Origin of the sequence: Shouchella xiaoxiensis (genome assembly GCF_016907895.1) — a bacterium.
GTDB lineage: Bacteria > Bacillota > Bacilli > Bacillales > Bacillaceae_D > Shouchella > Shouchella xiaoxiensis.
This window is the reverse complement of the sequence record NZ_JAFBCV010000003.1, coordinates 286,312-342,574: the sequence shown is the minus strand read 5'-3', so window position 1 is coordinate 342,574 and position 56,263 is coordinate 286,312. Positions and strand designations below refer to the sequence as shown.

General features: G+C 39.4%; 65 protein-coding genes, 1 riboswitch and 1 other annotated feature (2 of these 67 running past the window's edge). Of the genes, 17 read left to right on the top strand and 48 right to left on the bottom strand.

The window, feature by feature from the left end:
- Positions 1–74, top strand: partial view of a cardiolipin synthase gene (gene cls, locus JOC54_RS07265; protein WP_081765605.1) — the 3' end only. It extends 1,387 nt beyond the left edge of the window; only the last 74 of its 1,461 coding nucleotides appear in the window; its start codon lies beyond the left edge, outside the window; its stop codon occupies positions 72–74.
- Between the two features lie 30 nt (positions 75–104).
- Here the strand turns inward: cls and JOC54_RS07260 are convergent, their stop codons facing one another.
- From JOC54_RS07260 to JOC54_RS07245, 4 genes are all read right to left on the bottom strand, one after another.
- On the bottom strand, positions 105–968 hold the full coding sequence (locus JOC54_RS07260; RefSeq protein WP_204465368.1) for a superoxide dismutase: 864 nt from the start codon (positions 966–968) through the stop codon (positions 105–107).
- Between the two features lie 99 nt (positions 969–1,067).
- Positions 1,068–1,547: a GNAT family N-acetyltransferase gene (locus tag JOC54_RS07255; RefSeq protein ID WP_051991076.1), complete on the bottom strand. Its 480-nt coding sequence runs from the start codon at positions 1,545–1,547 to the stop codon at positions 1,068–1,070.
- A 3-nt stretch (positions 1,548–1,550) separates the two neighbouring features.
- Positions 1,551–2,138, bottom strand: a complete 588-nt coding sequence (scpB, locus tag JOC54_RS07250; RefSeq protein WP_035418414.1) for an SMC-Scp complex subunit ScpB — start codon at positions 2,136–2,138, stop codon at positions 1,551–1,553.
- The gene (locus JOC54_RS07245; RefSeq protein WP_204465449.1) at positions 2,125–2,892 is read right to left on the bottom strand and encodes a segregation/condensation protein A; all 768 of its coding nucleotides are present in this window, start codon (positions 2,890–2,892) and stop codon (positions 2,125–2,127) included. Before JOC54_RS07245 ends, scpB begins: the two co-directional genes overlap by 14 nt.
- 84 nt (positions 2,893–2,976) lie before the next feature.
- Here JOC54_RS07245 and JOC54_RS07240 point away from each other — a divergent pair, with 84 nt between their 5' ends.
- A complete protein-coding gene (locus JOC54_RS07240; RefSeq protein WP_204465367.1) occupies positions 2,977–3,453 on the top strand; it encodes a DUF309 domain-containing protein in 477 nt (158 codons plus the stop codon).
- A 24-nt stretch (positions 3,454–3,477) separates the two neighbouring features.
- Here the strand turns inward: JOC54_RS07240 and JOC54_RS07235 are convergent, their stop codons facing one another.
- The 4 genes from JOC54_RS07235 to ribE form a co-directional block, all read right to left on the bottom strand.
- Positions 3,478–4,251, bottom strand: a complete 774-nt coding sequence (locus tag JOC54_RS07235; protein ID WP_275582690.1) for a formate/nitrite transporter family protein — start codon at positions 4,249–4,251, stop codon at positions 3,478–3,480.
- 167 nt (positions 4,252–4,418) lie between these two features.
- Positions 4,419–4,889 carry a 6,7-dimethyl-8-ribityllumazine synthase gene (gene ribH / locus JOC54_RS07230; RefSeq protein WP_035418410.1) on the bottom strand — a complete coding sequence of 157 codons (471 nt, stop codon included), beginning with the start codon at positions 4,887–4,889 and terminating at the stop codon, positions 4,419–4,421.
- 13 nt (positions 4,890–4,902) lie between these two features.
- Positions 4,903–6,096 (bottom strand): bifunctional 3,4-dihydroxy-2-butanone-4-phosphate synthase/GTP cyclohydrolase II, encoded by a 1,194-nt coding sequence (locus tag JOC54_RS07225; protein WP_035418409.1) that lies wholly within the window; start codon positions 6,094–6,096, stop codon positions 4,903–4,905.
- Positions 6,097–6,107: 11 nt separating this feature from the next.
- On the bottom strand, positions 6,108–6,758 hold the full coding sequence (gene ribE, locus JOC54_RS07220; protein ID WP_035418406.1) for a riboflavin synthase: 651 nt from the start codon (positions 6,756–6,758) through the stop codon (positions 6,108–6,110).
- 133 nt (positions 6,759–6,891) lie between these two features.
- Positions 6,892–7,033, bottom strand: a riboswitch (FMN riboswitch).
- Positions 7,034–7,548: 515 nt separating this feature from the next.
- On the opposite strand from ribE, the gene JOC54_RS07215 reads away from it, so the two are divergent.
- Positions 7,549–8,598 (top strand): enoyl-CoA hydratase/isomerase family protein, encoded by a 1,050-nt coding sequence (locus tag JOC54_RS07215; protein WP_035418405.1) that lies wholly within the window; start codon positions 7,549–7,551, stop codon positions 8,596–8,598.
- A 230-nt stretch (positions 8,599–8,828) separates the two neighbouring features.
- Here the strand turns inward: JOC54_RS07215 and JOC54_RS07210 are convergent, their stop codons facing one another.
- From JOC54_RS07210 to JOC54_RS07185, 6 genes are all read right to left on the bottom strand, one after another.
- Positions 8,829–10,286: a CoA-acylating methylmalonate-semialdehyde dehydrogenase gene (locus JOC54_RS07210; protein ID WP_204465366.1), complete on the bottom strand. Its 1,458-nt coding sequence runs from the start codon at positions 10,284–10,286 to the stop codon at positions 8,829–8,831.
- The gene (locus tag JOC54_RS07205; protein WP_035418403.1) at positions 10,283–11,188 is read right to left on the bottom strand and encodes an NAD(P)-dependent oxidoreductase; all 906 of its coding nucleotides are present in this window, start codon (positions 11,186–11,188) and stop codon (positions 10,283–10,285) included. The genes JOC54_RS07210 and JOC54_RS07205 overlap by 4 nt, the downstream gene beginning before the upstream one ends.
- A gap of 59 nt (positions 11,189–11,247) precedes the next feature.
- A complete protein-coding gene (gene prpB / locus JOC54_RS07200) occupies positions 11,248–12,156 on the bottom strand; it encodes a methylisocitrate lyase (RefSeq protein ID WP_204465364.1) in 909 nt (302 codons plus the stop codon).
- A gap of 17 nt (positions 12,157–12,173) precedes the next feature.
- On the bottom strand, positions 12,174–13,607 hold the full coding sequence (locus JOC54_RS07195) for a bifunctional 2-methylcitrate dehydratase/aconitate hydratase (protein WP_204465362.1): 1,434 nt from the start codon (positions 13,605–13,607) through the stop codon (positions 12,174–12,176).
- A gap of 21 nt (positions 13,608–13,628) precedes the next feature.
- Positions 13,629–14,747, bottom strand: a complete 1,119-nt coding sequence (gene mmgD / locus JOC54_RS07190; protein ID WP_204465361.1) for a citrate synthase — start codon at positions 14,745–14,747, stop codon at positions 13,629–13,631.
- A gap of 186 nt (positions 14,748–14,933) precedes the next feature.
- Entirely contained in the window at positions 14,934–15,299 is a 366-nt protein-coding gene (locus JOC54_RS07185; RefSeq protein WP_204465360.1) for a hypothetical protein, read from the bottom strand.
- A 115-nt stretch (positions 15,300–15,414) separates the two neighbouring features.
- Here JOC54_RS07185 and JOC54_RS07180 point away from each other — a divergent pair, with 115 nt between their 5' ends.
- A complete protein-coding gene (locus JOC54_RS07180; RefSeq protein ID WP_204465359.1) occupies positions 15,415–16,266 on the top strand; it encodes a LysR family transcriptional regulator in 852 nt (283 codons plus the stop codon).
- 56 nt (positions 16,267–16,322) lie between these two features.
- Here JOC54_RS07180 and JOC54_RS07175 read toward each other — a convergent pair whose 3' ends face one another.
- From JOC54_RS07175 to JOC54_RS07100, 16 genes are all read right to left on the bottom strand, one after another.
- Entirely contained in the window at positions 16,323–16,757 is a 435-nt protein-coding gene (locus tag JOC54_RS07175; protein WP_035418397.1) for a peptidylprolyl isomerase, read from the bottom strand.
- 65 nt (positions 16,758–16,822) lie between these two features.
- Positions 16,823–18,154, bottom strand: coding sequence for a diaminopimelate decarboxylase (lysA, locus tag JOC54_RS07170; protein ID WP_204465358.1), 1,332 nt, complete (start codon positions 18,152–18,154; stop codon positions 16,823–16,825).
- A 110-nt stretch (positions 18,155–18,264) separates the two neighbouring features.
- Positions 18,265–19,725 (bottom strand): spore germination protein, encoded by a 1,461-nt coding sequence (locus tag JOC54_RS07165; RefSeq protein ID WP_204465445.1) that lies wholly within the window; start codon positions 19,723–19,725, stop codon positions 18,265–18,267.
- On the bottom strand, positions 19,715–20,299 hold the full coding sequence (gene spoVAEA, locus JOC54_RS07160) for a stage V sporulation protein SpoVABEA (protein WP_204465356.1): 585 nt from the start codon (positions 20,297–20,299) through the stop codon (positions 19,715–19,717). Before spoVAEA ends, JOC54_RS07165 begins: the two co-directional genes overlap by 11 nt.
- Positions 20,300–20,653, bottom strand: coding sequence for a stage V sporulation protein AE (gene spoVAE / locus JOC54_RS07155; RefSeq protein ID WP_035418393.1), 354 nt, complete (start codon positions 20,651–20,653; stop codon positions 20,300–20,302).
- A complete protein-coding gene (gene spoVAD, locus JOC54_RS07150; RefSeq protein WP_204465354.1) occupies positions 20,653–21,660 on the bottom strand; it encodes a stage V sporulation protein AD in 1,008 nt (335 codons plus the stop codon). Before spoVAD ends, spoVAE begins: the two co-directional genes overlap by 1 nt.
- 15 nt (positions 21,661–21,675) lie before the next feature.
- Entirely contained in the window at positions 21,676–22,134 is a 459-nt protein-coding gene (gene spoVAC / locus JOC54_RS07145; protein WP_204465353.1) for a stage V sporulation protein AC, read from the bottom strand.
- A gap of 114 nt (positions 22,135–22,248) precedes the next feature.
- Complete coding sequence (gene sigF / locus JOC54_RS07140; RefSeq protein ID WP_204465352.1) at positions 22,249–23,010, bottom strand: RNA polymerase sporulation sigma factor SigF; 762 nt, start codon at positions 23,008–23,010, stop codon at positions 22,249–22,251.
- Between the two features lie 12 nt (positions 23,011–23,022).
- Complete coding sequence (gene spoIIAB / locus JOC54_RS07135; RefSeq protein WP_035418392.1) at positions 23,023–23,463, bottom strand: anti-sigma F factor; 441 nt, start codon at positions 23,461–23,463, stop codon at positions 23,023–23,025.
- A 3-nt stretch (positions 23,464–23,466) separates the two neighbouring features.
- Positions 23,467–23,811 (bottom strand): anti-sigma F factor antagonist, encoded by a 345-nt coding sequence (spoIIAA, locus tag JOC54_RS07130; RefSeq protein ID WP_035418390.1) that lies wholly within the window; start codon positions 23,809–23,811, stop codon positions 23,467–23,469.
- A gap of 108 nt (positions 23,812–23,919) precedes the next feature.
- Positions 23,920–25,086 carry a D-alanyl-D-alanine carboxypeptidase family protein gene (locus JOC54_RS07125; RefSeq protein ID WP_204465351.1) on the bottom strand — a complete coding sequence of 389 codons (1,167 nt, stop codon included), beginning with the start codon at positions 25,084–25,086 and terminating at the stop codon, positions 23,920–23,922.
- A 104-nt stretch (positions 25,087–25,190) separates the two neighbouring features.
- Positions 25,191–25,967: a polysaccharide deacetylase family protein gene (locus JOC54_RS07120; RefSeq protein WP_204465350.1), complete on the bottom strand. Its 777-nt coding sequence runs from the start codon at positions 25,965–25,967 to the stop codon at positions 25,191–25,193.
- 91 nt (positions 25,968–26,058) lie between these two features.
- The gene (locus JOC54_RS07115) at positions 26,059–26,256 is read right to left on the bottom strand and encodes a DUF2188 domain-containing protein (protein WP_054793989.1); all 198 of its coding nucleotides are present in this window, start codon (positions 26,254–26,256) and stop codon (positions 26,059–26,061) included.
- Positions 26,257–26,325: 69 nt separating this feature from the next.
- A complete protein-coding gene (locus JOC54_RS07110; RefSeq protein WP_204465349.1) occupies positions 26,326–27,714 on the bottom strand; it encodes an MDR family MFS transporter in 1,389 nt (462 codons plus the stop codon).
- 133 nt (positions 27,715–27,847) lie between these two features.
- Complete coding sequence (locus tag JOC54_RS07105) at positions 27,848–28,639, bottom strand: VLRF1 family aeRF1-type release factor (RefSeq protein WP_204465347.1); 792 nt, start codon at positions 28,637–28,639, stop codon at positions 27,848–27,850.
- 16 nt (positions 28,640–28,655) lie between these two features.
- Positions 28,656–29,069 (bottom strand): organic hydroperoxide resistance protein, encoded by a 414-nt coding sequence (locus JOC54_RS07100; protein WP_035418383.1) that lies wholly within the window; start codon positions 29,067–29,069, stop codon positions 28,656–28,658.
- A 141-nt stretch (positions 29,070–29,210) separates the two neighbouring features.
- On the opposite strand from JOC54_RS07100, the gene JOC54_RS07095 reads away from it, so the two are divergent.
- On the top strand, positions 29,211–29,633 hold the full coding sequence (locus JOC54_RS07095) for a pyridoxamine 5'-phosphate oxidase family protein (RefSeq protein ID WP_204465345.1): 423 nt from the start codon (positions 29,211–29,213) through the stop codon (positions 29,631–29,633).
- 59 nt (positions 29,634–29,692) lie between these two features.
- Here the strand turns inward: JOC54_RS07095 and JOC54_RS07090 are convergent, their stop codons facing one another.
- The 7 genes from JOC54_RS07090 to JOC54_RS07060 all read right to left on the bottom strand — a co-directional run bounded on the left by JOC54_RS07090 (position 29,693) and on the right by JOC54_RS07060 (position 35,337).
- Positions 29,693–31,000 (bottom strand): pyrimidine-nucleoside phosphorylase, encoded by a 1,308-nt coding sequence (locus tag JOC54_RS07090; protein ID WP_204465343.1) that lies wholly within the window; start codon positions 30,998–31,000, stop codon positions 29,693–29,695.
- A 36-nt stretch (positions 31,001–31,036) separates the two neighbouring features.
- Positions 31,037–32,221, bottom strand: coding sequence for a phosphopentomutase (gene deoB, locus JOC54_RS07085; protein WP_035418379.1), 1,185 nt, complete (start codon positions 32,219–32,221; stop codon positions 31,037–31,039).
- Between the two features lie 41 nt (positions 32,222–32,262).
- The gene (gene xerD / locus JOC54_RS07080; protein WP_035418378.1) at positions 32,263–33,156 is read right to left on the bottom strand and encodes a site-specific tyrosine recombinase XerD; all 894 of its coding nucleotides are present in this window, start codon (positions 33,154–33,156) and stop codon (positions 32,263–32,265) included.
- Between the two features lie 21 nt (positions 33,157–33,177).
- A complete protein-coding gene (locus JOC54_RS07075) occupies positions 33,178–33,396 on the bottom strand; it encodes a YqzK family protein (protein ID WP_054793985.1) in 219 nt (72 codons plus the stop codon).
- Positions 33,397–33,484: 88 nt separating this feature from the next.
- Positions 33,485–33,973 carry a ferric iron uptake transcriptional regulator gene (gene fur / locus JOC54_RS07070; RefSeq protein WP_035418376.1) on the bottom strand — a complete coding sequence of 163 codons (489 nt, stop codon included), beginning with the start codon at positions 33,971–33,973 and terminating at the stop codon, positions 33,485–33,487.
- A gap of 121 nt (positions 33,974–34,094) precedes the next feature.
- Positions 34,095–34,736: a stage II sporulation protein M gene (spoIIM, locus tag JOC54_RS07065; protein WP_204465340.1), complete on the bottom strand. Its 642-nt coding sequence runs from the start codon at positions 34,734–34,736 to the stop codon at positions 34,095–34,097.
- Positions 34,737–34,800: 64 nt separating this feature from the next.
- Complete coding sequence (locus JOC54_RS07060) at positions 34,801–35,337, bottom strand: NUDIX domain-containing protein (RefSeq protein ID WP_204465338.1); 537 nt, start codon at positions 35,335–35,337, stop codon at positions 34,801–34,803.
- A gap of 75 nt (positions 35,338–35,412) precedes the next feature.
- Here JOC54_RS07060 and JOC54_RS07055 point away from each other — a divergent pair, with 75 nt between their 5' ends.
- Positions 35,413–35,577, top strand: a complete 165-nt coding sequence (locus tag JOC54_RS07055; RefSeq protein ID WP_204465336.1) for a hypothetical protein — start codon at positions 35,413–35,415, stop codon at positions 35,575–35,577.
- Between the two features lie 6 nt (positions 35,578–35,583).
- Here JOC54_RS07055 and JOC54_RS07050 read toward each other — a convergent pair whose 3' ends face one another.
- The gene (locus JOC54_RS07050) at positions 35,584–36,105 is read right to left on the bottom strand and encodes a TlpA disulfide reductase family protein (RefSeq protein WP_204465334.1); all 522 of its coding nucleotides are present in this window, start codon (positions 36,103–36,105) and stop codon (positions 35,584–35,586) included.
- A gap of 77 nt (positions 36,106–36,182) precedes the next feature.
- On the opposite strand from JOC54_RS07050, the gene uppP reads away from it, so the two are divergent.
- On the top strand, positions 36,183–37,016 hold the full coding sequence (gene uppP, locus JOC54_RS07045; RefSeq protein ID WP_204465332.1) for an undecaprenyl-diphosphatase UppP: 834 nt from the start codon (positions 36,183–36,185) through the stop codon (positions 37,014–37,016).
- Positions 37,017–37,049: 33 nt separating this feature from the next.
- Here uppP and JOC54_RS07040 read toward each other — a convergent pair whose 3' ends face one another.
- From JOC54_RS07040 to JOC54_RS07030, 3 genes are all read right to left on the bottom strand, one after another.
- Positions 37,050–38,171 (bottom strand): 2,3-diketo-5-methylthiopentyl-1-phosphate enolase, encoded by a 1,122-nt coding sequence (locus JOC54_RS07040; RefSeq protein ID WP_204465331.1) that lies wholly within the window; start codon positions 38,169–38,171, stop codon positions 37,050–37,052.
- Positions 38,172–38,248: 77 nt separating this feature from the next.
- Positions 38,249–38,818: a DUF2179 domain-containing protein gene (locus JOC54_RS07035; protein WP_035418371.1), complete on the bottom strand. Its 570-nt coding sequence runs from the start codon at positions 38,816–38,818 to the stop codon at positions 38,249–38,251.
- A gap of 162 nt (positions 38,819–38,980) precedes the next feature.
- Positions 38,981–39,478: a PTS sugar transporter subunit IIA gene (locus JOC54_RS07030; protein WP_204465330.1), complete on the bottom strand. Its 498-nt coding sequence runs from the start codon at positions 39,476–39,478 to the stop codon at positions 38,981–38,983.
- 246 nt (positions 39,479–39,724) lie between these two features.
- Here JOC54_RS07030 and JOC54_RS07025 point away from each other — a divergent pair, with 246 nt between their 5' ends.
- Genes JOC54_RS07025 through JOC54_RS07010 form a run of 4 tightly spaced genes read left to right on the top strand, consistent with a single transcriptional unit; the run spans position 39,725 to position 43,792 of the window.
- Positions 39,725–40,492: a carotenoid biosynthesis protein gene (locus tag JOC54_RS07025; protein WP_204465329.1), complete on the top strand. Its 768-nt coding sequence runs from the start codon at positions 39,725–39,727 to the stop codon at positions 40,490–40,492.
- A 2-nt stretch (positions 40,493–40,494) separates the two neighbouring features.
- Positions 40,495–41,229, top strand: coding sequence for a lysophospholipid acyltransferase family protein (locus tag JOC54_RS07020; RefSeq protein WP_204465328.1), 735 nt, complete (start codon positions 40,495–40,497; stop codon positions 41,227–41,229).
- On the top strand, positions 41,226–42,326 hold the full coding sequence (locus JOC54_RS07015) for a glycosyltransferase family 2 protein (protein WP_204465327.1): 1,101 nt from the start codon (positions 41,226–41,228) through the stop codon (positions 42,324–42,326). Before JOC54_RS07020 ends, JOC54_RS07015 begins: the two co-directional genes overlap by 4 nt.
- Entirely contained in the window at positions 42,323–43,792 is a 1,470-nt protein-coding gene (locus JOC54_RS07010; protein WP_204465326.1) for a phytoene desaturase family protein, read from the top strand. Before JOC54_RS07015 ends, JOC54_RS07010 begins: the two co-directional genes overlap by 4 nt.
- A 24-nt stretch (positions 43,793–43,816) precedes the next feature.
- Here the strand turns inward: JOC54_RS07010 and JOC54_RS07005 are convergent, their stop codons facing one another.
- The 4 genes from JOC54_RS07005 to JOC54_RS06990 form a co-directional block, all read right to left on the bottom strand.
- Positions 43,817–44,662: a phytoene/squalene synthase family protein gene (locus JOC54_RS07005; protein WP_204465325.1), complete on the bottom strand. Its 846-nt coding sequence runs from the start codon at positions 44,660–44,662 to the stop codon at positions 43,817–43,819.
- A gap of 3 nt (positions 44,663–44,665) precedes the next feature.
- Positions 44,666–46,129 (bottom strand): phytoene desaturase family protein, encoded by a 1,464-nt coding sequence (locus JOC54_RS07000; RefSeq protein WP_204465323.1) that lies wholly within the window; start codon positions 46,127–46,129, stop codon positions 44,666–44,668.
- Positions 46,126–47,619, bottom strand: coding sequence for a phytoene desaturase family protein (locus JOC54_RS06995; protein WP_204465321.1), 1,494 nt, complete (start codon positions 47,617–47,619; stop codon positions 46,126–46,128). Before JOC54_RS06995 ends, JOC54_RS07000 begins: the two co-directional genes overlap by 4 nt.
- Positions 47,620–47,682: 63 nt before the next feature.
- Positions 47,683–47,988, bottom strand: a complete 306-nt coding sequence (locus JOC54_RS06990; RefSeq protein WP_204465319.1) for an MGMT family protein — start codon at positions 47,986–47,988, stop codon at positions 47,683–47,685.
- A gap of 65 nt (positions 47,989–48,053) precedes the next feature.
- Between JOC54_RS06990 and JOC54_RS06985 the strand changes: the two genes are divergently transcribed.
- A complete protein-coding gene (locus JOC54_RS06985; protein WP_204465318.1) occupies positions 48,054–48,680 on the top strand; it encodes a TVP38/TMEM64 family protein in 627 nt (208 codons plus the stop codon).
- 49 nt (positions 48,681–48,729) lie between these two features.
- Here the strand turns inward: JOC54_RS06985 and asnB are convergent, their stop codons facing one another.
- Positions 48,730–50,580, bottom strand: coding sequence for an asparagine synthase (glutamine-hydrolyzing) (asnB, locus tag JOC54_RS06980; RefSeq protein ID WP_204465444.1), 1,851 nt, complete (start codon positions 50,578–50,580; stop codon positions 48,730–48,732).
- A gap of 169 nt (positions 50,581–50,749) precedes the next feature.
- Between asnB and JOC54_RS06975 the strand changes: the two genes are divergently transcribed.
- Positions 50,750–50,986, top strand: coding sequence for a hypothetical protein (locus tag JOC54_RS06975; protein WP_035418362.1), 237 nt, complete (start codon positions 50,750–50,752; stop codon positions 50,984–50,986).
- A gap of 33 nt (positions 50,987–51,019) precedes the next feature.
- Here JOC54_RS06975 and JOC54_RS06970 read toward each other — a convergent pair whose 3' ends face one another.
- Positions 51,020–51,772: an SDR family NAD(P)-dependent oxidoreductase gene (locus tag JOC54_RS06970; protein WP_035418360.1), complete on the bottom strand. Its 753-nt coding sequence runs from the start codon at positions 51,770–51,772 to the stop codon at positions 51,020–51,022.
- Between the two features lie 106 nt (positions 51,773–51,878).
- Positions 51,879–52,088 (top strand) — a binding site (T-box leader).
- Positions 52,089–52,132: 44 nt separating this feature from the next.
- Between JOC54_RS06970 and proB the strand changes: the two genes are divergently transcribed.
- The 4 genes from proB to JOC54_RS06950 all read left to right on the top strand — a co-directional run bounded on the left by proB (position 52,133) and on the right by JOC54_RS06950 (position 56,189).
- Complete coding sequence (gene proB, locus JOC54_RS06965; RefSeq protein ID WP_204465317.1) at positions 52,133–53,215, top strand: glutamate 5-kinase; 1,083 nt, start codon at positions 52,133–52,135, stop codon at positions 53,213–53,215.
- Between the two features lie 12 nt (positions 53,216–53,227).
- Entirely contained in the window at positions 53,228–54,472 is a 1,245-nt protein-coding gene (locus tag JOC54_RS06960) for a glutamate-5-semialdehyde dehydrogenase (RefSeq protein WP_035418357.1), read from the top strand.
- Between the two features lie 18 nt (positions 54,473–54,490).
- Entirely contained in the window at positions 54,491–55,324 is an 834-nt protein-coding gene (gene proC / locus JOC54_RS06955; protein ID WP_204465316.1) for a pyrroline-5-carboxylate reductase, read from the top strand.
- 67 nt (positions 55,325–55,391) lie between these two features.
- Positions 55,392–56,189 carry an ion transporter gene (locus tag JOC54_RS06950; protein WP_035418354.1) on the top strand — a complete coding sequence of 266 codons (798 nt, stop codon included), beginning with the start codon at positions 55,392–55,394 and terminating at the stop codon, positions 56,187–56,189.
- Between the two features lie 35 nt (positions 56,190–56,224).
- Here the strand turns inward: JOC54_RS06950 and JOC54_RS06945 are convergent, their stop codons facing one another.
- A protein-coding gene (locus JOC54_RS06945) for an aspartate kinase (protein WP_204465315.1) crosses the window boundary here: on the bottom strand, positions 56,225–56,263 show its final stretch. 1,326 nt of this gene lie beyond the right edge of the window; 39 of the gene's 1,365 nt are visible here — the last part of the coding sequence; its start codon lies beyond the right edge, outside the window — the gene reads right to left on this strand; it ends in the stop codon at positions 56,225–56,227.

Sequence of the window (56,263 nt, the reverse complement as noted above, 5' to 3'; positions counted from 1 at the left end):
AATTATATGAAAATAGGAGTAAACGTATACGATTCAAAGAGTCCATTTCGCGACTGCTCTCACCTATTCTTTAAGTATTAAAAAAACGCGCCTAGCGCGTTTTTTTAATACTTTTCCCATTTTAGCTTCATGGCGTCATTAAACCGTTTCTCTACCTGAGCCCAATTAACGACATTCCACCAAGCTTGAATGTAGTTCTTCCTTTCATTTTGATGCTTTAGATAATAGGCATGTTCCCAGACGTCAATTGCAACTAATGGAATTTGATCTTGCTGAGAAAGGTTTTGATGTTTTTCCGCTTGTAAGATTTCTAATTTATGTGCTCTTGGTGCCCATACAAGCAATGCCCAGCCTCCGCCTTCAACCTGCTCTGCCGCTTTAGAGAAATGCTCTTTCATTTGCTCGAATGAGCCAAAATCAAGCACTAGCTGCTGCAATAAGCTTCCTTTCGGTCTTCCTCCGCCATTTGGCGTCATTGTGAACCAAAACAACGTGTGCAAATAGTGACCAGCCCCATGAAAAGACGCTTCTCGTTCCCAATGTTTTAGAAGCTCATAGGCCTTTGTATTACGCGCTTTCTCCATTTCTTTTTCCGCTTTATTTAATCCTTCCACATAACTTAAATGGTGTTTATCGTGATGAATACGCATAGTCTTCTCATCAATATAAGGCTCCAACGCATCATAAGCATAAGGGAGCTCTGGTAATTGATGCAATCCAGCTGTTGATCGTAACTTACGGTGCTCTCGTTCGTTAGCTAAATCAACCCATGAGTTGTACGCATTTGATGCATGCAGATCTACGTCATCTTGATTTCGAATTAACGCTTCATTAAGACGTTCCAATGATTGGCGGAACCCCCTTGTCTGTTCCTCACCAACCGCCATTACAACTTCTTTTTGCTGTTCTTTCCATAAACGTTCTAATTCCGTTTTCCACTCTTGCACTGCTTCCTGATGGGTTCTCATTTATCCAGCCCCTTTTATACTGCATTCAGTTCAGCTATATGCACACTTGCTTGGGCACGTGTCTATAAACAACTCCTTATAAACAAAAAAACCTGCTTATTAGCAGGTTTCCATAATGATAAAGGTTGTATCTTTTGTTGAAAATTGAATCTGTTCTTCAAACTTAAATTGTTTATAAAGAGTGATTGCTCTTTTATTCCAGTTGGCAACAGTCAGCCTTAATTCAGCAACTTCTTCTTGCTCCCTTACCTTGGCTAGAATAAATGAAACGAATGGATAACCTTGGTGCTGACCTGTTCGATTTGGCTTCATTCCTAGGCCAACGTCGACCATTTTCTTGTGATAATGTCCTGAAGCTCTGCCGCTCGGAACCTGCGCAGCCAAACCAGTACAATAAAAACCAATCAATTCATCTTGTAAATAAATTGCGTGATAAGAACCGTCTAATAACTCTTCAAGCGTTTCTTTACTACAATCTAGCGAATACATCTGATAAGGAGGAGCATATACCCATTTACAAATACAAGCTGCTGCTTCCTGAGTCATCGGTGTACATCTGTATAACGCCTTGTCAGTCATTTCTTATAAATCTCCTTCAGATTCTGTGCTTAACTTCTCAAAAAATAGGTCCGTTTCTTCATCCGTATCTTGCGAAAGATCTAGTTCTGCTAGTTTAGGCAATTCATCAAGGTTTTCCAACCCGAAGTGATCGAGGAAGTAAGACGTAGTTCCATATAAAATAGCCCGACCACTTCCAGAGACGCGCCCACATTCTTCAATTAATAATTTTGCAACAAGAGATTGAAGCGCCTTTTCCGCTTTTACACCTCGTACTTCTTCAATTTCAACTCGTGTAATCGGTTGTTTATAAGCGACAATCGCTAAAGTTTCCAGCGCAGCCCTTGATAGTCCCCCGTGAATAGGAGATGAAGCGAGCTCCTTATACATATCAGCATGCACTTCTTTTGTTGTCAATCGAAATCGATTAGCGAGCCTCGTTAGTTGAATGCCACGATCTTCAGCAAGCATACGCTCTTTCAACTCATTCAGTATTTCAATAACTTCTGATTCCTCTACTTCAATTAAAGCCGCGATCTCAGCTGGTGAGATTCCTTCATCACCAGAAATAAAAAGCAAGCCCTCTGCTTTTGCTAGCTTACTTTGGTCCATGCCTATCCCCGTCCCATATAAAAATCTCAATGTCTTCAAAACTTGTTTCTTGTACACAGTGAATGGCCCGCGTTTTTATTAGCTCAAGCACAGCTAAAAACGTCACAATCATTTGTGAACGATTACCTCCTATTATCAACTTTTCAAAGCTTGACCGGCCCGCTGTCTGTTCAAGTTGATCAAGCAATTCATTCATTCGGACTTCAACCGATTGTTCATCTGTTTGAATCGTTTTCATCTTCGGTGCATTCCAAGCATTCCGCTGCATCATCTTCTGAAAAGCACCTAACATATCTAATAAACTGACGTTCTTCACTTGTAGCTTACGTTCTTCTTCATCCGTTAAGAACCCATCTAAATCATCAGGTGGACGTGTATGAAGTAAGCTTCTAGACGCTTCTTTTTCTTTTAGATGAATGGCAGCTTCTTTAAATGCTTTGTATTCAATTAATTGTTCCACTAGTTCATCACGCGGGTCCTCTTCAAGCCAATCTTCTTCCTGCTCAAATAATTCATCTGGCTTTGGTAATAGCATTTGACTTTTTATTTGTAGCAATGTCGCGGCCATCACTAAGTACTCGCTTGCTACATCTAATTCAAATTCCTGCATCGCATGAATATATTGTAAATATTGATCTGTTATAATGGCAACAGGAATATCATAAATGTCAACTTCCGCCTGAGAGATTAAGTGAAGCAGCAAATCCAGCGGCCCTTCAAATGAATCTGTTCTTACATTATATGTATGTGTCATTATTTCACCATCATTTCTTGTACCGATTATACCATAAACCATTACGACGAAGCTGTCTTCAGCAAATACGAAGGAGACGATTTTATGTACGCTCAAGCCTACTTAGATTACTTATACTTTTTCCACGCAGAACGAGATTATTTTGAATGTCACGAGGTCTTAGAAACAGAATGGAAAAAGAGAGCGGCAGACCATCGTCATTCTTATTGGGTCACGCTCATTCAACTCGCAGTCGCTCTCTATCACGAGAGGCGTGGAAACAAAAAAGGTGCACATATTCTGCTCAATCGTCTTTTAAAGAGAATTCCGCTAGAACACGTTCAACTTGAACATCTAGGAATAAATACTTCAAAGCTATTAATTGATCTTCACATTCGCTTAAAGAATTTGGATGAGCCTTTTAGCGATTATGATCTGCCATTGACCGATTCGCACTTAATTAAACTATGCCAAGTAAGAGCAGGAGATAGGTGGAAATCACAAAGTCCTCTAAAAAACCCTAACATCATTCACAAGCACATTCTTAGACATCAAAAACCTAAAATTGAAGAGGAAGAATGATTTCTCACTCTTCCTCTTCTGCTATTAATCATTTGTTAGTGAATCAAGTTCACTTTTCTTTGAAATATAATAATAGGCCATTCCGACAAATACACTTCCACCAATAATATTACCTACCGTCACAGGAATCATATTAGCAAAATAGCCTGCCATCGAAATCGTTTCAATTCCTGGATTGTGCAAGAGTGCTAAATGAAACAATCCCATGTTAGCAACACTATGTTCATAACCAGATGCAAAGAAAGCAAAAATAATGATAAAAACAACAAACAATTTTGCCATCTCATTTTTTAAGCGCATTGGTGTCCAAATCGCTAAACAAACAAGCCAGTTACAAAAAATACCTTTGAAAAATAGTTCCATTGCCCCGCCGGTCATTTTCTCTTCAGCCATATAAAATAAATAATGATTTTCAGTGATCCCATTAAAAATACCTGCTAAATAAATAAGAATGGCAATAAACAAAGCACCTAAGAGGTTGCCTCCGTATGTCCAGCTCCAGTTCACTAACGTATCTTTTATCGTTGTCTTTTTATTTAAAGTAGAAATGGTATAATACAATACACTTCCTGTAAATAAATCAGAACCCGCATATATAACAAGTAGCAAAGCAACTCCAAAAGCTAAACCCATAACTAATGGTGTTAGCGCAGGAAAGCTTTGAACAATTGGATCTCCAATAATATAAACAAGTACAACGGCGATGCCAACGTAGGCACCTGCAAGCATTGCTGAAAATAAAAACGCTGATTTACTTGCACCTAACAATTTCTTTTTCTTTAAAGCTAGGTCACTCAGCGCATTTAACGTATCTCTATAGATAACTCTCCCCTACTTTCTCTCTATGATGACCATTCTTTATTGTAGCTTAAAGTTATCGATAAACAATCCTATCATGTGACAATTTTCGTAAACCAGATATTACATAAAAAAATTCTCTCGCTACGGCGAGAGAATTCAATCCATTACTTTGTGAATGCTTGATTTAATCGACTCATTTCAATTGCTGCAGTTGCTGCTTCCCACCCTTTATTTCCTGCTTTTGTTCCAGCACGCTCTATCGCTTGTTCAATGGAATCAGTCGTTAAGACACCAAATATAACAGGAATATCTTGATTTAAACTGATTGAAGAAACGCCTTTGGCTACTTCACTGCATACATAATCAAAATGAGGTGTAGATCCACGAATAACCGTTCCTAGCGTAATGACCGCATCGTATTTATTTGATTGTGCCATCTTCTTAGCTGCAAATGGGATTTCAAAAGCTCCCGGAACCCAAGCCACATCCACATCGCTTTCTTCCATCCCATGTCGATGAAGGGCATCTTTTGCACCCTCTAATAATTTGCTCGTAATAAAATCATTAAATCTACCAACTACAATCCCTACTTTTAACCCTGTTGCAACTAAATGGCCTTCGTATGTGTGTCCCATTCTTTTTATCCCCCTATAAATTAAGCATATGACCTAATTTTTCTTTTTTTGTATGCAAATAGTTTGTATTCTCGTCCAAAGCTTCAAGCTGTAGTGGAACGCGCTCGACGATGGATAATCCATATCCTTCAAGCCCAGCTATCTTCCTTGGATTATTCGTCATCAGCTTCATCTCTTTAACCCCTAGATCTCGTAAAATCTGAGCGCCAATTCCGTAATCTCTTAGATCTGCTGGAAATCCAAGCTTCTCATTTGCCTCTACTGTGTCAAAACCTTCTTCTTGCAGTTTGTATGCTTTTAACTTGTTAATTAACCCGATTCCTCGGCCCTCTTGTTTCATATAAAGCAACATTCCACGACCAGCTTCTTCAATTTGTCTTAAAGCCGCATGAAGTTGAGGACCACAATCACAGCGCTTTGACCCAAAAACATCCCCCGTTAAACATTCAGAATGAACTCGAACAAGTACCGGTTCATCAGTTGTGAGATCTCCTTTTATTAACGCAACGCTTTCTTTATCATCAAGTGAATTCGTGTAACCGATTGCTTTAAACTCACCATATTTAGTTGGCATATGAATATCTGTTTCACGAGTAATAAAGCTTTCTGTTTTACGACGGTATGCAATTAAATCTTTTATGGTGACCATCGGCAAGCTATGTTGATCTGCTATTTGACGAAGTTCGGGAACGCGCGCCATTGAGCCATCTTCATTCATTACTTCACATATAACGCCAGCTGGTTTTGCCCCAGCAAGCATCGCAAAATCAACAGCCGCCTCTGTGTGTCCAGTTCGCTTTAATACGCCCCCGCGTTTAGCAACAAGCGGAAAAATGTGACCTGGGCGTTTAAAGTCAGCTGCTGAAACAGAATCATCAACCAACGCTCTAACCGTTAGCGCTCGCTCATGTGCCGAAATACCCGTTGTCGTTGACAGATGATCAACACTAACCGTAAAAGCTGTTCCATGTGAATCTGTGTTTTGACTAACCATCTGATTTAGCTTGAGCTCTTCAGCCCTCTCCTCCGTCACCGGGGCACAGATTAATCCTCTGGCATGAGTTGCCATGAAATTAATTGTTTGCGCTGTGGTGAACTCTGCTAAAGCGAGGAAATCACCTTCATTTTCTCTATCTTCATCATCACAGACGATGATCGTCCCACCCGTCTTTAGGACTTCAATTGCTTCTTCAATTGAATCAAACATCGCCATCACTCCTAATAAAATCCATTTTCTTGTAATAACTGCGTTAAGCTCGTAGAAGACTTTGCCTCTTGTTGTTGAGGCTGCAGCATTTTCTCTACGTATTTGCCAATCATGTCGCACTCTATATTTACTTGATCTCCACTAACTTTTGAGCCCATAACAGTCTCCTGAAGCGTATGTGGGATAAGTGAAATCGTAAAAGTGTCATCTGAAACGGAAAATACCGTCAAACTAATACCGTCTATTGCAACAGACCCTTTTTGCACAATAAAGCGTAAGATATCCTTCGTTGCTTCAATATCAAAATAAACCGCGTTCTCCCTTTTTTCACGTCTTCGAATGGTGCCAACCCCATCAATATGACCAGAAACGATATGACCTCCAAATCTTGAATGGGCTGCCATTGCTCGTTCTAAATTTACCTCTGAACCACGCTTTAAATCTTTTAAAGTGGTTGCTTCGAAGGTCTCTGGCATCACGTCAACTTCGAAATCGGTTCTTGAAAATGACGTGACGGTTAAACATACCCCATTAACAGAAAGACTGTCCCCATTTGCTACATCTGTTAAAACGTGTGAAGCATTTACTTTAAGCGTAAGAGACTGCCCGTTTTGTTTAATAACAGCCAATGTTCCTTTTTCCTCTACAATTCCTGTAAACATATCTTCACTCTCCACGAAGGAACACAAAAAACCTGAAGTCAATTAAGGCTTCAGGGTAGACTAAATAAACGTCGTATTTCCACGTTTTTTCGCAACACAAATAATTAAAACTGTAATCGTTTTAAAAATGTGTTCACAACTTCTCCCATCCAGACTTTAACTGTCGGCTCTGGATTTACACCAGATCCACCGCAACAAAGGTTGCGGGTCACGGACTAAAAAGGTTTCCCTTTATCACCGCCGGTCGGGAATTACACCCGGCCCCGAAGTTTTTTGTATTCAGTTAATTGTATTGATTATGTATAGCCTATCATTGAGATTGTGAGATTGCAAGTAATTAACTTTAGCTACAGTTCAATTGTCTTAATCGTTTTAACCAATTAAAAAACCTTCCTAATTGAATTAGAAAGGTGGTTTCTCTTATAAGATTCTTCTTGTTCCGTTAGAAGAGAGATGCGAAAGCAAACTCTATGGAATTTCTTGTTTACAAGACAACGAAAGCCCTACCTCTCATTCGTCCTTACGGCTCCGAAGCCGTGCCAGTGTGAATTGCATCGACAAAAAGTCTTCTTCCTGCTTAACGTTTAGGGACGTTTTATTGTAAGTGAGGATCGTTCTGTGGTTAAAGGAAATAATTCCTTGAGGCAGAAAAAAGAAGTCTACTTTCGATTAAGAATTCATTATATCGAAAACCATTCCTTATTTCAAGTAGAAACATTTTGCATTTTCGTAGGAAATACGTCAAAATAAAAAAGAAAGCGATTACTAGTATGCTGATGAGGTGAATCGAATGACAGAAAATCTTCAGTTCGAAACAAATGATCAAGGTGTAGGAATTATAACTCTAGCAAGAGAAAAAGCACTTAATTCACTATCTTATGACATGGTCACTCACATGCTTCAATTATTAAAGAAATGGAAAAATGAGGATGCTATTCAAGTTATTCTGCTCGAAGGTGCAGGAGAACGAGCTTTTTGTGCGGGTGGAGATATAAAATCACTCTATCAAACACGAGAACGTGAAAATGGCTTTCAAGAAGCGAAACAATTTTTCAACATAGAGTATGAATTAGATTTATTAATTGCTACATATCCAAAACCTATCCTCGTTTTAATGGACGGCATTGTCATGGGCGGTGGTGTTGGCTTGTCTTATGGTGCAAGTCATCGAGTTGTTACTGAGAAAACGAAGTGGGCCATGCCTGAAATGAATATAGGCTTCTTTCCTGATGTAGGTGCCTGTTATTTTCTTAGCCAAACACCAGGATATACTGGGAGATATGCAGCCTTAACGGCAACAACTTTAACTGGTGCAGATGCTATTTTTATGGGATGCGCCGACTATTTTATTCCCAGTGAATCATTTTCTACTTTAAGAGATCAGTTTTTAAGCCATAATTGGCTAGCAGACAATGAAAACCGTAATCAGTCTGTTCATTTGTTTTTACAAGCCTTTATTCAAGAACCACCTGCTAGTGAACTCGCTGCTCTTCAACAAAAAATTGATCATCACTTCTCTAATAAGACAATTGATTTGATAATTGCTTCACTTGAAGCAGAAAAAGACGAGTTTGCAAGAGATACAGCGCAATTGCTCCGGAAGAAATCACCTTTGTCATTAAAAGTAACGTTGGCTCATTTAAAACAGTCACAGTCCTCAACACTTGAAGAAACCTATGAGACAGATAAAATCCTTGCAATGCACTTTCTCCAGTGTGAAGATTTTTACGAAGGGGTTCGTTCGGTGCTAATTGATAAAACACGTGAACCTGCCTATCAATACAAATCAATTGAAGACGTACCCGATGATTTGGCACTTTCATTCTTTCGTGAACTATAATCATGAAAGAAGGCTATCCCACAAGGTAGTTATGATGGGACAGCCTTCTTTGCGATTGACCAATCAAGTAAAGCGTTGTTTAATACATCAAATAGAGGATTAACTTTTTAGTGCCAACCATGTTAGCAATCGTGTCTTTTTGTTTTAAGCACGCGTCAATTAAAAATGCGAAAGGATGATTGATCATCCTTTCGCATTTTTTCATTCGGTGCTTTGTGTGACAGCTGCTTTTAGTTAAACCAGCGTTCCGTTACGACTTTTTTACGTGTGTAAAACTGAATCCCATCTTTTCCATTTGTCCCTAAATCACCAAAGAACGACGCTTTATTTCCCGCGAATGAGAAGAAAGCCATTGGTGCGGGGACATTGACGTTTACACCTATCATTCCCGCATCGATTGAATTTCTAAAGTATTGCGCAGCTTTGCCACTAGATGTATAGATTACAGCTCCATTAGCAAAACGTGAAGAGTTCGTTAAAGCGATCCCTTCGTCCAAGTCTTTAATACGCACCACACTAAGTACTGGTGCAAAGAGTTCTTCTTGCCAAATAGTCATTTCAGGTGTTACTTGATCAAACAAGGTTGCACCTAAATAGTAGCCGTCTTCAGTTACGTCTGGATTTCTACCATCAATAAGCAGTTCGGCTCCCTGCTCGACCCCAGCTTCAATGTATTTAACGACGCGATCCTTATGCGATTGTCGGATAAGGGGTCCGACGAAGTGATCATCGTTTATTCCGTTTCCAACAGTTAACTTACGTGTTTCATTTGTTAATACTTCTAAAAATTCGTCCGCACAGGATTCTTCAACAGCTACAACTGAACAAGCCATGCAGCGCTCTCCACTTGATGCAAAGGCAGCACCAATTACACCTTGAACGGTTTTTTCCATTTCACAATCCGCAAGGACAACAGCATGATTCTTTGCACCTGCTAGCGCTTGAACACGTTTGCCATGAGCTGTGCCTGTTTGATAAACATGGCGTGCAACCGGCTCTGAGCCAACAAAGGAAATTGCCTGAACATCCGGATGTTCAAGTAAACCATTAACGACATCCTTACCACCATTTACTAAGTTAAGCACTCCATCTGGCAAACCAGTGTCATGCATTAACTCAACTAAGCGCTCAGCAAGCAGAGGCGTACGTTCTGATGTTTTTAACACAAACGTATTACCGGCAGCAATTGCCAGTGGGAACATCCAGAGTGGGACCATCATCGGGAAATTAAATGGCGTAATACCAGCAACTACTCCTAGTGGATAGCGCCATATTGAGCCATCAATTCCGCCAGCAATATTCGGGAGAGCATCTCCCATCATCATTGATGGTGTTGAGGTCGCAAGCTCCACACATTCGATTCCACGCTGTACTTCTCCGCGCGCGTCTTTAATCGTCTTGCCATTTTCCTGCGTTAATAGCTGAGCGAGCTCCTCACGATGGGTTTTTAATTTCTCTAAGTACGAAAACATATAGCGGCTTCGCTCGGGAACCGGTACTGTTTTCCACGATTCATACGCTCGTTTCGCCGCAATAACAGCAGTATTTACATCCTCTTTCGTTGATAATGGTACCAATGCAATCGTTTCTCCTGTTGCTGGGTTTGGTACTGTTTCGGTTTCACTAGCTGACGAATCAATCCATGCACCGTTGATCCAGTTTTTCACTACTTTTGTTGTTGTTGTCATTTATCGTACGTCCCTTCTGGTTTAAACGTAATGGTTTGTTCTCCAATTCGTTTAACTAATACAGACATATCTTTATCACCTAGCCCTGCACGTTCAGCGTCTGCGTACAAATCGACAAGAGCTTGACTAATTGGCAGCTGAATCCCATGCCCTTCAGCGAGCTCCATTGCAAATCTCAAATCTTTATTAAGTAATTTCAAAGAAAAGCCTGGTTCATAATCATTTTTTGCCATAAACGATTTGTAATTTCGCTCATAAATTCGACTCTGTCCATAGCTGACGTTTAATACATTATAGAGAAAATCGAGGTTGAGACCACTCTTCTCCGCTAATGTAAGCGCTTCAGCGACTCCTGCTGTATAAAAGCCAATTAATAAGTTATTAATAAGCTTAGCATTTGTGCCACTATCATATTGTTCACTAATGTGAAAAATGTTGCTGCCCATAATTGCTAGATGAGGTTGAACGAGTTCCAAGATTTCTTTAGGTCCTCCAACCATGAACGTTAATGTTCGATTCTCGGCTCCAACAACACCGCCACTTACCGGAGCAGCAAGAAAAGAAATGTCTTTTTTATCCGCTTCTGCGCCAATTCGATTTTCAAGATCCGGAGCAACAGTACTCGTATCAACTAAAATTACGTCTTGTGGCACTTTTGCAAGAAGTCCATTTTCACCAAGGTAGACCTGCTCACAAGCTTCAGATGAAGGTAGGCTCGTTAAAATGAGTTCTGCAGCTAAGATGACTTCATCTATTGTGTCAGCCCGCTTACCACCAGCTTCAACAATGACATCGGTTGATGATCTCTGAATATCAAACCCAGTTAACTCGTAGCCTGACTTAATTAAGTTTAATGCCATCGGCTTACCCATATTCCCAAGTCCAATAAAACCAATCTTCATACGCTACCTCCTTTTGTTGAAGATCCTGCGCAGGATATGCGCAGGATCGTTGAATAGATCTACTGATTTTTTGTTAGTACTGTTTTTGCAACAGATTGATCAAGCGCTTCAAATTCATCATAAGAGATTGTTTGATAGAGCTCGCTTCTTTTTTGCATCTGCTCCAAACTTCCTTTTTGTGTCCCGTTTTCTAAAATATCTTGGAACACGCGTTCATAAGCTTTGGCTGCTACTCGAAGAGAGGTAACAGGATAAATGACCATGTCATAGCCCATTTGTTCGAATTCAGAAGCATGGTAATAAGGTGTTTTTCCAAACTCCGTCATATTGGCGAGAAGTGGCACATCAACCGCATCGGAGAACGCCTTAAATTCTTCTTCACCCTGCAAAGCTTCTGGAAAAATGGCATCGGCTCCTGCTTCTACATACGCATTTGCTCTTGCAATTGCCTCATTTAATCCTTCAACGCCTCGTGCATCTGTTCGAGCTACGACAATTAGTGAAGGTGCAGCTTTTTTTAAAGCCGTAATTTTTTGGACCATTTCATCCGTTGAAACCAGTTTTTTCCCATTTAAATGTCCACATTTCTTCGGTAAATCTTGATCTTCAATCTGTACAGCCGCCACTCTTGCCTCAACCATTTCAACAGCAGTACGTGCTACATTCATCACGCCGCCAAAACCAGTATCAATGTCGACAAGCAAAGGCAGATTGGTCGCGCGGATAATTTCCCGCGCTCTCCCAGCCACTTCAAGTGAATTTACAATACCTAGATCAGGAAGACCGAGGCTTGCTGTAAACGCTGCTCCAGATAAATAAAGACTCTTAAAACCCGATTGCTTGGCAACTAGTCCAGCCATTGCATCATGTGCACCTGGAATTTGCAAAATGCCTTTTTCAAGCATCATTGCTTGAAATGATTGCGCCAATTCTTCTTGTGACAATGCTTCATTTACAATCCATGGCATATGGTTTCCCTCCTTTTTTAAAGCGAGAACAAGTCAGTAAACGCTGGAACGCTTAGCTGTTCAAGCTTCTTATAATCAGATGTTGTATCTAAAATCGCCTTCTCTTGTTTTGCTGCGTAATGGATTGCAATATTGGCGGCGAATTTCTCTTGAATCGCAGGGACTGCTTCTTCTCGACGGAAACGATGACCAAGCGGATACTCAACTTCTACTTTGTCTGTTGAGGAGCCGTCTTTGAAGAAAATTTGAACCGCATTGGCGATTGAGCGCTTGTTCGGATCAAGATAATCTTTTGTATACTGCTCATTTTCGCTAACAACCATTGCATCTCGCAGTCGATCAACTCGAGGATCATTAGCCATTTCATCTTCATAATCATCAGCTACAATATCGCCTTTTAAAAGACCTATAGCAGTGATGTACTGTAAGCAGTGATCTCGATCTGCTGGATTGTAAAGAGGTCCTTTTTTATCAATAATGCGAATGGCTGACTCATGCGTTGTTAGTTCAATGCGATCAATCTCATCAAGACGATCAATGATTGATTCATGCAATGTTACAGCACACTCAGCTGCCGTTTGTGCATGGAATTCTGCAGGATAAGAAACTTTAAAAAGAATGTTTTCCATGACGTAGGCATCAAGTTCACGCGCAAGCGTCACTTCTTTTTTATTAAATAACACATCTTGAAAGCCCCAACCTGGTGCTGTCATCGCTGTTTTGTAGCCCATTTCACCTTTTAGTGCTGTCATGGCTAAAAATACTGCTCTACTTGTCGCATCACCAGCAGCCCATGATTTTCTTGACCCTGTGTTCGGTGCATGACGATAAGTGCGCAATGCCGAATTGTCTATCCAGGCATGAGATACGGCATTAATAATTTCGTCACGAGTGCCACCAAGCATACCTGCTACTACTGCGGTTGAAGCAACTTTTACAAGGAGCACATGGTCTAAACCAACTCGGTTGAAGCTATTGTCTAAAGCCAACACACCTTGAATTTCATGCGCTTTAACCATTGCCGTTAATACATCTTTAATGGTTAAAGGAGCTTTTCCTTCTGAGATGTTTTTGCGGCTTAAGTAATCAGCCGTTGCTAAAATACCACCTAAGTTGTCTGATGGATGACCCCATTCAGCTGCTAACCACGTATCGTTGTAATCCAACCACCGAATCATTGTTCCAATATTAAATGCCCCACGGACAGGATCAAGCACATAGGATGTACCTGGAACTTTGCTACCATTTGGAACAACTGTACCTGGCACAACTGGTCCGAGCATTTTTGTACATTCCGGGTAGCGTAATGCTAATATTCCACAGCCAAGTGTATCAATTAAGACATGCGCAGCCGTTGTCATCGCTTCTTCACTGGTAATTTCTTTTTCCAGAACATAATCGGCAATTTCTTCTAGTAATTGATCCGTTTGTCTTGTATCCGTTTTCAACATTTCAATTCCTCCATCAACTCGTTATGATTTTTGTGTATGTCTAGGACCTGTATATCTCACACGAGGTCTAAATAATTTATTGTTTTCATGCTGTTCAATTACATGGGCGCTTAATCCAACTGTTCTTGAAGAAAAGAAGATCGGTGTGTATAAACCGATGGGTATACCAAGCATCCAATAAACAGGAGCTGCATAGTAATCTAGATTTGGGTAGAGTCCTTTTTCTCTTTGAATAAGGGCTTCACCAGCTTCACACATGCGTAGCAATCGATCATCACCAGCTGCCTCAGATAGTTCAGCTAATGCTTCTTTCATAATTAAGGCGCGCGGGTCCATTTTTTTCATATAGACGCGATGACCAAATCCCATGATTTTTTCTTTTTGTTTTAATTTATTAGCAAGTAAGGTTTCAAACTCTTCAGGCGTATTTGCATCAAGCAGCATATACATTACCGCTTCATTTGCACCTCCATGTAAATGCCCTTTTAATGAGGCAACAGCACCGGTCAACGCGCCATACATATCTGATAATGTCGAGGCAATCACTCGAGCAGTGAAAGTCGAATTTGGCATTTCATGTTCAGAATAGAGTACGAGCGATTGATCGAATACGCGCTCTTCTAGAGCTGATGGTTCCTTGCCGGTAATCATATAAAGAAAATTAGCACTGTAAGAAAGCGTTTCTTTTGGACGTAAGACTTCTTTACCTTCAAGGATACGATAACTATTCGCTACAATCGTTGGTAGTTTGGCGAGCAATTGGTACCCTCTTTGTCGATTTGCTTCTGGATTTCGATTACCTAAATCATGATCAAATCCACCTAAAACAGAGATTCCCGTTCTTAAAGCATCCATTGGGTGAGTGGATGTAGGCAGTAGTTTAAATACATCTAACACCACCTCAGGAATATCATAGGACTCACTTAGTTGCTGCGCTAGAGCTTGACGCTCTTCATCTTTAGGTAATGTTCCCTTTAAAAGCAAGTGAACAATGTCTAAATACCCATTTGTTTTTGATAACTCGATTAAGTCGTACCCATGAATAACAATTTCTCCTTGTTCTGTATCAAGAAAAGACAAATCTGTTTCTGCTGCAATTACACCATCAAGACCAGGATAGTAGCTTTGTTCTGTTGCCATTTCATCCCTCCGCTGCTGATTTAATTTCTAATGCATACTTTAGATAAAGCGCTTTCACTTTGAAGCTTATGTACACCTCCAAATTCTTATAGAATTCGCTCTCCTTTTTAGATTACCACAATTCAAAAAGACTCGGCAATATTCATTTCATTTTCACAGTTTAGAATTCAAAAAAAAGAAGAGCCATCAAGGCGTCTCCTCTTCATCCTTAGGTAACTCCGTTAATTCTGTCCAGTCCACTTGTAATAAGCCGTTCTCAACGTCCTTGGACTCAATTAAAAGCGTTTTTCTACCTTTTAGTTGCCCGACAATTTCCTTACCTGTTTCATATAACCATTGGTAAATATCTGTGGTGCCAATACCAGTTGGCTCTTTTTCAAACGCTACTCTTCTAATCCTTAATTCTAAACGTTCTTTTTCGTCAATATAGAAAAAAACAACGGCATACATCGCATTATCAAGTGATTGATAAGCCGTTAATGAGTCCTCCCGCCAATTCGGCTCTGAACTAATTTCATTATGATCGATTCGTTTTTTTAAACCCTCATCCATTGCTCTCACATCCTTTTAAGTGCTTTACCCTTTTTCTTTAAGTTATACACATTGTCAAATATCCTAAAAAAATTTACACTACAAGTAGACACCTAAGGGAAAAGAGGATGATCGTATGCGTTTAGATGAAGATGCCTTAATTGTTACATTAAGTAAAGCAGGCACAATTCGCGGAGCTTCGCGAGATCTATACATATCACAACCGGCAATTAGTCAGCGCTTGAAACAAATTGAGGAACGATGGGGAGAACCTTTGTTTATTCGAACACATAAATCATTAATTCCTACTCCTGTTGGTGAAGAATTAATTGCGTACTCTAAAAAGCGCCTCTCTGATGAACGGCAACTGCAAGATCGTTTGAGTGAATTAACTGGAACCGTTCGCGGGACCTTGTCACTAGCAGTATCTTCAGTCATTGCGCAATATTATTTACCTCAATTACTTCGTTCTTATATGGAAACGTATCCAAATGTTCGAATTGACCTTCAAACCGGATTAAGTTCAGCGATGTATAAAGAAAGACATCATGTTCATCTCTCCATTTTACGTGGAGAAGTTGATGATACCGATTCATTAACGAAGTTATTTTCTGAGAAACTGTATTATGTCACCAAAAAAAATAGCCCATCTACGCAAACATTAATTGAATTTCAAAGTGATCAGGCATTTCATTCTCAATTAGAAACATGGTTTCAAACAACAAGCTTCCCTTCACCGACCCAAACGATAAAAGTCGATCAAATCGAGACGTGCAAACAATTAATGTACAACGGAATTGGTGCCTGTATTTTACCAGAGATTGCAACCAATGATATCTCTACAGAGGAATGTCTATTCATTCCGATTGAAGTTGATGACGCTTTCCTTGAGCGTGATACGTGGGTTCATTGTCATATGAAGTATGCGAACCTTCCGCAAGTTCAAGCCTTTCTTACATTACTAAACCAAGCACCTTCAATAAAGTAAAAAATCATATAATAAAAGCTCAAGAAGAGCATCCTCTTCTTGAGCTTCATTTTCAATTATTCTTCCCAAACCTTGACTTCTTGCATCACATCACCTTGATTAATGCGATACACGCTGTCAAGTCCTTCAACTACTTGTCCAAAAACAGTGTGAACTCCATCTAAATGTGGTTGTGGTTCATGCACTACGAAGAACTGGCTTCCACCTGTATCTTTGCCTGCATGAGCCATTGAAAGAGATCCAGCAACGTGTTTATGAGGGTTGCCAGCTGTTTCACATTTAATTGTGTAACCAGGGCCACCAGTTCCATTCCCGTTAGGATCTCCACCTTGTGCAACAAAACCTGGGATTACTCGATGGAATGTTAACCCATCGTAGAAACCTTTGTTCGCTAGTGTTTCGAAATTTTCAACATGACCTGGTGCAGCGTCATCGTAAAATTCAATAATCAATTTTTCTCCGTTTTCAAACTGAATGCTACCTTTTTTCATTTTAAAAACCTCACTCTCACTAAGTATCGCGCTTTCACGCTTTTCCCATTGTACACAAAACGAGATTAATTCTCAAATGAGACTGTTTCCTTCATTTTGTAAGGCAGGTCTAATCGAGTTAAATCATCATACGTTTCACGCTTAATCACTAACTGAGTTTCGCCATTTTCGACAAAAACAACTGCCGGCCTCGGAATTCGATTGTAGTTATTTGCCATTGAATAACCGTAGGCTCCCGTACAAAACATTGCAAGCAAATCTCCATGCTTTACTTCGGGCAGCGGCAAGTCCCAAACGAGCATATCTCCACTTTCACAACATTTACCCGCAACCGCGAATTCATCTGTTGCTATGTCAGTAGCTCGATTGGCTAAAATGCCTTCATACTTTGCATCATATAGCGCAGGTCTAAGATTGTCGCTCATTCCGCCATCCACAGACAAGTACCGTCTTACATTCGGAATATCTTTTGTTGAACCAATCGTGTACAACGTTGTTCCTGCATCCCCAACAAGGGATCTACCTGGTTCAATCCAAATCTCTGGTTCATCAATCTTTAAACGAGCAACATGTTTTTTTGTCTCTTTAATAATTTCATTGACGTACGTTTTTGGTTGTAAAGGCTTGTCCCCTTCCACATAACGAATGCCAAAACCACCGCCAAAGTTCAGAACAAGTGGCTTAAAGTTAAATGCTTCATTCCATTGTTCGACATAATTAAAGACTTTTTCGATCGCTAAAACAAAGCCCTCTGTTTCAAAAATTTGTGACCCAATATGACTGTGGACACCAAGCACATGTAAATGGTCACTATCGAGTGCTTGCTTTAATCCGATTGTTGCCTGTCCATTCGCTAAGTCAAATCCAAATTTGGAATCTTCTTGACCTGTTGTAATGAATTCATGCGTATGTGCTTCTACTCCAGGAGTTAGACGCAGAAGAACAGGTACCGTTATTTGCCTCGCTGAAGCAATTTCTTCTAATAAGTCAAGTTCATAAAAGTTATCTACAACTACACAGCCAATCTTTTCTGAGACGGCCATATTTAGCTCTTCCTTACTTTTATTGTTACCGTGAAAATGAATTTTTTCTGGAGCAACGCCCGCCTTTAGTGCAGTATGTAGTTCTCCACCTGAAACAACATCAATACTCAACCCAAGGTTCTGAGCAAGTTGATACATTGCTACGCAACTAAAGGCTTTACTCGCATACGCCACTTGATGGGCTACGCCAGCTTCCTCAAAGGCTGTCTTGAATGCATCGGCTCTCTCTTTAATTAAAGCAACGTCGTACACAAATAAAGGTGTTTGGTAATTGGTCGCTAGGTTGACCGTGTCAACTCCACCAATTTCTAAATGACCGTCTCCATTTACTCTCATGGTCCCGTGAAAAAACACGTTGCTCACTCCTTCAATCTACAGCTGAAAAAAAGTAGCTTGTGGCGAAGCCATTCAGCTACTTTTTCACATTTTTCAATTAGTGTATCAAAAACTAGCTGATTTGACCACTATTGATTCTTAGGTGCTTGTTTAATTTTATCAATTGGATGGACAATACTTGGTCGCCACCTCACAGTTGGTACGCTTGTCCGTACAAGGATCTGATACAGTGCCGGTGGATCAAATGGAAGGAATGGCCACATATATGGTTTGTTAAGTGGTGCTAATTTAACAAGAGAGAAAAACAAGAGCGTCAGCGATAGAACAAAGCCAAGCGGTCCAAAAAAGGCAACAGCCAAAATTAAAACATACCTAGCCATTCGGAGAGCAACCCCAAGCTCATAACTTGGCGTGGCAAACATACCAATCGACCCAAGGGCAACATATAAGATGACTTCTGCTGTAAAATAGCCAACTTCAATCGCCATTTCCCCAATTAATAAAGCAGCAACTAAACCTAAAGCAGTTGCAAGTGGTGAAGGGGTATGTATGGCTGCCATCCTTAATAATTCAATCCCCGCTTCGGCAAAAACAATTTGAAGGGCAATCGGAATATTTTTATTCTCATTTACTCCAACAAAATCAAGTGCTGGAGGAAGTAACTCTTGGTGATTAGCAAGCAAAAGCCAAAATGGAACAATTAACAAAGAAAATAAAATCCCTACAAAACGCATCCATCGTAAAAATGTTCCCACAGCTGCTGCTTGCCTATATTCTTCAGCGTGTTGAACATGATGAAATAGTGTTGTTGGTGTAATAACAACCGAAGGAGAGGTATCAATAATAAGAACAATATGCCCTTCAAAGATATGTGTCGCAGCAACATCTGGTCTTTCTGTGTAGCGAACAAGCGGAAAAGGATTAACGCCTTGTTTAACAATGTATTCTTCCACAACCTTATCAGCCATCGTTAAGCCATCGACATTTATTGATGAAAGTTCTTTTTTTACAATATCAACAAGACCTGGGTCTGCAATTCCTTCAATATAACAAACACAAACATCCGTCTTTGAACGAACGCCCACTTGCATAATTTCTTGCCGTAATCGTTCATCACGAATTCGCCTTCTTGTTAATCCCGTATTAAAGATAATATTCTCCGTGTATCCATCTCGAGAACCGCGTACAACACGCTCGGTATCTGGTTCCTCTGGTCCACGACCTGGATAAGATCGGACATCGGCAATAAGTGCTCTTGCTGTACCATCTACCAGGACAAAAATTAACCCTGATAGTACTTGGGTAATAGCATTGTCCATAGAGTCGGTTTCTTCTACTTGAATATGGGCAATATGATTTTTAACGGCTAAAAAAGGGTCTTCCGCTCTTCGAAGGCGACTTTCAGTTTCCATCAATTCGCGCAGTATTTCGATGATATATAAATTATCTACAAGACCAGTTAAATAGTAGATCTGAATTTCTTTATTAAAAATCTTAAGTTTACGGACGCCAACATCAAACGATTTTTCCAAGCCTAAACGTTCTGTTAAAATCGCTTCATTTTCTGCAAGATTTTTGCTAAATGTCATCGGTTTCGAAGGATCTTTCAAGATAGCCACTCCTTTCAAGAATACTCGCTATTGCTTTTTTTGTTATTGGTGCCCCTCTTTTCACATCATCGAATCGAGCCATCTTACCAATATCACCAATACCAACGACAAAAGGGATATTTAACTCGTCAAGGATTGAAACAGTATCTCCATTAATTCTCCCGATTTCAAGTTCTTGCAAGCCTTCTTTATCAACACCATATGCTGTTCTTTCACCAAACCGGTCAATACACAGGTCAACATGGGTCCATTCCCGTGCATGTGTTTGAGAAGCAACTGCCACAGCTCCAATAACGTTAATCTCGTTATGATGCGCAAGAAAGGTCATTGCCTCTTCACCTGGCCCTTTTTCTCGAATCCCACAATCATCAAACATGATTAGAATTGGAACATGAGGGGCTCTTAAAATACAAGCTGCCAGCTCTTCTTTATCAATCGTCGATGGATTTCCATAAGAAGCACTTATAACACGACAATCTAATTCTGATGCAACTAATTCAAGTACTTTTTTCGTTGCTAAGTCTCCATCTGTCACAAAAATTACTTGATGCACTTAAGCAACCCCCTTTGGTTTAAAAAGCACTGCCGCTCCAACGCTAAATAATATAGAAAAAACAATAGTTATTGATGCGATCTCAAAAACACCATCGGTAATAAAAAAGAGACCATTCGTTCCACCTTCCATTGCGCCATGCACAAGAGAATAACCAAATCCCGTCAATGGAACGGTTGCACCTGCTCCAGCAAGCGCAATTAAATGTTCATACAGCCCAAAGCCATCTAACACGACACCAACAAGAACCAAAACAATCAGCATTGAAATAGGAGTTAATTTCACGATATCAAGCAACAATTGCCCAAATAAACAAATGGCACCACCGATTAAAAAAGCGTATAAAAGGTCCATTACAGCTTTCTCCTTTCTAATACAATGGCATGTGCAATTGCTGGAATTGTCTTCTTTTGTTGTACGGTAATGGAACTTAGCAAAGCTCCAGTTGCGATAACCATTACTTTTTTTAGTGAACCTGCTAGCATTTCATTCATAATGTGACCAAATATGACAGAGGCTGAACATCCAGCGCCACTTCCACCTGCGAAAGCTTTTTGGTCGTTCCCATAAATCATGACGCCGCAATCCTCGTAGCCCTTGCTCAATAACACATCTTGTTCTCTGAGCAATTTCCGGAATATCTCACTACCGGATTTGCCTAAATCACCAGTTACAATTAAGTCAAAGTCATTGACTGACTGGTCTGTTTTATTTAGGAAGGCCATTGTTGTCTCAGCTGCGGCAGGAGCCATAGCTGCCCCTAGCTGATGTGGATTGGAAAGACCGAAATCTACTACACGTCCAATGGTTGCGCCTGTTACTTGAATAGGGCTTTTTCGTTTACTTAAAACAAGAGCACCTGCACCTGTAACCGTTGTTTGAGCGTTCTCTTGCTTTTGAAAAGCAAATTCAGTTGGATAGCGAAACTGCTTTTCACAAACTCCGTAGTGGCTGCTTGCTGCACAAAGAACACGATCAGCAAAACCACCATTTATCCAAACTGAACCTAACAAGAGGGTTTCGATTGACGTTGCACAGGCTGAGTAACTTCCTAAAAAAGGAAGCTTCAGTTCAGTTGCGACATAACTTGATACGGTTGTTTGATTGTTTAAATCACCTGCAATAAATAAATCAATCGCATCCGCTGTGATATGCTTTTTTTCCAAACATTGTTTAACGGCCATACGCATTAATGCCTGCTCTGCAAGCTCCCAACTTTTTTCACCACATCTTAAATCGTCATAATGGTAATCGAATGATCGGCCAAGAGGTCCTCTACCCTCTTTAGGACCTACTGCAGTACCGCTTGATTCTACGTAAACGGGCTCTGAGAAGTGCAAGACCCGATGCATAAGCCCCATAGTAATCCTCCTTTCTTAATGAAGCAGCATCTGAATAAACAAGCGCGAAAAGCTAACGATATATGCTGCTCCTATGCCGACCATAAGAATAGGACCAACTAACCGAAACAAATTAGAACCAACTCCAATTAAGATGCCTTCTGTTCGGTACTCCAAAGCTGTAGACGTCATCGCATTCACGAAACCTGTAATAGGTACAAGCAATCCAGCTCCAAAAAGCTGGGCACCTTTTTTAAATAAGCCTAAAACCGTGGCCAGAGCAGCTAATCCGATCAACGTTATTATCATAAAGCTGGTTGCTCTTTGATCACTTAATAGAAAATAATGCTGATAGCCCTTAAAAATAAGTTGTCCAAGAAAACATATAAAACCACCAGAAAGAAACGAAAGAAATCCATTTTTTAAGACTCTATTTTTCGGCTTATATAATGTGATATTTTCTTTGTATAATAAAGCCTTTCGCTCATTTGTCATGATAGCCCCCAAGATCATTCATCTCTTGTAGTATGGTGCATTTCATTTTGTTCAATGCGTGTTTAAACAAAAAAAGACTTTTCAAGTTGAAAAGTCTTTTTAAAACGGCAATAGCTATTGAGTTTCAGACATTGTTTCTTTCATTTGCTCTAAAATTTTCTTTTCTAAACGTGATACTTGCACCTGCGAAATGCCGAGTCGAGTAGCCACTTCTGATTGGGTTTGATCTTTGTAATAACGAAGATAGACAATTAATCGCTCACGTTCCCCTAAATCACGAATTGCTTCCTTTAAAGCGATTTTATCGAACCACTTAATTTGTGTATGATCGGCAATCTGGTCCAATAACGTAATTGGATCTCCGTCATTTTCATAGACCGTCTCATGAATGGATGTTAAACTTCTGTTTGCATCACTGGCAAATACGACTTCCTCGGGCGATACATCAAGATGCAATGCAATTTCATTTACAGTTGGTGTTCGTCTTAACTCTTTTGTTAATTCATCTTTTGTTTTACGTATTTTATTACTCAGCTCTTTAATAGAACGACTCACTTTTACAGTGCCGTCATCTCTTAAAAATCGCTGAATCTCCCCAATAATCATAGGGACTGCATAAGTCGAGAATTTCACATCGTACGACAAGTCAAATTTATCAACCGATTTTATTAAGCCAATACAGCCTATCTGGAACAAATCTTCCGCTTCATAACCACGGTTCATAAAGCGCTGGACAACAGACCAGACCAAACGAGTGTTTTTATTTACGATTAGATCGCGAGCCTCAGTATCACCTTGCTGACTTTTAAGAATTAAGTCCTTAACCTCGCCATCAGTCAATGTTTTTTTATTGTTTTTTTTCAGCTCTGCGCTCATCAGTAAGACCCCTCATCTGCACACGGCCTTTGTTGTAGTAAGCTGCTTTTTTACATAAACGGTTGTCCCAATTAACGGTTCTGAAACAATCTTCATATCCTGACTAAAATTCTCCATAATTGTGAAACCCATTCCCGAACGCTCCAGCTCTGGTTTTGATGTATACAATGGCTGCCTTGCTTCATCAACATCAGAGATTCCAATGCCTTCGTCTCGGATAATTAATTCAATTTCATTTTCTCGTATCGCTGCTGAAATAAAAACTTGTCCACTTGAATCATTTTCATAACCATGAATAATTGAGTTTGTTACAGCTTCGGATACAATTGTCTTAATTTCGGTCAACTCTTCCATTGTTGGATCAAGCTGAGCGATAAATGCGCCGACTGTAACACGAGCAAACGATTCATTCTCACTTTTTGCACTAAAAGCTAGTTCCATTTTATTAGTCATTGTTTATGCCACCCCCAAATTTTGCAGAGCAAAGCTTTCATTTTCTTCAAAACGAATAATTTTGAATAAGCCTGACATCTCGAACAGTCTCTCCACTGATGGCGATATCGCACAAACAATCATCTCTCCACCATTTGCTTTCACTTGCTTATAGCGGCCTAGTATCACACCTAATCCTGAACTATCCATAAACGATAATTTTTCAAGGTTCAATACGATGTGTGTTGTGTGAGCAATTAATGCTTCCACTCTTGCTCTTAATTCTTTTGCTGCATGATGATCCAATTCACCTTCTAAACGAATTAAAAGTACATGACCTCTTTGTTCCAATTCCATCTGTAAACTCATGAAGGCACCTCCGTCTAATTTTTCTATCGCTTAGATTCCATCTTTACTAAGAAAAATCCTTGCATATGACAAAACTAGTGGTAAAAAGTGCAAACTTCTTTTTATCATTTATTTTCCAGCAAAAGTAGACAAAGATCGCTTAAATAACTCCCACCAAGATGCGGTTTCAATTGTTTCAGCAGCGGTTAGGTCTGTTTTGATTAAAGTTTCACCTTGTTTTTCTACTAAAAGATGTCCAACAACATCGCCTTTTTGAACAGGTGCCTGTAAGTCTTTATTCAATTGGATAGTTACTTCTGCTTCATCAACATTCTCGCCTTTTTTAATAAGCACCGAAACTTGTTCTGGAACAACTGCTTGTACAGTCTTTTCTTGACCTTTCGTTACGTGCGCTTCGCCAAGAATATCGCCTCTTTCATAAAGCTTGTTTGTTGAGTAATGGGCGTAAGCATAATCAAGTAATGAAGAAATATCTGCATTACGATCTTTTGGTGTTGGTGCACCCATCACTACGGCAATCACGCGCATTCCATTTTTGTTAGCAGTCGCCGTTAGACCATATTTAGCCTCTTGGGTAAATCCCGTTTTTAATCCATCTACCCCCGGATAAAAGCGGACTAATTTATTCGTATTAACAAGCCAGAACTCTTTATCCGTCCCTTTCCGTAAATAGTCCTCATAGATGCCTGTGTAAGAAGTGATATTTTCATACTTAAGCAATTCTTTTGCTATCACAGCAAGGTCATGTGCGGAAGTAAAGTGATTGGCTACCGGTAAGCCATTTGTGTTTTGAAAAGTGGTATTCTCCAAATTAAGTTCTGCTGCCTTATCGTTCATCAATTTCACAAATTCTTCTTCAGAACCACCAATATGCTCCGCCATTGCAACAGCAGCATCATTACCAGATGCAACTGCAATTGCTTTTAATAAATCGTCTACACTCATTTGTTCGCCAGGTTCTAGGAAGACTTGCGAACCACCCATTGACGCTGCATACTCACTAACGGTTACCATGTCTTCATACTTTAATTTTCCTTCGTCAATCGCTTCCATAATTAATAACATGGTCATGATTTTGGTCATACTTGCTGGAGGGAGCGCTTTGTTGCTATTTTTTTCATAGAGTACTTCTCCAGTATCTCGTTCAATGACTATCGCAGACAGTGCTTTTTCTGCTAGGTTTACCTCTGTTCCCTCGGTCGCATACGCTGGTTTCACTATTAATCCAATTAGTAAAGAGATCATTAAAACTATTAAAAGAAGCTTTCTTTTCATCTGCTTATCCTCCATTGTTCCATTATGTAAAAAACTATTCGCTATTCTTACCATTTACACATTGATCTATACATAAAAATAAAAAAGCGTACGTCATGTACGCTTCATTTCAAGCCATTTGTTTGAAAAAGCTCTGGAACTGTTACAAACGTGTATCCTTCGCTTTTTAGCGTTTCAATTTTTGTTTGAATGTCTGCTATAGAGTCATGCTTCCCTTCATGGAAAAGCATAATCGTTCCATTCTCAAGTCTATCAATTTCTTCACGACTAGCATAATCAGCATCCCAGCCTATAAGATGATAGTGATTATTCGCTAACCATTTCTTTGCCTTAATCGGAATCAACCCATATGGGGCACGCACCATATCCGTACGAATACCGACTGCTTTAGCTAACAAATCATCTGTTTTAGAAATTTCCTCTTTTATCTCACTAATCGTTAATTCGGTTAAATTCTGATGAGTGAAGGAATGATTTCCAATCCGATGACCATCAGCTACCATACGCTTAATCGTTGATTCATTTCCTTCAATTTGGTTGCCAACTACAAAAAATGTTGCTTTCACATGTAATTCTTTTAATAAGTCTAACAATGTATCTGTCTCATTTTGAATTGGCCCGTCATTGAAAGTAAGCGCAACAACATGTTTATGATGCTTCATGCCTTTGGATTGTAATCTCCCTTCAGCACCTGATGAGATGGACGATCGTGCATATATGGAGTCCTTTTCATACTGTCTGTGATGGTCCATTCCTTGCGCTGCGTTTGGTTCACCATTTTTTCGATGAAGTGCCTGACTGCTCTCAGGCTGTGTATAAGAACAACCAAGAACAGGAAGTATTAAACAACACGATAAAAAAACATAGGTTAAACGTTTCATTCTAAAAGCCTCACTTTTACCATAAGTGCTTTTAGTATATGGATGAATTAAGCCTTTATACTAAAAAAACAGGCCTCAATGGCCTGTTTGCTTAAAACGTTTTTATTTCTTGTTTTTGATTTTGCTCATCAAAAATAATGAGTCGGCTAGGTTGATTTGTTTCAGCTATTTTCATGCCAGCCTCAATTGCAGAAGACTGTTTATCAAACTCCTCAAAAGGAGCAACGTTTTCGACTTTTAAAAACCAAGTTGTAGCATCTTTATTAGGTGTAACCGTGTACTCTTTCATGCTATCTCTCCTTTATCTGTTTCTACATATCATATACCCTGTTAGTAGAAAACAAAACATAAAGGACACTTACCTTGTTACATTTTTCTTTATAAAAAAAGCAAGTATTAAACTAACAAAAGCAACACAAGTCGCGACGATAAATGAATTGTTTACACCTTGAATCATAGCTTCGCTGTTTTCTGTGGAAGTAGAAGCCGTCATCACAGACACCAAGATTGCTGTGCCAATGGACCCTGATACTTGACGCATTGTGTTGTTCATTGCTGTCCCATGTGGAATTAATTCTCTTGGTAGGACATTTAATCCCGCTGTTGTGACTGGCATTAGAACAAGGGATAAACCAAACATTCGAACCGCATAAACAATTGTTAAATAAGTGAGACTCGTGTCTGTTGTTAAGTTTGTATATAAAAGCGAAGAAACAAAAATGAGCGTTAAGCCAATAATCGCTAAGCTTCTGGCTCCTATTTTATCAAAAATTCGTCCAGTTATTGGAGACATAATCCCCATTAGAACCGCGCCAGGCAAAATGGTTAAACCTGTCTCAAAAGCACTATACCCTTGCATATTTTGCATAAAAATTGGCAGGATCGTTGCTGGTCCAACGAGCGAAACGAAGACCAACATTCCAATTACAGTTGTCAATGAAAAAACAGGGTATGTAAATACACGAAACTCTAATACTGGTTGTGGTAAGCGCAACTGACGCTTAATAAATAGGAACAGTGATAATACACCAATTAGTAGTGGAATAAAAACAAGTGGGCTTCCCCAGCTCGCCTGACCTGCATTAGAAAAAGCAAATAGTAATCCTCCAAAACCAAGTGTTGAGAGAATAATCGACAGGCTGTCTAATTTAGGATGACGTAACGTTGTCACATTTCTCATGACAAAGATAGCAGCAATAATATCGAACACTACGATGGGCATAAGGATCCAGAAAAGAATGCTCCAATGATACGATTCAACGAGCCAACCAGACAAGGTCGGACCAATTGCAGGGGCAAATGAAATGACTAAACCAACCATCCCCATGGCTGTCCCTCTTTTTTCTTTTGGAAAGATTAACAGAAAAACGGTCTGCATTAATGGCATCATAATACCTGCACCTGACGCTTGAACAACCCGACCAATGAGAAGCATACTGAATGATGGAGAGATAGCACAAATAAGTGTACCAATCCCAAACATAATCATTGCCGTGAGAAAGAGCGATCGTGCCGTAAATTTTTCAATTAAAAAAGCCGTTATTGGAATCATTATTCCATTAACTAGCATAAAAATAGTTGTTACCCATTGCGCCTCATTTTCATTAATCTCTAAATCAGTCATTAAGTGCGGGAGCGCAGTAGTAAGTAACGTTTGATTTAATATGGCAACAAATGCCCCGATTAACAAAACGGCAATAAGAGGCTTCTTATTAAATTGAGGAATTTCTTCTCTTGTTTCGTCCATTCCAAAACCTTCTTTTCATTGGCTATTCAACTATACTAATCCTCTCATTATATCGATCAAGATCTTTATCTGTCAAAACGTTTCTTTCGAGACACGAAAAAAAAGTTTGTGCAAAGAGCACAAACTTTTTTTGTTAAACAGTTGATTCATTTACTTCTTTTATAATTTCATGAGGCTTCAACTTTGTTAAATTTTTCTTCATGATGTTGACTTTTCTTATAGCAAACTGCCGGGAGAATTCAGAGGTTTGATCTGGTGAACCAGTAAGATGTATGGAATCCCAATTACGTTGTTTTGCATTTTTTTCTATTTTTTGCGCGATCTTCTTAAACCACCTCTGCTGATTTGCGTCAAACCGATCTGCATATTGCTCACGATGTAATGCCGCACCAGCTTCCGCCTGTGGTTTAGCACCAACATATTCTTTCCAGTCTTCCGTATCAACATCCCAACTAAACTGCTTTTCCTCCATGACTTCCCCTAAGCTTGTTTCAACAAGATGTACATCCGTCTTCTTGATCATCACAATGCCAGACAACGGGTATTTCGTTGTTAGATGCTCAAGTTGATCAACTACGGGATTTTGTTCCCACCTAAAGTCATTTTCAACAGGGACCTGAAGTTTTTTTAGGTGACATTCACCGCTTGAAGAGCCAATAAAAACAACGCTTATAGGCATGTTTGTTGCTAGTTCTTTTATTTGGTTTTCTGCTTCTTTTTTTAATCGTTTAAAGGCAGCTAACTGCGGCCCATTGTCGCTAACTTCCAAGTATTCTTCTAGCTTTTTCAGCCCATTCTTTAACCGGATTTTCCATTCGCCTTTTTGTTGATCTACGCTTGTAATTGATGTACGTAAATAAATTGACAAACAGCCATCTTCACAATGAATTTGCTTAAATCGCTTAATCTCATTTGTTAGTGACAATGGTCAGCCTCCTCAGTTATTCTGCTTTTGCCGTTAATTTAACTTGAATATTCCCGCGCGTCGCTTTTGAATAGGGGCAAAATTCATGTGCCTTCTCTACGAGCTCCTGAGCTTCTTCCTCAGACACACCTTTCACGACTACTTCAAGCTCTGCTCCAATTTGAAAGCCACCGTCTGAAGGGTCCTTCACTAAAGAAACATGCGCTGTTGTAGTGGATTCGATTTCTTTTTTTGCATTTGACGCCATTAAATTTAAAGCGCCATCAAAACAGGAAGCATACCCTGCCGCAAATAACTGTTCAGGATTCGTTCCCTCTTTCTTAGAACCTGGTTTGACCAAGTTCAAATCTACGTTTGCATCATCTGACTTAACTGAACCTTCACGTCCACCTTTTGCCGTTGCGCTTGATGTATATACGATATCTGCCATTTGTAAAACACTCCTTCTATCAATCTACTTACATGGAGTGTATAGACGTTCACATCTGTTATTAAACCTTTTTTATATGTTTTATTTTCGACAATAGAGGAATACTAGGTTTAAATTCCAATGAAAAGGTAGTGATTAAAAATGGACAACCACGTGAAGGAACAAATACTTAAAGTGATGAAGGATCATAAAATTGGCTCGCTAGCAACGGTTAAAGGCAACAAACCCCATGCTCGCTACATGAGCTTTTACCATGATGGCTTTACCCTCTTCTCACCAACATATAAAGATACGTATAAAGCAGAAGAAATTGAGGCAAATCCTAATGTTCATGTGTTGCTTGGCTATACTGGTGAAGGCTATGAAGATGCGTTTATTGAGTTCCAAGGTAAAGCCGTAATTAAAGATGATATCCAGCTTAAAGAAAAGTATTGGAGCGATTCACTCAGTCATTACTTTAAAGGCCCAGAAGACCCTTCCTTTATCTTTTTAGAGCTTAAGCCAACCACCATTCGCTTAATGAACAAAGGTGATAACACCCCCTACGATATCTCGTTTGATTGAGTCTATTCAAAAGAATGATCTTTATACACAAAAAAACCCGCCAAAATTGGCGGGTTTTTTTATACAGGATAAATCTCTTTATAAATAAGCGTTGGTTTAGCGACTTCTTCTTTCACAAGTTTATAGGAATCTAACACTAGTTGCTGTACTTCGCTTACATCTTCGCGATTTGCATGTAAGGTAACGAGCGTGTCTCCTTTTCTAACTTGATCACCCATTTTTTTCTCAAGCACGAGACCGACAGCTAAATCGATCTCATCTTCTTTTGTCGCTCTTCCTGCGCCGAGCTGCATTGCAGCCACACCTAATTGATTAGCGGCAATCTCACTGATGTAACCTTCTTCTTCTGCCTTCACTTCAATTTGAAATTTAGCAGTAGGATAAAGAGACTCATCATCGACAATGGCTGCATCCCCACCCTGTGTTTGAATGAACGTTTTTAATACATCAACGGCTTGTCCACTATCTATAATTTCCTCTAGTTTTGCGCGGGCAGCTTTAACTGAATCAGCTTTCTTAGCTAAATAAACCATATGACTTCCAAGAACTAAGCATAGTTCTCTTACATCTGCTGGACCTTCTCCTTTAAGAATATCAACAGCCTCTTTAATCTCAAGCGCGTTCCCTACAGCAAGCCCTAGTGGCTGATTCATATCAGATATAACGGCCATTGTTTTTCTACCAACTTTTGTACCAATTTCAACCATTGCCTGAGCAAGCTCAACCGAATCATCAAGTGTCTTCATAAAAGCACCGGATCCTGTTTTGACATCAAGAACGATCGCATCTGCCCCAGACGCTATTTTTTTACTCATAATCGAACTAGCGATTAAAGCAGTGGAATTTACTGTACCAGTCACATCTCTAAGTGCATATAACTTCTTGTCGGCTGGCGTTAAATTTCCTGTTTGCCCTGCTACAGCTATTAAATTTTTATTGACATGATCAATAAACTCGTCTGTTGACATATCACATGAAAAGCCTGGAATCGCTTCTAGTTTATCAATTGTTCCACCTGTATGACCAAGTCCTCTACCTGACATTTTCGCAACAGGGACGCCCGCAGCGGCAACCAGTGGTGCAAGCGCAATGGTTGTTTTATCACCCACACCACCAGTTGAATGCTTGTCCGCTTTAATACCTGCGATTGAGGATAAATCAATTTGATCACCTGAATGAGCCATCGCTAGCGTGAGTTCAGCTCGCTCGGCTTGGTTCATATCTTGAAAATAAATAGCCATTGCCAAAGCCGACGCTTGATAATCAGGGATTTTCCCGTCAGTATACTGTTCTACAAACCACCAGATTTCATTTTTGTTAAGTTCTTTTCCATCTCTTTTTTTCTCAATAATATCAACCATTCTCATCGTGCAGCACGCTCCCGTAATTAATCAGTAATCACTCTATTTCTTCTTTAGTTCGTTTAAAAAGCTTAAACCATGATCAGGCATCTTCACAGCAAAATTATCAGCAATCGTCGCCCCAACATCTGCGAAAGTCATTCTCGTTCCAAGGTCCACGGATTGAAGAGACTTACTATAAACGATCAATGGAACAAGCTCTCTTGTATGATCAGTCCCAGAGTGGGTTGGATCATTCCCATGATCTGCTGTAATAACAAGCAAATCTCGTTCCCCAATTTGATCAATAATTTCTGGTAATTGTTTGTCAAAGCGTATAATAGCATCTCCGTATCCTTTGACATCACGACGATGGCCATACAATGCATCAAAATCGACTAGGTTTAAGAAACAAAGACCTGTGAAGTCTTCTTGTAATTGCTCTACTAATTTTTCCATCCCATCATCATTTGAAACCGTTCGTATTGATTGAGTGACTCCTTCACCATCATAAATATCAGAAATCTTCCCTAATGCAATTGAGGCAAACCCAGCATCTTCAAGTTCATTCATCACCGTCTTGCCAAAAGGCTTTAACGCGTAATCATGCCTATTTGCAGTGCGTTTCCAGCCACTTTCTTCTCCGATAAATGGCCTTGCGATAATTCTACCCACCATATATTTGGGATCCAGTGTCAACTCACGAGCTTTCTCACAGATTTGATAAAGCTCCTCAATTGGAACGATCTCTTCATGCGCCGCGATTTGCAGAACTGAATCTGCAGACGTATAGACTATTAAGTCTCCAGTTTCCACATGCTTCTGACCTAATTCATCAAGAATCTCAGTACCTGAAGCTACTTTATTCCCTAGAATCCCTCTTCCTGTCATCTGCTTAAGTTCATCTAATAATTCATCAGGAAAACCATGTGGAAATACGCTGAAAGGCTCCTCAATTAATAATCCCATTAGTTCCCAATGTCCTGTCATCGTATCTTTTCCGACTGAGGCTTCCTGCATAATGCCATAACTCGCAAGTGGTGCTTGATGATCAGCGACACCTTTTAGAGGCGCGATATGACCCAATCCTAAGCTTTCAAGTTGCGGAACTTCTAAGCCATTAAAAGCATCGGCAATGGAACCTAGCGTATTTGTGCCTTCATCTCCAAATTCTTTTGCATCTGGAGCAGCTCCAATCCCTACTGAATCCATTACAATGACAAATACTCGATCAAATAATCGTGACATACAAATTACTCCTTCATTTTCAATCTTTTTCTTAAAGCTTTTTACGCCCGCGGATGATATTTTGAATAAACATCCTTCATACGTGTTTTTGTTACATGCGTATAAATTTGAGTTGTGGAAATATCAGCATGACCAAGCATTTCTTGTACAGAACGCAAATCTGCTCCATTTTCCAATAAATGCGTTGCAAAGGAGTGCCTGAGCGTGTGTGGACTAAACGACTTGCTAATTTGTGCTTCCCTTGCAAGCTGCTTTAAAATTTTCCAGAAGCCTTGTCTAGTGAGTGGCTTTCCATAATGGTTGACAAATAAGTATGTATGTTTGTTCTTCTTTAATAACTGCTGTCTGCCACTTTCTAAATAGGCACTCATCGCTGTAACCGCTTGTTTACCAAGAGGAACGATACGTTCTTTATTTCCTTTACCGATAACCCTAATAAAGCCCATCGTTAAATGGAGCTGATCCTCTTCAAGCGTTACTAACTCCGTTACGCGCATTCCAGACGCGTAAAGTATTTCAAGCATCGCTTTATTCCTTAAACCAAGTGCTGTTGATAAGTCAGGTAAATGAAACAAGCGATCCACTTCTTCAATCGTTAAATAATCAGGTAGCTTCTTCTCCTGTTTTGGAGACTCAATTAAAGCGGTAGGGTCAGTGGTTGTCCAATTTTCACGATACAAAAATTGGTGCAATGAGCGCAACGTCGTTAAAACACGAGCTCTTGTTGCGGCTGATTTCCCAGATTTCTTTAATGAGTAGAGGTATTCTTGAATCATCATAGGGTTAACCTCTTTTAACGAGACTAGCTGTTTTTCTTTTAAAGCGCGCATGTACTGCGTAAGATCTCTCGTATATGAATCTACTGTATTTGCGGATAATCCTTTTTCTACTTTTATAAAATGAATAAATTCACGCACATCGTGATCTAGTTCCATTTACACTTGGTCTCTCCTCACTTATTCACCTATTAAATAAAACAGCTTCATCCGATCTAGCACATCGATTCCATCGCCTTCAATATGTGTAGTCGAAACCTTAATTGCTTTTCCTTCTGGTTCATCATACTTATTAAAATCACTAAATTCAGCAGTCACCCATAGGATACCATAGTAGAAGATCATTGTGCATGCGATAAACAATAGACTTGCTCTGAACGTGTGCAATACTAGCTTCATAATCCAACTCCCTTTTTGCTTTATTCTAATCTATGCCTAATTAAGTGGAGTCTATACATAAAAAAAACCGCCAATCAATTGGCGGTCACTATACTTTTTCAGTTAGTCGCTCATCTGAATTCGATTCAGACGTAACGCTGTGATCTTGACATCGGTAACATACACCATGGAACGTAAGTCGATGGTCTTTAATTTTAAAAGTAAAATCTCTTTCTACAATCGCTTCAACATCGCCAAGAAGGTCTTCTTGTATTTCGTCAACAGCCCCACACTCAATACAAACGAGGTGATGATGAAAGTGATTCGCTCCTTCTTGTCTCAAATCAAAGCGTGAAACGCCATCACCAAAATTAATTTTATCAACTACCTTTAGTTCAGTTAACAATTCTAATGTACGATACACGGTTGCTAAACCAATCTCAGGTGCTTTTTCTTTTACAAGTAAATAGACATCTTCAGCACTTAGATGATCTTCTTCATGCTCTAATAGAACCAATACTGTCGCTTCGCGCTGAGGCGTTAGTTTGTAACTTTGAGCATGTAACTGCTTTTTAATGCGCTCTAATCGATTTTCCATAACGTCCCCCTCCATTTAAAAGCGATCAAGTTTAATGTTATTATAGGATGAGAAAGAACGGTTGTCAATTAATAATTATTATAAACTGAAAATGAAAATCAATTATTAAGTAATAATCATTCTAAAAAGCACTGATAATCCATTTCATAAGTACGGGAGCGATGTATGCTTCAATAACCGCAGCGAAGGTAACGGCAGAACCAATAATCAAAATCATCACCGTATATCTTAGAAAATGTGGAAATACAGGTTCATTATACCCTTTTGTAAACGTTTGTCTTAACAACCTCAGGCTAAAAGAGACGCTCAAGGTGCCGACAACTATAAAAGCAGGTACTAAAATAAAATTTTGGGGTAATACAGATACGAATGCGAGAAAAAAACCTTGCGCACCCATTTGATTAACTAAGAAGCCTACTGTAAAACCAACAATGACACCCTTCATAAATAAGAGAACGAAAATAATCGGCAATCCAATCATTGAGATGCCAAGAATCCACATTAACCCAATATACTTACCATAATGCGTAAAGCTATGTAAGAACAACTCACCTGGGGACGTCTCGATATAGCCATTTTTCATTTCATGAAAAAACTGGCTCAAATACATAAAGAGATCATGACGTTGGGTCAGACTAAGGCTATTAACCAAAATCGCGCCAAATATGACACCCATTAGAAATAGAATACAAACAAAGAGATAGATTGATTTATAATCAAGTATATGAGCAACGATTCGTTGATACAGTCGATTAGATTTCATAGCCTGTCCTCCTCTTTTCTAACACGATATGAAGAGGGCGGACAAACTATGCCATTTTCTTACTCTAAACTGTTTTTAACTTAAGATACATAAGTGCGTAAGCTGTTTTCGCATCATGGATACGTTCTTCCTTAACAAGTTGTTCACATTCCTCAAATGAGAGCTCTAAATTCGTTACAAACTCATCGTCATCCAGCTGCTGTTCGCCTTTTTTCAACTCACTTGCTTCATAAATATAGATAATTTCATCAGCAAACCCTGGAGATGTATAGAAAGATGTCAGAAGTTCTAATGAGCCTGCTTGATAACCCGTTTCTTCGTAAAGTTCTCTCCACGCTGTTTGTTTAGGATCTTCTCCCTTTTCCATTTTACCGGCAGGAATTTCCACAATCGATTTTTCTAATGCTTTACGATACTGCTCAACCAGAATAATTTTCCCTTCTTCTGTAGTAGCAATCACTGCCACCGCACCTGGGTGTCTCACTAACTCTCTCGTTGATTGCTTCCCATCAGGAAGCTCCACTTGTTCAAGCTCAAGTTGGATGACTTTCCCCTTATAAATCATTTTTGATTCAAGTGTTTTCTCTTCGAAATTAGCCATTTTTCTCTCCTTAAAGCATGTCTTAAGTATATTAAGCATAAACCTGTAACAGACTGAATAATCGAGGTGATTAGCTTGAAACAAATCTTTAAAACAAATTCGGTTATCTTAAATGGTTCAAAACAAGAGATCTTATACTTGCTTAAACAAACAGCACTTACACACGAATATGTCTCGGAATGGCTTCAATCAACGAACGCTCGATCAACTAGACCTAATTATCTAAAACGAATCAAATAACAAGTTTCATTGATAGTCACTTATTTTATTGTGCAACATGTCTGCATCAACTTCACCAATAACAATTTCTTTTACAGTTAGATTTTCATCTAAAATGTACGTCAGCGGCAATCGATACGGGTCGATTTCGGCTAAGAACTCACCTTCACTGTCCAAAAAAACAGGTAATGTTAGCTGCTGCTCTTCAATAAAATCAGTTGCGTCACTTGCCCGATACTCTCTATTTTGCATATTGACTGTAATTACTTCAACAGAATCATTAGCTGTTTCTTCAGCAAAGTCCATCAGCTCCGGCATTTCCCTTATGCATGGTTCACACCATGATGCCCATACATTTAACACAACCATTTGTCCTTTAAAATCATGCAGAGATTTTTGGCCAGCTCCATATAGTTCAAGTTCCATATTTGGTAACTCGTCCCCCTCAGCTAGAGGCTTCGTTGATCCTTGATTTTGGTAAAGCACGATCCCTGTGATAACTAAAGCGACTGACAAAACCAAAATCGTCAAATAACGTTTTTTTAACATAATTTCACCTCTTTTCGATTTCCAAAAAGTTTGCTAAACTAATCGAGTGTTCATTAAACGGAGAAGGGAATTCAAAAATGAGTTTATTTGAAGCGATTATTTTAGGGCTAGTGCAAGGTATTACTGAGTTCTTGCCCATTTCAAGTTCCGCTCACTTGATTATTGTCCAAGCTATGTTTGACATGTCATTTGCCGGATTTAGTTTTGAAATTCTGTTACACTTAGCTTCTGTTTTAGCCGTTATCCTTTACTACCGTCGCGATTTAATTGAGATCATTCGAGGATTCTTTGCCTATTTTACGAATCGATCTACGCAAAATAAGTCAATGTTCTTTTTTGCTATCTACTTAGTTGTTGCAACGGCCATTACAGGAGTAGCGGGTATTTTGTTTGAAGACTACATAAGCGACACATTTAAAACACCGACGTTTATTGCATTAGCGTTAGCAATTACGGGTTTGTTCCTCATTATTATAGAACGTTTTGTTAAACTAGGAAACCGAACAGAAAAAGAAATGACGTTCACAGATTCCATTGTCATTGGACTCGGTCAATGTCTCGCGTTGATTCCAGGTTTATCCCGTTCAGGAACAACGCTAATTGTCGGCATGTTTGCTGGGCTTTCAAAAGAAACAGCTGTCCGCTTTTCTTTTCTACTCTCAATTCCAGTTATCCTTGGTTCTTCCGTTCTGGCAATTGATGACTTAATTTCTGGTGCATTACTTGAGCATACAGGAATGCTAGAATTAAGCCTATCCTTTGTTATTACATTTATTGCCTCTTGGATTGGAATCGTCTTTTTTATTAACTTAGTTAGAAAAAGTAAGCTCATTTATTTTGCACTATACTGTTTCATCGTTGCAACTCTAGTATTCTTGTTTAGAGATTCATTGAATATGTCGGGTATGTAATTAGAAAAGGAAGCGGCTAATCGCCGCTTCCTTTTACGTTTCTAAAATAGACTGGATAAACGCTTTCCCTCCAGCTTCAACCCCACCACTGTAGCGGTGCACACTTCCACCTAAATTAATAATGACATCCTTACCGAAGTCTTTTTTAACTTGTTTAATTGTGCTAAAATCAATCCCCGCAGATGGGATCGGGAAGCTTGGCTTTATTTCCGCTGGTTGAATCAGTTGGTCCCTCACATGTTGAGCTTCTTCCGCATTAATACCAATTCTGGCGTAAGGTGAAGGAAACAAGACGGCATCAGCGCCTGCCATTCTTAAGAGCTTTCCTAACAGGAGACGTGAAGATATACCATGCTGTTTTGAACGAATCATCATTCCAGCAAGTGAAGAATGAGCAAAGATTGGTACATCTATTTCAGGATCTTCCCGCAGTCCTTGCAAGACGTCGATTCCATAAGCATATACATTTAACAATAAAGCAGGTGCCCCTAAGCCTATCGCCTCTTTCGCACGCTCTTTCAATTCGAATGTTTTTCCTGTTACATTAACAACATAAAGTGGTGTTCTACCCGTTTCTTCTGCCGCCTCTGCAATTGCTGCTAAACCAACCGGAATTCGTTGTTCTAGTGGCGTCCAATCATGTTCAAATAGCCTTTCATCATCTTGAATGATATCAATTCCACCATAACAATGAGCTAACATTTGTTCATGGAACGAATCTACCGAACGTCCAATTGCTCCTTTTGCCACACTCATAGCTAGCGGCCGTTCATCCGTTTCGACTAGCTGACGTATTCCCTCTATGCCAAACTGTGGTCCAGGAAAAAGATTCAATAAATCGGTTGAAAACTGTAAGTCAATAAGCTTTACATTCGGTTCGTATGAAAGTCGCCCATATGTTGTTGTTAAAATAGAAGGAAAATCAGGAACTTCATACGCAACTGGAAAAGAAATGGTTACAAAAAAACCGTTTCCATAAGCTTCATTTTCCGTAATAGAAAGCACTCTTCCTTTATAAGCAAGGCTTTCTTGTTTTTCAGATTCGGGCATTTCTTGCCATGGTTTGGCCGTTAAGCCAGTTGCCATCTTTTCAGCTTTTTCTTCAATATTACTAGTTGTTTCAGTCACATAATAGACAGCGTTGATATGAGCCATTCAATTTCCTCCTCTGTTTGAGAATTAGCTATATCATCCAAAAAAAAAGAAAGTCTGTCAAGAAAGAGAGCTTGGATTTATTGTTCGCTTGAAGACATTTCTGCTTTTTGTTTTTTCTTTAAATATTTCTCACGTCTTGTACGCATTGCCTTTGTAATATACCCACCTTTAAAGTTACGAGGTTCAAAAGATACAATGAATGCTGCGGGCTCAAATTTTGATACGATCGTAATAAATTCTTTTTCCCGATCTCTTCTCGCCGTACAATCAAGCTGACAACGGCTTGAATTCATCCCTTCTACAAAAGAACTCGAAACACTAAAGCCTAGTTCTCGCAAACGTTCAATTAATTTATCGTTTTTCTCTGGAATATTTACTTCTATACTTACATAGCCGATCGCTAACTTTTCCTCAATCAAAGCGCCGATATAGAGTCCAATACCGAAACCAAGTGCATATGCAGCCATATTGTAATAGTTTGACAAGTCATTAAATACAATTCCCAAAGCTACTACGTAAATAATACCTTCAAGCATTCCCATTGCTGCTGCTTTTTGTTTTAACCCTTTTACCATCATGATTGTTCGCAATGTTAAGATAGGGACATAAATTAATTGGGCTACAAAAATGATTACCGCTGTCAACATGGTCATTCACCTCTTTATGCTTTTTAAATTTCAGATCTCAAATACAAATAAAACCAATGCAATCAAAAGGTAGTGTAACAGGTTCATCAGAAGAACGCTATAAAAAAAAGCACAAAAAATGAAACAAAAAAAGGAAGGAGCAATTGTATGCTCCTTCCTTTTTTACTTAGCTTTAACAACAAATAACGGAGTAATTCCTGCTTCTGTTTTTGCGTCTCCTTCACCTTGCTTTTCAAGTGAAAAAGAATCGTGGTTTGTTATAACAATTGGTGTAATCGAATGTGCAGCCTTTTCTTTTACTAAGTCAAGGTCAAAATCGATAATCGGGTCACCAACTTTAATATGATCGCCTTCCTTCACATGGGCAGTAAAACCCTCACCGTTCATCGCAACCGTTTCAAGTCCTATGTGAATAAGTAACTCTGCACCACTCGTAGTTTCAATTCCAAATGCATGCTTTGTCGGGAACACTTGGACAATTTTACCGCTTACCGGAGCGACCACATGACCGTCCGTTGGATCAATAGCTAAGCCATCGCCAATCATTTTCTGACCAAACGTTGGATCAGGTACATTCTCTATTGCAACGATTTTTCCATTGATGGGTGAAGCGATCGTTTCAGGCTCGACCTCTTTTTTACCAAATAGTTTTTTAAACATTCAATCATTCACTCCTTAAAGTCATAAGCTTCCTGCTTATCAGTTCGTATTGTAATCAAGTCGAATCTACCTTGTCAAATCATCTTATTCCCTAGTTAGAATCGTTATAAACGTTTGACAGCGCTAACGAATCCCTAGAGGATTTGACCATGAGATAACAGGGAATAAGAAAGCCGTATGTGTCTTACTTCTCAATAAACATTGGAGAGTGTAAACTAAGTATATAATTTGTTTGGAGGGGTTTTGTTGACAATAGATCGCTTTATTTTTCGCTTTTTTATTATCTGGTACATATGTGGGGTTTTTTTAGTTGGGTTTGACCTCTTACCTTCTTGGTTAGAATGGGCTAATGCTGTTTTCTTAATCGCAGCTGGAGCACTAGGAGGCCTTTACTTTTATCGCCAATATCACTTATTTGGTCTGTTATTTAGTCTATTTGTCATTATAAGTACAATTACAATTGAGTGGCTTGGTGTTCAATACGGTTTGTTTTTCGGTCATTATTTCTATAACCCTGATTTTGGACTATACATAGCTGATATACCGTTTACAATTGGTACAGCATGGTTGATGGTTATTGCAACAACGCACGCTCTTGCTAAACCAGTAACGATGCGGATACGTCACCCATTTTTGCGTGTTTTAAGTTATAGCTTGCTTGGAGCCATCGCCGCCGTTGTGATGGACTTAATTCTTGATCCAGTTGCTGCTAATATAAAACATTATTGGGTCTGGGACGGCGATGGGCTCTATTATGGAATTCCAATGTCGAATTTCATTGGCTGGTTCTTTATTGCTCTTGCCCTCCATTTTATTCTTTGGATTGGTATCTCATTGAAGAAAGCAAATGCGAATCTACATCATTATTGGCAGCCACGAATGATCTTACTTTACGTTCTTATGATCGTTATGTTTTCGATTATTGCGCTCATTAATGGAATAATTGGTGCACCCATTCTAACCATTACCTGTATGACAATACTGCTTTTTCTCTATTACTCAAGCAGGAGGTAACAATGATTAAAGCAAAGAAAAAAAAGTGGTTCCTATCCTTATTTCACACCTATACGACTTTTTGGTTATTTAAGCGCTCCTTCTCTTCTATTTCAATCCGAGTTGACGAAGAGTATGATCAATCTAAACCATTGTTGCTTATGGCCAACCATAGCAGTTGGTGGGATGGCATGATCGCAGTTCTTTTATCCAAACACCAAATTAAGCATCAAGAATTTGTCATGATGAACGAAAACGGGTTACAAAATTACCCGTTTTTTAAATTTCTAGGAGCCTACTCCATTAACACCAGAAAACCGAAAGACGTCATTCAGTCTTTGTCGTATACCACTGAACTGCTTAAAAAAAACAATGCGGTTTGGATTTTTCCTCAAGGAGAAGAAACGCCGCTTGAAAAACGGCCTTTACATTTTCATTCAGGCGTTGGCTGGATTTGCAAAAATAGTTCTCATGAGCTTCAGCTTGCCCCAGTTACCTTTTCTTATTTATTCTTGGCTGAACAGCGACCTCGGCTCTATATTCATCTTGGCAAATCAGTAAGAAATACCTACGCCAACGATGATAAACGATCCATTACAAATATATTGGAAACAACGCTAACGCAGCAGCTTGATGAACAACGACAGCAGCTCATTGATCAAGATTTCCATACATATCGACCACTTCTTAACGGGAACAGAAGTGTAAGTGACTGGTTTCAATTCTTATCTAAAAAGAAAGAGCAGAAAAACAAATGATGACGCTCTTAATAACTTGCTTAGGTTTGTTGTTCATTTGGGTTGTTGTTAACTCTTTTTTTCTCCCGTCGCTTCACAAATATACAACATCCGCTCATAAAGAAAAGATTTCAATCCTCATTCCATTAAGAAACGAAGCATCAAATGTTGCTTCACTCGTCGATAACTTAAAAAAACAAACCTATCCAGCGGTTGAATATCTTTTTTTAGATGACCATTCGACTGACGGAACCTACGAGCTGCTTGTTAACCATTGTCGATCATTAAAGCAAGCTACAATTCTTAAAGGTGTAGATTTACCTGAAGGCTGGGTCGGAAAAGTACATGCTTGTCATCAACTAAGTGAGCATGCAAGTGGAGACTATTTATTTTTCTTAGATGCTGATATTCGCATTGCTCCAAACACTGTCAAGCATCTTCTTGCGATTGCATCAGCCAAAAAGGCTGGACTCATTTCCGGTTTTCCACATTTCCCAGTCAAGACTTGGTTAAGTACGTTGCTCATTCCGATGCAATCGTTTTTAATTTACGTTCACTTACCGCTCTTCCTAGCGAATTTCACACGTTTTAGTAGTGCTTCCGCCGCGCACGGATCATTTATGTTTTTCTCGCGAAATGCCTACAATGCAGCAGGCGGTCATAGTAGCGTTTTTAATTCTTTGACGGAAGACGTGCATTTAATGAGAAATGTGAAAAAGGCCGGTGAAAGAGGACTTTTACTTAACAATACAAAGGTTGCTTCTTGTTTCATGTATGAAACAAACCGTGAAGTATGGGAAGGGTTTACGAAAAACAGTTTTCCAGGAATTGGCCGTTCATACCTTCTTGCAGGTCTTGTCATCCTCTTCTATTCATTCTTTTTTATTGCTCCATTTTTTATGGCAATAGCTGGTTTCGTTACAGCGACTTTTCAACTAATCCTTCCCTATTGTCTAACTGTATTTATTTCCTTATGGATTGATATTCATTCGAGACAAAAGCTTTGGCATTGCTTTCTTATTCCATTAGCTAGTATCAGTTTATTACTTGTTCTGTTAAATTCTATCCGTTCTTCTCGGAAAAACGGATTTGTCTGGAAAGGACGACATTATCAATGAAAACAATTGCAATTATTGGGGCAGGGTTAGGGGGATTAGCAGCAGCGGTTTTGCTTGCTGCTGCTGGTAACAAAGTCGATGTGTATGAAACGCATTCCTATCCAGGTGGAAAAATGAAACGCTATCACGTTGGCGGCGCTCGTTTTGATTTCGGTCCGAATACCATTACAATGCCTCAAGTGTTCCAATCTGTATTTGAACGTAGTGGTGCTGACCCGAACGATTACGTCCAATTTGAGCAAATCGTAGATCATACAAACAATATCTTTCCGGACGGTTCGCAGTTTCTTGCATCAAGCAATCGTGCAAAGATGCTTCAAGAACTTGAACGTTTCAACATACATTCATCTGATTACGACCGCTACATTACTGCAGTAACACAGCTTTACAACCATTCATCAAATCAATTTTTCACGAGATCATTTTCTTCTCTAAAAGAGTATACGTCATTACGGTTAGCCCTTGCTTTTGCGTCTGTCAAACCCTTTACGAAAATGTCACAGTTTCATTCCTCCTTTTTTAAAGATGAGCGCATTGTCCAGATGTTAAACCGCTATGCTACTTATATCGGATCTTCTCCTTATAAAACCCCAGCAACGTTCTCAATGATTGGCTATTTGGAATTTGTCCAAGGCGTCTATTATGTCAAAGGAGGAAACCCTACCATCGCTGAAGCAATGCATAGGCGCGCAAAGGAGCTAGGTGTCCAGTTTTATTTCAACAAAACGGTCAAAAAACTGAAAACAGCGAATAACGAGGTGACTTCATTAGTTTGTGCCAATAATCAAGAGAAAAGCTATGATCAATTTATTTTAAACGGGGATTATACAACCGTTTATCCAAAGCTTGTTGAGAAACAAAACAGACCTTCTTTCACGCTTGATCAATTAGTTAAAGAACCGACAAGTTCAGCCTTTGTCATTTTAGCAGCGACATCGCAAAAAACAGCGGCCTCTTTTCATCATCAAGTGTATTTTAGTCAATCCTATGAGTATGAGTTTTATCAACTATTTGACGAAAAGAAATACCCTGAAGATCCAACTATTTACATTTGTAATTCATCTGTCAACGATGATTCGGCCGTTTCTCATACAGGCGGAGATAACTTATTTATTCTTGTTAATGCCCCTTCACTAACGAATGAGAATCGCACGCTTGATAAAGAACAAATGAAAGAAAAGGTATACAGTATTCTTGAGCAACGAGGGGTGCTTATTAGACCTTATTTAATAGAAGACAAGGTCGTTTCCCCCAAAGACATTGAAGCAGAATTTCAGGCCTACTTTGGCGGATTATATGGATTTAGTTCTCATACTACTATGCAAGCATTTAATCGGCCTTCATCTAAGACAAAAGATTTTCAAAACCTTTATTTTGCAGGTGGTTCCACCCACCCAGGGGGTGGCTCGCCAATGGTTGTGCAGAGCGGAATCAACGTGGCGAATCTAATCAATAACCATAAATAAAAAGCCTCCTAGGAGGCTTTTTATTTATGGTTTCAATTCTGCAATAATAAGTTCTTTTTCTTCTTTTGGAACAAATGAACGATTTGTAAACACATCATGCTTGTTTAATCTAACGGCTTTTAAGATCGCGCGATACATCAGACCAGCCCCGTGTACGGATAAGCGAGAATCAAAAGGGTATAAGTGCATGTCTTTAAATGCTTCTTTATAGAGTTCTTCAGCACGGCAAGCAAGCTGTTCCCACATTTGCACAAACCGTGGTTCAACGTTTTTTGCAAACAATTCTTCTTCTGTAATGTGATAGTCATCAAGCAATTGTTTCGGAATGTAAATTCGATCTCGATCTAAATCCTCGCCAATATCACGCAAAATGTTCGTTAATTGCATCGCTTTTCCAAGCGCTATGCCACTAGGCTTCAGCTCTTTATGGGTAGTAGGGGCTAACACGGGCAATAACATTAGTCCGACTGTGCTTGCTACATGATAGGAATAATTCTCAACTTCAGCAAGTGTTGCGTACCTTTTTTTGTATAGATCCATTCTTTGTCCGGCAATCATTTCATGGAATGGCTGCTCGTCCATTTCAAATGTGTTAAACACATCATTAAGAGCAACCCATTCAGGATCAATTAATGGCAACGTTCCATTTAAAAACTGGGAAAACGTTGCTTCAAATTGAGCAAGCTCTTCTTCAGGTGATTGCCCTTCATCAACAATATCATCTACTTTTCGACAAAATGCATAAATAGCCCAAACAGCATTGCGTTTTTTTCGTGGAAGCGGGCTAAATGCTTTAGCAAACGTTTTTGAGTGCTGTTTAATTAAGATATGACATGTTTGATATGCTTCCTCAACCGTTATCGTTATCATCGATTACCCTCCACTCTGCTGTACGTTGTCTTCATTCGGCTGCAGGTTTAAATGATCTGCAAATAATTTAACACCTTGCATAACAATCGGGATTCCTCCACCAGGATGTGTTGAAGCACCGACCGCATACATGTTTTTATATGAAAAAGGCTGTAATTGTGGTCGAAACACACCTGATTGACCAAGCGTTGGCGCTAAACCAAAACTACCACCTTGAAATAATCCATCTCTTTTTGCATCTTCCGGCGTCCGTACATCCATCCATTCAATCTGTTTACGTAAATCGGTGAATGCTCGATTTTCCAACTGATCCAAAACTAGCTCAATAAACGGTTCTAACTCACTTGAATTTTCAAGAGATGCTGGCACAGGAACAAGTACGTACAATAACCCTTTTTTGTCTGGTGCAAGCGTATCATCAATAACGGATGGGTGAAACGCATAAATCGACGGAAGTGTCGGTAAACGTCGTTCTTTGAAAACTTGATTCATATGTTGATTGAATTGATCTGACATGACAAACTGATGTACCGGGCTATCTTGATAGATTTTTTTCAATCCAATGTATAAAAGCAGACAACCAGAAGAACTAACGTATTTTTTCTTCGGCGGTTTATTGGTTACTAGAGCTTCAGCAAGTGGAAAGTCATTATTCATGATAAAACGGTCAGCGGTAAATTCTTGGTCTAGTGCCTTAACTTTATGACAAGAACCGTTTTTGCCAATGACCTCTGTAATCTCTACGTTTTTTATTAACTTTACGTTTCTGTCTTGCAACTCTTCAACAATCAACTCCGTTAAGCGAGCGTACCCCCCTTTTACGTACCAGATTCCATGTGCATGTTCACTATATGAGACAAGGGAATAGAGCGCAGAGGAAGTAGACGGATTTCCACCTATATAAAGCGATTGTAACTTATATGCATTTTGTAATTGCTTGTTTTTAAAAAAAGATTCAATACTGTTTTCCATTGAGCGATAGGCTTTCAATTCAACTAATGTTTTTAAGTTTCCAAATGTAAAAAAATCTTTTTTGTTGGTAAAGCTTTTATCAAGAAAAGTCGCCTTGCCTTTTCTAAAATTAAGCTCCATTGCTTCCATAAACTGATCAAAAGATGATCCCTCACCAGGAAATACACGCTCAATCTCTTCTTTTTGCTGAGATGGATCTTGGTATTTCCAAAACTCCTTGCCATCTGAAAACGACATCCTATAAAGAGGATCAACCCGCTCAATCTCTAGTTTACTTATATCCATACCTGCTTCAAGTAGAATGGATTTAATCATATGCGGTAGTAAAACAATTGTTGGACCTTGATCAACTTTAAACTCACCATGATGGTGATAAGTTAGTCGCCCACCAAAGTAATCATTTTTCTCGATAACTGTTACATTATCTCCGGCTTGACTCAAATAAAGAGCTGCTACAAGTCCACCAATCCCACTTCCAACTACAACGGACTTCATGACACAATAATCCCCTTTTTATCTGCCTTCATAAGACCATTTGCTGTAATTCGTGCTGATTCTAAAATCGTCGGTAAGCCACTACCAGGATGAGTTCCTCCACCCGTTAACCAACAGTTCTTAATTTCTTCGAATTTGTTATGTGGTCTAAAATACATCATTTGACCAAGATTATGAGACAAATTGAACGTCGCTCCTTTATAGACATTAAAATCTTGTTCCCAGTTTACCGGACTAACGACAGAATACGTTTCAATATGGTTTCTTAAATCCTTAAATCCTGATTTTTTTTCAATTTGATCTAATACGAGTTCAACAAACGTTTCTTTCTGCTCGTCCCAATCGATGTCACTCATATTATTAGGGACTGGAGCTAATAAATAAAGTGGTGATTTCCCTTCTGGTGCTAACGATTTGTCAGTGACAATTGGGTTATGGATATAAATTGAAGGGTCATCTGAAAGCTGTTTTGATCCCGTAATTTCCTCGACATTCCGCTTATAATCTTTTGAAAATAAAATAGAGTGATGAGGGAGATCATAGACTTTATCGACATTTGCATAGATCATAAATGTTGAACATGAATATTTCTTTGTTTCTAATTTTTTCTTACTATATTTTTTTAGCTTCCCATCTTCAACTAACTCACTCATTGCATAAGCAAAGTCAGCGTTGATAATTAAATCATCCAACAATTCTTTTTCGCCATTCTCATACTCAACACCGTATGCTTTTCCTTGATCAATCAAAATTTTTTTTACGCCTTTTGATAGCTCAATCGTGCCTCCTAATTCTGTAAATGCTCTCGCCAAAGCCTTAGTAATTTGATTTACGCCACCAATTGGGTGAAAAACACCATATTCATGCTCCATGAATGAAAGAATGCTAAATGCTCCCGGACAGTCCCATGGTGACATACCTAAATACTTAGATTGAAAAGTAAAGGAGAGTTTCAAGCGCTCATCCGTAAAGTATTTGCTTAATTCATCATATAAACTTTTACCAAGAGAAAGACTTGGTAAAGCCCTTAATGCTCGTAATCGTCCATAATCAAATAGTGAGTCATGCTTGTTTTGCAGTAGTGGCATGAGCATCGCCATTTTCTTACGCGTTTCAGTCATAAATCTCAAATATCCATTTCCATTCCCAGGAAATAATTGTTCAATTTTCTGATACGCCTCTTCCGTGTCTCTTGGAGGTGTAAAGATGACATCATCAAATCGAAGCTCGTACATCGGATTAATTTCACGAAGGTCGAGATAATCCGCCATATTTCTTCCTACAGAGGCAAATAGTTCTTCTAATATATGAGGCATGCTAAAAAATGTAGGTCCACGGTCAAACGTAAAACCGTCTTGATTAAAACTTGATGTTCGCCCTCCTACAAAAGGTTGTTTTTCAACAACTTTAACATTGTAGCCTTTTCCAGCAAGAAGCATGGCTGTTGCTAGTCCACCTGGACCAGCACCGATAACAATTATTTTTTTCAATTTTCCCCACCCTAATTTCGTAAAGATATCCCCTATCTTTTACCCTTTATAAAAAAAGCTAAACTAATAACCAGTCCAGCTATGTTCCTCCATATTTACCTTGCCTTCACTAGAAAATTGAACCCCTTCAGCCTCAAGCCGCTGCTTTTGTGAGATTCCTGAAAAAACAGCCTGATCAGGTAATTCTCCACCTTTTTTAACAACGCGATGACTTGGAATATCTGCTGGAGCTTTCCTCATTGCCCAGCCAACCACTCTCGCGTGGCGTGGTGCATCAAGAGCTTGTGCAATTTGTCCATATGAAGCAACCTCACCAGCCGGAATTAGCCTTACAGTGGAATAAACTTGTTCAAAAAAAGAATTCTTCATTCATTCATTATCCTCCTTCATTTGCTACAATAGTAATTGAAAGAATGTTTTTGTTGAGGTGAACGATGGTTAAAAAAATAATTGTCCTGGCGGGTTTTATCATCGCCGCAGTTTGTGTATTTATTTTTAGTGATTCCTTGGTAAATTGGCTTCAAAATGTTGGCAGTCAATCCTTTGCACTAACAGCGAGTGTAGCAACATTATTAGCGCTTTTCCCTATTATACCTTATCCCATTATCGGTGGCTTAATAGGAGCAGCTTTCGGTCCTGTTTTAGGAAGTCTCATTACGTGGATCGGCTCGTCTCTTGCATCCATACTTATGTTTATTCTCCTTCGTTATGCCTATCAGGATTTTGGACAAACAGTAATTAACCGCTATCGAATGACCGCTAAAATAACGCTTTTATTTGAACAGAATGCTTTTATGACGATTTTTATTACTCGTTTAATTCCGATTGTCCCCTCCATTCTTGTGAACGCCTATGCCGCATTAAGCCGTGTACCAGCATCCCATTATATTGTGGCCTCTTCATTAGGGAAGATCCCGTCAATGATTCTATTCGCTACCGTAGGTGATGCAGTATTAAGAAATCCAATTAACCTTCTGTTTATTGGTGTTATTTACGCTCTCTTCTTGCTTTTCGTTTATGCTGGATTTACGCGTTGGAGAAGAAGAATGAACCAGACCTAATAAACACAAAAAGAACTAGGACCTGTCGTCATGACAGGTCCTTCTTTTATTAAGATTCTTCAATTTTAATTTGATAATGCTTTAACCAGAAATCCATTTGCACAAAGTGAGCTAGCAATTGTGGTCCCGCCATAAGTTGACCGAAATACGGCGCCCCTGTATCAAACCCACCTGTTTCAACGATTTCTTTTAAACGGTCACGACTAATAAAATCAAATAAAGGAGCGTCTTTTTGCTTTGTAATTGCTAACATCTCATCTGTTACGGCTTTCGTATAAACGGGGTGATGCGTTTTTGGATAAGGACTTTTCTTTCTGTAAAGAACGTCATTAGGGAGCAAACCTTCTAATGCTTTGCGCATAATCCCTTTTTCTCTTCCACCGTATGTTTTCATTTGCCACGGAATATTCCAGACATATTCAACTAAACGATGATCGGAAAACGGTACACGAACTTCAAGGGAGGCCCCCATGCTCATTCGGTCTTTACGGTCTAATAAATTCGTCATAAACCAAACCATATTCAAATAAGAAATTTCTCTCCTGCGCGCTTCCTCTTTTGAATCTCCGTCAAAGCGAGGGGTTTCATTGATTGTTTCTTTGTATCGATCGTAAACGTAGCTTTTTAAATCTAAACGCTTCTGCCAGTCTGGTGTTAATAGATTCACTCGTTCATTTATTGATCGCATCCATGGAAAGCCATCAATATTCATTACTTCGGGCTTATGAAACCATGGATATCCACCAAAAATCTCATCCGCACATTCTCCAGACAGACCCACCGTTACGTCTTGCTTTATCTTTTTGCAAAACCACAATAAAGATGAATCCACATCTGCCATTCCTGGTGTATCACGCACTAAGACAGATTCTTTAAGCAGTTCGGCTAATCGCTGATTTTGAATCACACAATCTTTATGCTCTGTTGAACAATGAGCCGATACTTTTTTAATCCATTCAGCATCAGCATTGGGTTGGAACGCACTTGCTTTGAAATACTTGTCATTTTCTTCGTAATCAATCGAATAAGAGGCAATTGGTCCTTTTCCTTGCTCCTTATACTTCTTAGCAGCAATGGCGGTTAACGCGCTTGAATCAATTCCACCTGAAAGAAACATACCAACTGGAACGTCTGCAAAAAGCTGACGTTCAACAATGTCTTCTAAAAGTTCCCGAATGTATGAGGCCGTTTGCTGTTCATGGTCATAATGAAAATCGCTTTTTAACTGCCAATAGCGTTTAAGCTTTAATCCTTCTCGATTAAAAACTAGAAAATGCGCGGGCTTTAATTCGTTAATATGTTTAAAAATACCATGCCCCGGTGTTCTTGATGGAGCAAGCCCCATAATGTCCGCTAATCCGCTACGATCTATAATTGGCTCAACATCTCTGTGTGCAAGCAAACTTTTTAATTCTGAACCAAATAATAAAAAACCGTTTCGTGCAGTATAAAATAGCGGCTTAACGCCTAAACGATCTCGAGCCATAAACAATGATTGTTCTTTATGATTCCAAATTGCAAATGCAAAAATGCCATTCAATTTATCTAGACAGCGCTCTTTCCACTGAATAAAAGATTTCAATAAAACTTCAGTATCGGAGTGGCCAATAAAATGATGTCCAAAGGAAAGTAATTCTTTGCGTATATCTTCAGTATTGTATAACTCACCATTGTATACGATTGTATAGTGGGTATGATCAACCTCTCGAGACATAGGTTGCTTGCCACCTTCTGGATCGACAACAATTAGGCGAGCATGGCCAAACGTTGCTCGTTCAACAGCCCATGTTTCAAGCGCATCAGGACCTCGACGGTTTAAAGTCTTGGCCATTGATTCAATTTGATTTTTTTCTGTGCGCAGGTCTCTCTGCCAGTCTATCCACCCTGTAATGCCACACATCGATTCCACCAGCCCCTTCTGAAATGTAAGGACGTTTCTTACATTTCTTCACTCCTAAGCTATGGTATTCATCCAAAAACTCAAAAGTGCTTCTTTTTAAATGAACTGGACGCTTGGTGAGTAAAACTGTCTCTTTCGATGCATTCTAATTAAAAAAGGAGCGATAATAATGATTCATTTTTTCAGACTTGAACGGATGTTTACCCCAGCTATTCTCCACTGGCTTTACTGGCTAGCGATTGGTTTATGTATCGTGGCAAGCATCTATTTGTTCTCATTTGGTACCGTCATCCCTGTCCTAACGGGTTTACTCATACTGATTGTTGGACCAATACTATTTAGGGTATTTAGTGAACTTATATTAGCCGTTTTCTACATGCTTGAATCTCTTAATGATCGACAATAACGCTTTAACCTGAGCCAAAGGTCTGGCTTAGGTTTATTTTTTTGCAAGAAAAGAATACGCCAAACGTTCGAACAAATTCGGAGAAAGACTATGTGCTTTTGTTGCTAGATTCATCCACCACGGGACGTTTATTTCCCGCTTAGGCTTCTCCATTAATAAGATCACTTTTTTCGCTACATTTTCTGGATTGAGGAGCCAGCGACCGATTGCTTTTTCATAGTTGCCACTTGGATCAGCAGTCGCTAAAAAAGGCGTTTTTATTGGGCCGGGATTGACGACAGAAACAGAAACACGATGGGGCATTAGCTCTAGGCGTAAGCCATTTGAATAGCCGATTACGGCGTGTTTTGTTGCAGCATAGACACTTGCTTTAGCTGTCGCAAGCTTTCCAGCTTGCGAGCCAACCTGGATGATATGTCCTGCTTGTTTTTTTATCATAAGTTGACTAATTCGATTAGAAAATTGAATCAATCCCGTCACATTAACAGCTAGCATCTGCTCAACCTCTACATCACTCAATTCCCAGCCATTCTTAAACAACCCAGATCCCGCGTTGTTAATGAGTACATCGGGACTTAAATTCTCTTGGCACAGGCGTGTAATAATTGAATTCCACTCATTGGGCTTCGTCAAATCAAAATAGACTTGAATGCTTTTGTTGGCGCTTGACCAATCTTGATTATAAGAACGGGCTAGTGAAACAACCGTATAGCCTTTTTCAAGGGCTTGCTTGGCAATCTCTGCTCCAAGCCCACTCGAAGCACCTGTTATCCAGACAACTTTCATACTTTCACTCTCCTAAAAATGTAATCATTTATGCAGTATGCATGAATAAGTTTCTGTTGACTTTCATATAATGGCTCTTGTATAATCACCTAAATTCCATTTATACATGTATGCGATGACAGGAGCAAGTAAAAAGTAGCACATGCTAAGAGAGTTGATTCCATCGGCTGGAAGAATCGACCATCCCTCTACTTTTGAACCCTACTCCTTTAGCTCTGGCAAAAACCAGCGTTTCATTCAACGTTATTGAATGATTAAGTGGGCAGTTATTTGTTGCCAACAAAGGTGGTACCGCGGAACCTCTTCCGTCCTTTTTTTGAAGGACGGAAGAGGTTTTTTATTTTTTAGGGGGTGGTGTTTATGGCTAAAGGATTACTTGTTATAAAAATTGGTAGTAGCAGTTTAACGTCGAAAACGGGTCATTTAGATCACTCACGTTTAGTTCATTTCGTTGAAGAAATGACACATCTCATGGACGAAAATTATCAAGTTGTTCTTGTAACGTCAGGTGCTGTGGCGGCTGGCTACTCCTCGATGGGGTATGCCCAACGCCCTCGAACGATCCAGCAAAAGCAGGCTTCAGCAGCTGTTGGTCAGAGCATTCTCATGCAGGCTTATACAGAAGCATTCAGACAACATCAATATGTGACTGCCCAGCTGTTAGTGACTCGAGCTGATTTTCGAGATGCTACTCGATTTAAACATATATCTGAGACGCTTACTGAACTGTTAAAACGTCGCGTTATCCCAATTATTAATGAAAATGATACGACTTCTGTTGATGAATTAACCTTTGGTGATAATGATTTGTTATCCGCATTAGTTAGCGGCATGCTTCATGCTGACATGCTTTGTCTGTTGACGGACATTAATGGTGTATATGATCAGAACCCCTTTCACCATAAGCACGCTAAAAAATATCATTACATTGACACTGTGTCAGACCACCTTTTAACCGAAATCGATGAGAGCGTATCTCGTGTAGGCACAGGTGGTATGAGATCAAAATTAATTGCAGCGAAAACAGCGAATGACGCCGGCGTAAGTGCATTCATAGGAACAGGCTTAGGCAAACATTCATTCAGCGATGTTCTACTTGGAAAAGGTAATGGTACATATGTTGGTCATTTTAGTAAAAAAACGATGTCACTTACGAAACAATGGATTTTATATCATAGTCATCCAGTTGGTCATGTTCAAGTAGATTCAGGTGCTGCACTCGCCTTATTAAAGCAGAACAAAAGCTTATTGCCAGCTGGCGTTGTTTCCGCAAAAGGGCCCTTTTCAGCTGGTGATATCATCGATGTTTATGAGAATCATTTATTAATTGGACGTGGAAAAGTCTCCTGCTCTGATGAAGAGTTACAGACGTTACTTACCACTCAATCAAAGGAGAAACTTACAAAGGCCATAATTAACCGCAATTTTTTGGTGACTATATAAAGGAGTGATCGTATGAAAACAGCAAAACAATTAGCTACACTTGCAAAACAGGCAGCACCAACAATTGCACTCGCTACAACAAGCGAAAAAAATGATTTATTAAAAAAAATCGCTTATTCCTTACAAATGAACGCCACATCCATACTTGAAGCGAATGAGAAAGATATTCAACGTGCGAAACAAAACAATATGAACGAACAATTACTAGATCGCTTAAGACTAACAGCTGATCGTCTTGAGCAATTAGCAGATTCTGTCCTGCAACTTATTCACTTGCCTGATGAAATTGGTGATCTATCGGCAGTTATCCACCGGCCGAATGGATTAGTAATTGAAGAACGAATTGTCCCATTTGGTGTAGTTGGCATGATCTATGAGGCACGACCAAATGTCACTGTCGATGCATGTGCACTCGCGCTTAAAACAAGTAACGCAATTGTGCTTAGGGGTAGTTCAAGTGCTGTCGAGTCCAATAAAGCGCTTGTTCACACGTTAAAAAAAGCATTTGAGCAAACAACGATTGATCCAAACTGCATTAATCTTCTAGAGAATACATCCAAAGCTGAAGCCACTCAATTTATCAAGTTAAAAGGGTTGATTGATGTGCTTATCCCCCGCGGGGGCGCAGCTTTAATACAAAAAGTCGTGGAAGAAGCAACTATCCCCGTTATTGAAACAGGCGTCGGAAACTGTCACATCTATGTGGCAAAATCAGCGGATTTACACTTAACAAAATCAATCGTTCTTAACGCCAAAACCCAGCGTCCTTCTGTATGCAATGCCTGTGAAACACTTGTTGTACACGAAGATTTTGCTAAACGTCATCTGTCATCTCTCGCAGAAGCATTACTAAAAGAAGGTGTAACCCTTCTTGGCGATTCGTTTGCACAATCACTTCATGCTAGTATAGGGAGCGCAACGGACACAGATTGGTCAACAGAATATTTAGATTTAACTTTAGCGATTCGCTGTGTTTCTTCAACTATTGAAGCAATTAGTCATATCAACACATTCGGTACGAAACACTCTGATGCCATTATAACGAATGACAACGAGGAAAAAGAGGTGTTTTTTACGCAAGTTGATTCAGCTTGCGTTTACCACAATGCTTCAACTCGATTTACTGATGGCTTTGAATTTGGGTTTGGTGCCGAAATAGGTATAAGTACGCAAAAACTTCATGCTAGGGGTCCAATGGGCCTAAAAGCGCTCACAACGACTAAATACTGCATTAGCGGTAATGGACAAATTAAATAATAAAGGAGGCGTTCATAAGTGACACAAGCGATTGCATGCATTGGCGCAGGTTCAATGGCAGAGGCCATTATTGGAGGTCTTTGTGCAGGCACATTAAACCCAAACATTTCTGTAACAAACCTGAGTGACGAGTCAAAACTAATCCATCTTGAGGAAACGTATCAGGTTACTACGTCAACGGATTATGAAGAAACCCTTAAAAATAAACAAGTCATCCTATTAGCTGTTAAGCCACACCATCTATACGATGCCATTCAATGTATTACTCCTTATCTACAACAAAATCAACTTGTTATCTCTGTTGTCGCAGGCGTTACGCTTGCCACACTTGAAAGATGGCTACCAGAAAACACCTCCATCATTCGCGCCATGCCTAATACGTCTGCTAAAGTCCACGCTTCAGCAACAGCGTTAGCTCTCGGTTCATCGGCAACAGGCGCTCAGCTCCATATTGCAACGGAGCTCTTCTCATCAATCGGCTCTGTTCAAATTGTGACCGATGAACAGATGAATGTTACAACGGGGATTGCCGGCAGCGGCCCTGCGTACTTCTATCTAGTTGCCGAAGCTATGATTGAAGCAGCAATGGAAGAGAATTTCCCAGCTGATGAAGCACGTTCATTTGTGACGCAAACCATGTTCGGTGCTGCTATTCGTTTGCGGCAAACTGAAAAGTCACCGAAAGTACTTTACGAAGAAATAATGAGTCCAAATGGAACAACTGAAGCAGCTATACACTTTTTAAAACATAATGGGGTTGACCGGACTTTTAAAGAGGCGATCCACAAAGCGATTCATCGTTCAAGAGAACTGGCTCAACGTTTTGCTTATGACCCTGCAAAAAAGGAATAACCGCTACTTCCCCTTGTCAGCCTTTCTTGATAAGATAAACAGAGAATAGACAAGGGGGATTTTGTTTTTGTTCAAAGAAACGATTGCAAAACTGGTTCATCATAAAGCATTTCAAGCTACTGTTATCAGTTTAATTTTATTTAATGCCATTCTCGTAGGAGTTGAAACATACCAAGAAATATATGAACCAAACAAAGCGTTTTTTCACTATGCAGATCGCATTTTGCTTTGGTTATTTACAATTGAAATTATTTTACGCTTAGCCGCTTCGTCTTTCTCAACCTTTTTCAAACAAGGTTGGAATTGGTTTGACACCATTATCATTCTTGCTGGACACTTATTTACGGGTGGTCATTTTGTAACCGTTCTTCGGGTATTAAGAGTACTGCGTGTACTTCGAGCCATTTCTGTCATGCCTTCTCTACGACGACTTGTTGATGCACTTATCATGACCATACCTTCATTAGCGAATATTTTGGTTCTTATGAGCATATTTCTATACATATTTGCCGTTATTGGGACGATGCTTTTCAATCAAGTCTCACCTGAATACTTTGGTAATTTACAGCGAACGATTTTAACACTGTTTCAAATCGTTACGCTTGATTCATGGTCAAGTGGGATTATGCGTCCTCTTATGCAGCATAATCAATGGATTTGGATTTATTTTGTCTCATTTGTGTTAATTGGGACCTTTATTATTTTCAACTTATTTATTGGGGTAATCGTGAACAATGTTGATAAAGCGAACGAGGAAGAAAAGAAAGAGAGTTTAGATGCTGTCGCTACAAAAAAAGAACTGATCGATTTACAAGAACAATTGACGGAAATAAAAGAGCTATTAAAACAAAATAAATCATCATAAAAACAGCAAATCCACTGGATTTGCTGTTTTTAGCCTTAGTGCTTATCTTCTGGACCAAAAAACTCGTTATATAA

What these genes read in the sequence shown, in the direction of transcription:
- JOC54_RS07260 (WP_204465368.1), bottom strand. Translation starts at nt 968, where the DNA reads ATGAGAACCCATCAGGAAGCAGTGCAAGAGTGGAAAACGGAATTAGAA.
- JOC54_RS07255 (WP_051991076.1), bottom strand. Translation starts at nt 1,547, where the DNA reads ATGACTGACAAGGCGTTATACAGATGTACACCGATGACTCAGGAAGCA.
- scpB (WP_035418414.1), bottom strand. Translation starts at nt 2,138, where the DNA reads ATGGACCAAAGTAAGCTAGCAAAAGCAGAGGGCTTGCTTTTTATTTCT.
- JOC54_RS07245 (WP_204465449.1), bottom strand. Translation starts at nt 2,892, where the DNA reads ATGACACATACATATAATGTAAGAACAGATTCATTTGAAGGGCCGCTG.
- JOC54_RS07240 (WP_204465367.1), top strand. Translation starts at nt 2,977, where the DNA reads ATGTACGCTCAAGCCTACTTAGATTACTTATACTTTTTCCACGCAGAA.
- ribH (WP_035418410.1), bottom strand. Translation starts at nt 4,889, where the DNA reads ATGGGACACACATACGAAGGCCATTTAGTTGCAACAGGGTTAAAAGTA.
- JOC54_RS07225 (WP_035418409.1), bottom strand. Translation starts at nt 6,096, where the DNA reads ATGTTTGATTCAATTGAAGAAGCAATTGAAGTCCTAAAGACGGGTGGG.
- ribE (WP_035418406.1), bottom strand. Translation starts at nt 6,758, where the DNA reads ATGTTTACAGGAATTGTAGAGGAAAAAGGAACATTGGCTGTTATTAAA.
- JOC54_RS07215 (WP_035418405.1), top strand. Translation starts at nt 7,549, where the DNA reads ATGACAGAAAATCTTCAGTTCGAAACAAATGATCAAGGTGTAGGAATT.
- JOC54_RS07210 (WP_204465366.1), bottom strand. Translation starts at nt 10,286, where the DNA reads ATGACAACAACAACAAAAGTAGTGAAAAACTGGATCAACGGTGCATGG.
- JOC54_RS07205 (WP_035418403.1), bottom strand. Translation starts at nt 11,188, where the DNA reads ATGAAGATTGGTTTTATTGGACTTGGGAATATGGGTAAGCCGATGGCA.
- prpB (WP_204465364.1), bottom strand. Translation starts at nt 12,156, where the DNA reads ATGCCATGGATTGTAAATGAAGCATTGTCACAAGAAGAATTGGCGCAA.
- JOC54_RS07195 (WP_204465362.1), bottom strand. Translation starts at nt 13,607, where the DNA reads ATGTTGAAAACGGATACAAGACAAACGGATCAATTACTAGAAGAAATT.
- mmgD (WP_204465361.1), bottom strand. Translation starts at nt 14,747, where the DNA reads ATGGCAACAGAACAAAGCTACTATCCTGGTCTTGATGGTGTAATTGCA.
- JOC54_RS07185 (WP_204465360.1), bottom strand. Translation starts at nt 15,299, where the DNA reads ATGGATGAGGGTTTAAAAAAACGAATCGATCATAATGAAATTAGTTCA.
- JOC54_RS07180 (WP_204465359.1), top strand. Translation starts at nt 15,415, where the DNA reads ATGCGTTTAGATGAAGATGCCTTAATTGTTACATTAAGTAAAGCAGGC.
- JOC54_RS07175 (WP_035418397.1), bottom strand. Translation starts at nt 16,757, where the DNA reads ATGAAAAAAGGTAGCATTCAGTTTGAAAACGGAGAAAAATTGATTATT.
- JOC54_RS07165 (WP_204465445.1), bottom strand. Translation starts at nt 19,725, where the DNA reads ATGACATTTAGCAAAAATCTTGCAGAAAATGAAGCGATTTTAACAGAA.
- spoVAE (WP_035418393.1), bottom strand. Translation starts at nt 20,653, where the DNA reads ATGGACCTTTTATACGCTTTTTTAATCGGTGGTGCCATTTGTTTATTT.
- spoVAD (WP_204465354.1), bottom strand. Translation starts at nt 21,660, where the DNA reads ATGGGGCTTATGCATCGGGTCTTGCACTTCTCAGAGCCCGTTTACGTA.
- spoVAC (WP_204465353.1), bottom strand. Translation starts at nt 22,134, where the DNA reads ATGACAAATGAGCGAAAGGCTTTATTATACAAAGAAAATATCACATTA.
- sigF (WP_204465352.1), bottom strand. Translation starts at nt 23,010, where the DNA reads ATGAGCGCAGAGCTGAAAAAAAACAATAAAAAAACATTGACTGATGGC.
- spoIIAB (WP_035418392.1), bottom strand. Translation starts at nt 23,463, where the DNA reads ATGACTAATAAAATGGAACTAGCTTTTAGTGCAAAAAGTGAGAATGAA.
- spoIIAA (WP_035418390.1), bottom strand. Translation starts at nt 23,811, where the DNA reads ATGAGTTTACAGATGGAATTGGAACAAAGAGGTCATGTACTTTTAATT.
- JOC54_RS07125 (WP_204465351.1), bottom strand. Translation starts at nt 25,086, where the DNA reads ATGAAAAGAAAGCTTCTTTTAATAGTTTTAATGATCTCTTTACTAATT.
- JOC54_RS07120 (WP_204465350.1), bottom strand. Translation starts at nt 25,967, where the DNA reads ATGAAACGTTTAACCTATGTTTTTTTATCGTGTTGTTTAATACTTCCT.
- JOC54_RS07115 (WP_054793989.1), bottom strand. Translation starts at nt 26,256, where the DNA reads ATGAAAGAGTACACGGTTACACCTAATAAAGATGCTACAACTTGGTTT.
- JOC54_RS07110 (WP_204465349.1), bottom strand. Translation starts at nt 27,714, where the DNA reads ATGGACGAAACAAGAGAAGAAATTCCTCAATTTAATAAGAAGCCTCTT.
- JOC54_RS07100 (WP_035418383.1), bottom strand. Translation starts at nt 29,069, where the DNA reads ATGGCAGATATCGTATATACATCAAGCGCAACGGCAAAAGGTGGACGT.
- JOC54_RS07095 (WP_204465345.1), top strand. Translation starts at nt 29,211, where the DNA reads ATGGACAACCACGTGAAGGAACAAATACTTAAAGTGATGAAGGATCAT.
- JOC54_RS07090 (WP_204465343.1), bottom strand. Translation starts at nt 31,000, where the DNA reads ATGAGAATGGTTGATATTATTGAGAAAAAAAGAGATGGAAAAGAACTT.
- deoB (WP_035418379.1), bottom strand. Translation starts at nt 32,221, where the DNA reads ATGTCACGATTATTTGATCGAGTATTTGTCATTGTAATGGATTCAGTA.
- xerD (WP_035418378.1), bottom strand. Translation starts at nt 33,156, where the DNA reads ATGGAACTAGATCACGATGTGCGTGAATTTATTCATTTTATAAAAGTA.
- JOC54_RS07075 (WP_054793985.1), bottom strand. Translation starts at nt 33,396, where the DNA reads ATGAAGCTAGTATTGCACACGTTCAGAGCAAGTCTATTGTTTATCGCA.
- fur (WP_035418376.1), bottom strand. Translation starts at nt 33,973, where the DNA reads ATGGAAAATCGATTAGAGCGCATTAAAAAGCAGTTACATGCTCAAAGT.
- spoIIM (WP_204465340.1), bottom strand. Translation starts at nt 34,736, where the DNA reads ATGAAATCTAATCGACTGTATCAACGAATCGTTGCTCATATACTTGAT.
- JOC54_RS07060 (WP_204465338.1), bottom strand. Translation starts at nt 35,337, where the DNA reads ATGGCTAATTTCGAAGAGAAAACACTTGAATCAAAAATGATTTATAAG.
- JOC54_RS07050 (WP_204465334.1), bottom strand. Translation starts at nt 36,105, where the DNA reads ATGTTAAAAAAACGTTATTTGACGATTTTGGTTTTGTCAGTCGCTTTA.
- uppP (WP_204465332.1), top strand. Translation starts at nt 36,183, where the DNA reads ATGAGTTTATTTGAAGCGATTATTTTAGGGCTAGTGCAAGGTATTACT.
- JOC54_RS07040 (WP_204465331.1), bottom strand. Translation starts at nt 38,171, where the DNA reads ATGGCTCATATCAACGCTGTCTATTATGTGACTGAAACAACTAGTAAT.
- JOC54_RS07035 (WP_035418371.1), bottom strand. Translation starts at nt 38,818, where the DNA reads ATGTTGACAGCGGTAATCATTTTTGTAGCCCAATTAATTTATGTCCCT.
- JOC54_RS07030 (WP_204465330.1), bottom strand. Translation starts at nt 39,478, where the DNA reads ATGTTTAAAAAACTATTTGGTAAAAAAGAGGTCGAGCCTGAAACGATC.
- JOC54_RS07020 (WP_204465328.1), top strand. Translation starts at nt 40,495, where the DNA reads ATGATTAAAGCAAAGAAAAAAAAGTGGTTCCTATCCTTATTTCACACC.
- JOC54_RS07015 (WP_204465327.1), top strand. Translation starts at nt 41,226, where the DNA reads ATGATGACGCTCTTAATAACTTGCTTAGGTTTGTTGTTCATTTGGGTT.
- JOC54_RS07010 (WP_204465326.1), top strand. Translation starts at nt 42,323, where the DNA reads ATGAAAACAATTGCAATTATTGGGGCAGGGTTAGGGGGATTAGCAGCA.
- JOC54_RS07005 (WP_204465325.1), bottom strand. Translation starts at nt 44,662, where the DNA reads ATGATAACGATAACGGTTGAGGAAGCATATCAAACATGTCATATCTTA.
- JOC54_RS07000 (WP_204465323.1), bottom strand. Translation starts at nt 46,129, where the DNA reads ATGAAGTCCGTTGTAGTTGGAAGTGGGATTGGTGGACTTGTAGCAGCT.
- JOC54_RS06990 (WP_204465319.1), bottom strand. Translation starts at nt 47,988, where the DNA reads ATGAAGAATTCTTTTTTTGAACAAGTTTATTCCACTGTAAGGCTAATT.
- JOC54_RS06985 (WP_204465318.1), top strand. Translation starts at nt 48,054, where the DNA reads ATGGTTAAAAAAATAATTGTCCTGGCGGGTTTTATCATCGCCGCAGTT.
- asnB (WP_204465444.1), bottom strand. Translation starts at nt 50,580, where the DNA reads ATGTGTGGCATTACAGGGTGGATAGACTGGCAGAGAGACCTGCGCACA.
- JOC54_RS06975 (WP_035418362.1), top strand. Translation starts at nt 50,750, where the DNA reads ATGATTCATTTTTTCAGACTTGAACGGATGTTTACCCCAGCTATTCTC.
- JOC54_RS06970 (WP_035418360.1), bottom strand. Translation starts at nt 51,772, where the DNA reads ATGAAAGTTGTCTGGATAACAGGTGCTTCGAGTGGGCTTGGAGCAGAG.
- proB (WP_204465317.1), top strand. Translation starts at nt 52,133, where the DNA reads ATGGCTAAAGGATTACTTGTTATAAAAATTGGTAGTAGCAGTTTAACG.
- JOC54_RS06960 (WP_035418357.1), top strand. Translation starts at nt 53,228, where the DNA reads ATGAAAACAGCAAAACAATTAGCTACACTTGCAAAACAGGCAGCACCA.